Genomic DNA, 55,888 nt, shown 5'->3' with positions numbered 1-55,888 from the left:
GAGGCCCGGCCGGCGGCCGTGCTGATCCTCTTGTATCCCCGGGGCCGTGACCTCGCCTTCCCGCTCACCCGACGGACGGATCATGTGGCCCATCACAAGGGGCAGATCTCCCTGCCCGGGGGCGCATGCGAGCCGGGCGAATCCCCGGAGGCGGCTGCTCTGCGGGAAACCGAGGAGGAGCTGGGCTTTCTGACAAGCGCAGTGGGCCTCCTGGGCCATCTCACCCCCCTCTATGTCCCCCCCAGCGGCTTTCTGGTATATCCGGTGGTGGGCTATCTCCCGGAGCGCCCCGTGTTCCATCCCGCCCCCCTGGAGGTGGCGGAGGTGCTGGAGGCCACCCTCTCCTGGCTGCTGGATCCGCGCCATCAGGGTGAGGAGGAATGGGAGCTTCACGGCGCGCGGTGGCGGATCCCGGTGTTCCGGCTGGGGGGGCACGTCATCTGGGGGGCCACGGCGATGATCCTGGCGGAGTTCCGGGCTGTGGCGCGCGAGGCCCTTGACCCCCTCAGGGGATCCCACGCCGGCGCCCGGGATCTCGCGCGTCCATCCGGAGGCCTTGTCGATCCGGCGGGGCTGGGGGAGAATCCCCAGCGGGAGGAAAGGACAACGTGAAGGGCACCTCCGATTTGCCTCTGATCGGACGATCTGACCGGGAGGTTGCAGCGATGCGGAACTTCATCGCCCAGCGCGTAGCTTCCATCCCTCCGTCCGGGATCCGCCGCTTCTTTGATATCGCGGCGACGATGAAAGACGTGATCAGCCTGAGCATCGGCGAGCCGGATTTCGTGACGCCGGAGCCGATCCTCAAAGCCGGCGTGGAGTCCCTGCTGCGAGGGGAGACCCATTACACCAGCAACTCCGGGCTGATCGAATTGCGGGAGGCGCTGGCCGAGCATCTCTACCGGCTCTACGGCGTCTCCTATGACCCGGAGTCGGAGATCCTGATCACGGTGGGGGTTTCCGAGGCCCTTTATCTGGCGGTGAACGCCATCCTGGATCCGGGCGATGAGGTGATCATCCCCCAGCCGTGTTTCGTCTCCTACGCGCCGGAGGTGACCCTGGCAGGGGGCGTGCCGGTGACCTTCGCCACGCGGGCGGAGGAGGATTTCCAGGTCAACCCCACCGACGTCGAGGCCCGCATCACCCCGCGCACCAAGGCCATCCTGATCGGCTACCCCAATAACCCCACGGGGGCGGTGATGCCCCGGGAGAAACTGATGGCCATCGCCGCCCTGGCGGAGAAATACGATCTCCTCGTGATCTCCGACGAGATCTACGACCGCCTGGTCTACGACGGGACGCACACGTGTTTCGCGGCGTTGCCGGGGGCCCGGGAGCGAACCATCCTCCTCGGCGGCTTCTCCAAGGATTACGCCATGACGGGGTGGCGGATCGGCTATGCGGCGGCGCCCCGGGAGATCCTGGCGGCCATGCGCAAGATCCATCAATACACCATCATGTCCGCTCCCACCCCTTCCCAGTATGCTGCCCTGGCCGCCCTGCGCATCGGGGAGGAATACGTGGAACAGATGCGCCAGGAATACGACCGGCGCCGGCGGCTGATCGTGAAGGGGCTCAACGAGCTGGGCCTGACCTGCTTCGAGCCGAAGGGCGCCTTCTACGCCTTCCCCTCCATCGCCCGCACCGGCATGAGCGACACGGAGTTCAGCGAGCGTCTGCTCATGGAGGAGAAGGTGGCCGTGGTCCCGGGGAGCGCCTTCGGGCTGGGGGGCGAAGGGCACGTCCGCTGCTCGTATGCCACCGCCTACGAGAAGATCGAGGAGGCCCTGGAGCGCATCGCCCGCTTCCTGAAGCGCTACGGGTAGATCCCGGAGGCGCAGCCACAGCGGGCTCCACCCGGGCGGGGCGGGGCAGCCTTTCATACGGCTCCCCGCCCCGCCCGGAGTCCTTCGGAGGCCGAGAGGGGCGGCTCACCATTCCTCGTCCTCTTCGTCCTCCTCGAGGTCGATCTCCTCCCACTCCTCGTCGTCCAGCTCCAGCTCCTCCTCTTCCTCCGGGACCACCTCTTCCTCCTCCCACTCCTCCTCCTCGGCCTGGGTGTAGGTCAGGCAACCCATCTCGGGGTCCAGCTCGATCTCATCGGCCGTGCACATGCCGGCCTCCAGGTAGACACAATCCACATAATGGCAGCGAATGCGCGGCATGGGATCCCTCCTGACGGAATGTTAAAAGATTGAGGAAGATCTCGGAGGCGACGTCATGCTTCCTTAATTGCGTTTACCCTTCCTCCCGGAACGTCTGATAGAAGCGAAGGCCGCACACTCCCAGCAACAGGGTGATGAGGATGGCGGAGGTCACGCACCAGCTGCACCAGGCGTGGAGGACGAAGGCCTCGATGGCCGTGAGATACATCGAGAACAGCCATCCTCCCAGGGCGAGGGCGAAGGAGAGGGTCACCGTCCACGGCCGGAGGGAGGCGCGGTCGACCCATGAGAGGCCGCCGAGGAGGGCCAGGGCCAGATAGGCGCCCAGCCCCCAGGCGGCCACCGGGATCCCGAGCAGTTCCGCGTAGGGGCTGTTGTTCACCACGTCGCAGCCCCGGAACCCGATGCAGACCAGACCCTCGCCCTGGAGCTTGGCCCACGTCAGGTAAGCAGCCACGCCCGCCCCCATCAGGGCCAGCCCGCTCTGGGCCAGGGCGAGCCGATCTTTCGCCGCCGCCACCCTTGCCTGCGCCATCCGCCTTCCCTCTCACGGGCCCTTCTGCAGCAGGGTGTCTAGGTAGGTCTCATAAAACGTCACATCGTATAGCCCCTCGATCTTCTCCCCGTTGATGAAGATCGTCGGCGTCGCGCGGACGCCTCGCTGGCGCCCGGCCTCGGCCGCCTGGCGGATGAAATCCCGGTATTTGCCGGAGAGCAGGCAGTTCTCGAACCGCCCTCGATCCAGCCCCACCCGCGCGGCGAACCCGATCAGCCGGTCATCGGAAAACCAGCCCAGGTTCTCCCCCCGCTGGTTGGCGAAGACGACGTGCTCATATTCCCAGAACCGGCCCTGTTCCGCCGCGCAAGCCGCCGCCTCCGCCGCCCGGAAGGACTCCGGCCCCAGGAAGGGGAAATACCGGAAAATATAATACACTTTCCCGGCCTTCACGTATTTCGCGTCCAGCCGTGGGGCGACCTCCCGGGTGTAGCGGGCGCAGACCGGGCACTGGAAATCCGAATACTCCTCGATCACGATCTTCGCCTCCGGGTTCCCCTTGTAGGGATAACCGTCCGGGGTCAGGCCGCTCGGGTAGTCCACCGCGGCAACGCGCTCCGAAGGGCGGCTGGCCCACCACTGATAGCCGATCAGGGCCAGCACCCCCACCAGCGCCGCCGCCACAATCAGGATCGGCAGGCCGATGGGTCGCCGGGTCGGGGTGGAACGGGCCGTGCGCTTGCTCATCGAAGCCTCTCCTTACGGGGTTCCGGATGCGCTCATCAGATCCTGGAGGTCTACCCACACCTCGGCCATCGCCGTCGCCCCCTCCGGGAGCGCCGGCACTCCCTCGGGGAGGATGACCAGGCCGTTCGCTCGGGCCATCGCGCTCAGGATATGAGAGCCCTGCAGCCCACTGAGGCGGGCCCAGAACCGGCCATCCTCATAGAAAATGCGCGCGCGGAAATACGTCTCCCGACCGTCGCTGGAGATCGGCTCGGCCAGGTGCACCGGGATGCGGGGCCGCTCCCAGCGGGGATAGCCGCTCATCCGGCGCAGGACCGGCCGGACGAACTGGTCGAAGGTGATCATCGCGGAGACCGGGTTCCCGGGCAGGCCGAAGAAGGGGATGCCCCGGTAGTGGCCGAAGGCGAAGGGCTTCCCCGGGCGGATGCGCACCTTCCAGAGCCGGAGCTCCCCGTGCCGGCGGACCACTTCCTTCACCCAATCGTAAGCGCCCACGGAGGCGCCCGCGGAGGAGAGGATGAGATCCGGATGGTGAGCAGCCGCTTCGTCCAGCAACCGCTGCAGATCCTCCGGATCGTCCCGGGCGATCCCCAGCAGCAAGGGCTCCGCCCCGGCCTCCACCGCCTGGGCCGCCAGGGCCGTCCGGTTGGTCTCGTAAATGCAGCCCGGGGGAAGCGGACGGCCCGGCTCGATCAGCTCGTCGCCGATGGCCAGCACCGCCACCCGCGGCCGGCGGTGGACGGGCACCTCCAGGCGTCCCAGGGCGGCCAGAAGGGCCAGGGCCCCCGGAGTCAGGATCGTCCCCTGCTCCAGCGCCACCGTCCCCCGGGCCACATCCTCCCCGGCCGGGCGGATGAACTGTCCGGGCTGCGCCGGCCGGAACACGGCGATCTCCGGAGGAAGAGGACGGCCCGGCCCGCCCGCATCATCCGTGTCCTCCACCGGGATCACCGCATCCGCCCCGTTGGGAAGCAGGGCCCCGGTGGCGATGCGCACCGCCGTCCCGGGCTCCACCACGCCGGGGAACGGACGGCCCGCCGCGGCCTCCCCCCGCACCCGCAATCGGACCGGCCGCTCCCGGCTCGCCGTCCGGACGTCCTCCGCGCGGACCGCGTAGCCGTCCATGGCGGAGTTCGGGAAAGGAGGCAGATCCCTCTCCGCCCGGATGTCCTCCGCCAGGATGCGCCCGAGGGCCCGGGAAAGGGGCACCGACTCCGACGGCAGCGGATGAAACTCCGCCAGGATCAGCCGGCGGGCCTCCTCGACCGACACCCATTCCTGGGTCTGAAGCATCTTCGCTGTTTCTCCCGCCCGGGGGCTGCCATTCCCTCCGGCCTCCCCCGGGATTATACCCCGGGTTTGGGGCGCGGGGCTTCAATCCCGAAGGCGGCTGCGCCCGGGATCCCAAGGGGCCGATCCGATCTTCGCATCGGGGTCCACCTCCAGGTCGAGGGAGGCGAAGTGACCGGCCCGGGCGTGGAGCGCCGCGGCGGCGCCGATCATCGCCGCGTTGTCCGTGCACAACCAGGGTGGAGGAGCCACCACCGGGACGGGGGCGCGGCGGGCCATCTCGGATCGGAGCAGCCGGTTGGCGGAGACTCCGCCGGAGATCAGGATCGCCCGGGCTTCGTAGCGGCGCAGGGCCTCCAGCGTCTTCGTCACCAGCTGCTCGACCACCGCCGCCTGGAAGGAAGCTGCCAGATCGGCCACCGGGAGGGGCCGTCCCTGGAACCGCTCCACGGTGCGCAGGACTGCGGTCTTCAGCCCGCTGAAGCTGAACCAGAGGGGATCGTCGACCTTCGGCAAAGCGGGGAAGGGGAAAGCTTGGGGATCCCCTTCCCGGGCGATCCGCTCGATGGCGGGCCCGCCGGGGAACCCCAGGCCCAGGAGCCGGGCGACCTTGTCGAAGGCCTCCCCCGCCGCATCGTCGATGGTCCAGCCCACCCGGCGGTGATCCAGGAGATCCCGGACCCAGATGAGCTCGGTGTGGCCGCCGGAGACGATGAGGGCCAGGAACGGCGTGGGGAGGTCCTCCGGGGGGTTCCCCTCCACCCGGAGGCGGTGGGCGTAGAGGTGGCCTTCCAGGTGATTGACGGCGATGAGGGGTTTGCGACGGGCGAAGGCCAGGGCTTTCGCGAAACTCACCCCGACCACCAGCGAGCCGGGCAGGCCGGGCCCGTAAGTCACGGCGATGGCGTCGATGGCCTCCCATGAGAGGCCGGCCTGAGAGAGGGCCTCGCGGGTGACCGGGACGATGGCCTCGACATGCATCCGGGCGGCAAGCTCCGGGAAGATGCCGCCGTATTTGGCGTGGAAGGCGGCCTGGGAGGCCACCACGTGGCTGCGCAGGGCCCGGCCGTCCTCCACCACCGCCGCCGCCGTCTCATCGCACGAGGTCTCAATGGCCAGGATCCGCATCGGGCCCCTGCTCCACCGGGCGATCCTCTACCGTGAACGCGGCGACCGTCCCGCCGGTGATCCGGACCAGGTCCGTGAAGGTGATGGGGAAAAGGGCGTTGCGCGCTCCGGCGGCCGCCCACAGGATCTCGTAACGAGCGAGGGAGGCGTCGATCCAGACCGGGAGGGGCGTGGCGTGGGCGACGGGAGGCACCGCGCCCACCTCGAATCCGGTCACCTGTTGCACCGTCTCGGGGTCCGCGATGCGGATGCGCTTGCGGGAGATCCCCCACAGCCCCGCCAGGAGGCGCTGATCAGCTTTTCGATCCCCGGCCACCAGCACCAGCCGTGGGTCCCCATCGGCCAGGAAGAGGAGGGACTTCACGATGGCGCCCAGGGGGCATCCGACCGCCGCCGCGGCCTCCGGGGCCGTCGCCGTGCTCTGCTCCAGCACCCGCACCGCGGTTCCGGGGAGATGTTGATCCAGGAACGCCTGCACATCCTGAGGACCTCGTCCGGACATCGATCCTCCTCCCTGTCAGGCTCGACCTCTGCGTTTCATTTTAGGTAGGAGTTACGCAGTTGGCTGTGCCCTTCTCTTCACGCGGCGGACGGGGCTATCATTATGGATGGAGGCGGCGACGATGCCGACGGTCTGTCTGCGGTTCCGATTCGAGGAGCATCCCAAAATCCGCGCTTTGATGGAGGCCTGCGCCGACATCCAGCGGCAGGCCGTCGACTACGCCCTGGAAAACGGCAAAACCGCCACCTTCACCCTCATCAAAGCCCTCTACCCCTCCCTGCGCGCGCAGCATCCGGATCTCCACTCCAGTCTCATCTACGGGGCGATCCGATCCGGCGCCCGGATCGTCCACGGCTTCCGAAACCGGCAGCGGAGAGGGAAGACCCGGGCGGACCGGCCGGAGATCCGGCGTCCATCGGTCTACCTGGTCCAGCAGACGGTGAAGATCGAATGGGACGGCGAGACCCTGACCGTCACGATCCCGGTCTCCCCCCGGGATCCGGAGCCCATCGTCCTCACCTTTCGCCCTCACCACAAGTATCGCCGGCTGCTGGACGAGTGGAAGGCGGGGCGGGCGCGGATGGGGGAGCCGACGCTCACGGCCCATTCCCTCTCCATCCCCTTGAAGTTCCCCGATCCCATCCCCTATGAGCCGGAGGGGGTGATCGGGATCGACAGCAATGAGGGGAATCTGACGGCTTTCGTGACCTCCACCGGTGAGATCCGGGAGATCGACACGGGATATGTGGGGAAGGTCAACCGGGACCATCTGCGGCGCGAGATCAAAGGGACAAGAGGGAAGCACAACCCGAAGGCGAAGAAGAAGATCGCCTCCAAGCACCGAATGATCCGCCGGGAGAAGACGGAGAACTTCTGGCATCATCTGGCCCTGGCGCTGATTGCGTGGGCGCTTGGAATGAAAGCAGCCCTGGTGCTGGAGGACCTGAAGGGGATGAAGGAGCGGATCGGGAAGGGGAAGTCCAGGAGGATGCGGCAGCGTTTGCTCAACTTCTGGAGCATTATGACTTTCCATCGGATTCTGGTTCACAAGGCGAGGTTTTATGGGGTTCCGGTGATTTGGGTGGATCCGCAGAACACGTCCCGGGCGTGTCCGGTATGCGGCAGGGTGGTAGACCGGCTAAGGGGACACGCCCTGGCGTGCCCTTGCGGGGTGAGGATGGGCCGTCACGAGGCGGCGGCGGTGAACATCGCCCGCAGGGGGGTGGAATTCCTCGAGGGCTCCGGCCTTCGAGGCAGGGGTCGGTGGGCGACCCCGGTGGCCGGTCCTCTGGCCTCGGGATAAAACCCAAGGCCACGACCGGAATACGCAGAAAACGGCGTAAGTCCTATTTAGGGGATAGCCGCCCCCGTTCAAGGTTCTGCCTCCGCCCGGAGGCCGCTCGGAGCGCTCCGCCTTGACAGCCCATGGAGCCCTGGCTATACTTTAGAAGTGGACGTGGGCCGTTAGCTCAACTGGTAGAGCAGGGGACTCTTAATCCCAAGGTTGCAGGTTCGAGTCCTGCACGGCCCACCTCACCGCGCCCCGGGGGGCAACCCCGGGGCGCGGTTTTTTATCCGGGCGGATCCGGGTTCGGAAAGGGGTTCACAGCCGGAGGCTCAAAATTCCACCCCATGGAAGCAGGGTTACAATAGAACCGGAACGACATGATTGGAATTCCCTTGCGATCCCGTATACCCTGAAAGACGCTGTTCCGTTTCTTGCCGATGAAGTGATCAGCCATCGATCTTCACCGACCGGTCGGGCAACTGCGTCCAGGCCGATAGAGGCACGGCGCGAAGGCGCCTAAACGAGCTGCGAGCAGCCGGGTGGGCGGCTACCCCTCTGGAAGCGAAAGGGATCTCGCTCATGCCTGGGCCAGGTGCGTTATTCATATTCTCCCTGTTCGGAGCGGCCCTCATCGCCCTGGGGCTGGCTGGATATACCTGGAAAACCCGGTCAGCTCCCGGCGCGGCAGCTCTCTGCGTCATGAATCTGCTGATCGCCCTGTGGACCTCCAGCTACGCCTTCGAGCTTTCCCGGGCCAGCCTGACGGAGAAAGTTTTCTGGGCCAAAGTCCAATACCTCGGGATCGCTTTCATTCCCACCGTATGGTTGATCGTTGCCCTTCACTACACAGGCCACGAGCGCTGGACCTCTCCCCGGCGCCTGGGATGGCTGGTCCTGGAGCCCCTGCTGACGCTGGGGCTGGCCTGGACGAACGAGCGACACGGGTGGATCTGGTCGTCCATCGCCTTAGACGTGCAAGGCCCCTTCCCCCGCATGGCCGTTATCCACGGGACCTGGTTTTACATCCATGTCGCATACGCCTACAGCCTCATGCTCCTGGCCACCATCCTGTTCCTGCGCTTCTTGCTCCGTCGCCCCTCCCTCTATCGGGGTCAGGCCGGGATGATGATGCTCGGCCTCCTGGCGCCCTGGGCCGCCAACGGGTTGACCGCTCTCCTGAACCCCTTCCCCACCGTGACGTTCGATTTCACCCCTTACGGCTTCGTCGTGGGCGGGCTCGCCCTGGCCTGGGGGGCTTACCGGTTCAGGCTCTTAGACATCACACCGATCGCATATGAAACCATCATCGAGAACATGGCGGATGGGTTGATCGTCCTGGACGCCTCCCACCGCCTCGTCGACCTCAACCCGAGCGCCGCCCGCATGCTGGGGCTGGATCGGGATCGAGCGCTGGGACGCCCTGCCCGGGAGATCCTCGCCCTCTGGCCGGACCTGGCAACCCGTCTCCGAGAAGCGACCGAGACGCGGGAGGAGATGGTCCTGGGGGAAGGGGAAGCACGGCGTTTCTATGAGCTGCAGATTTCACCGGTGCGGGATCGACGGGGCCGGATGATCGGCTGGGCCCTCACCCTCCGGGACCTCACCCGCCGTCGGGAGATGGAGCTCATCCTGGAGGATCGGGAGCGGTTCCTGCGCTCCCTTTATGAGATCCTCGGGACTGCTCTGGAGTCGCCAGATCTTCCGTCCATGCTTCAGGTGCTGGCCGATCGCCTGGGAGCCATCATCGGGGCCGACGGTTGCTTCATCACGCAGTGGGACGAGCGGTCCGGCCAACCGATTCCCATGGCGGCCTATGGCCCCTTGCGGGAGATCTACCCCACCTTGCGGGCCCAGCCCGGGGAAGTCACCGCTACGGAATCCGCCTTACGGGCCGGCCGGCCCCTTCCCATCGAGGATGTGTCCAACACTCCTTACCTCAGCCCCCGCATCGCGGCGCAGTTCCCCACCCGATCCCTGCTGGCCCTCCCCCTCATCGCCGGAGGGAAGTGGCTGGGGGCCCTCCTGATCGCCTACAACACCCCTCATCGGTTCACCAGCGAGGAGATCGCCCGGGGGGAGATCATGGCGCGCATCGTTGCCCTGGCGATCGCCAAAGCGCGCTCCCTGGAGGAGGCCCAGGCCCGCTGGCGGGAAGCAGACACCCTCCGACGGGCGATCGCCGCGGTGGTGGAGGCCCCCACCCTGACCGTGATGCTCCGGCGCATCCTGGAACAACTCCGCACCCTCATCCCCTATGACAGCGCTTCGGTCCAGTGGCTTCGAGAGGGATATCTCGAGATCGTCGGGCAGAGCGGCCTCCCGGAGTCCGTCCTGGGCTTCCGATTCCCGATCCCCGGGGACAACCCGAACACGCGGGTCGTCCTTGAGCGAAAGCCCCTGATCCTTCCGGACGCGCCAGCGGAGTATCCGATCTTCCGGGAGCCTCCGCACGCTCCCATCCGATCGTGGATGGGGATCCCTCTCATCGCTCAGGACCGAGTGATCGGGATGCTGGCGCTGGACAGCTACCAGCCCGGCTTTTTCCATGAGGACCATCTCCGATTGGTCATGCCCTTTGTGAACTCGGTGGCCGTCGCGCTGGAGCGGGCGCGATGGCTGGAGGAGGAACGACGGCACCGGGAGGAGCTGAGCCGGCTGAACCAGGACCTGGAGGCCTTCGCCCATACGGTGGCTCATGACCTTAAACAGCCCCTGGGCGTGATCCTGGGAGCAACAGAGTTCCTGGAGAAGGATCTGGAGACGCTATCCGTGGAAGAGCTCCGGGAGCATCTGCGCTGGATCCGCCGGGTGGGTAAGAAAATGCATCGGATGATCGAAGAGCTCCTGCTGCTGGCCCGCGTCCGTTACACGGAGGTCCCTCGCGAGCCGGTGGCCATGGGGACGATTGTGGAGGCGGTCCTGGAGCGGCTGGCCCCCCTGATCACCGAGACCGGCGCCCACATCGATCTGCCGGAATCCTGGCCAACCGTCCTCGGGTATGGTCCATGGCTTGAAGAAGTGTGGGCGAATTACCTGAGCAATGCCCTGCGATACGGCGGGCGGTCTCCCCGGGTGGTTCTGGGGGCCGATCGCCTTCCGAACGGCGCGCTCCGGTTCTGGGTGAAAGATAACGGGCCGGGGATCCCGCCGGAGGAGCAGGCCCGGCTCTTCGCTCCCTTCGGGGTTCGGGATCGACGGCCCGGAAGCCATGGCCTGGGGCTCTCCATCGTGCGGATGATCGTCGAGAAACTGGGCGGGGAGGTGGGCGTGGAGAGCACACCCGGGCGTGGCAGCACCTTCTGGTTCACCCTGCCCGCGGCGGATTCCGCACAGCAGCCGGGACTCCCTCCTCTCCGGAGCGGAGAAGGGTCCTACGGATGAAACCCGCGCGGCTCGCATGGGTTCCTCTGGGGCTTGCGGGCCTGCTCCTCCTGAGCCTGTGCCGGAGCAGGTCCTCTCCCCTGTCATCGATCCCTACCCCCACCGCTCCACCCGCCGCGCCGCTCCCTATGTCAAGCCCGTCCACCCTGCCCGCTCCGTTCCTCCGCCTCACAGAACCGCTGCCCTCTCCTCTTGGGCCCATTGTCTGGCCCCGCACCGATGGCCTCTGGGTGACGGATCCGGAAGGGGAGACCCTGTGGCGGGTCGATCGAGAGGCCATCACGGGCTTATGGTCGCCCGATCAGCGGTTCCTGGCCCTGGTCCGGCCGGATCCGGCCCGGCCGGAGCATCTCCTGCTCGATTTGCTCTTCCCCCTGGCAGGAGAGCGCCGCCGCTTCCCGGAGCTCCGGCTCACGCGCGCGGGCGGGATGGCGTGGGCACGGGCGATGGGATCCCTCCGGCTGTGGTTCGTCCCGGCGGAACGTCCCTTCTGTCTGGCCCGCCTGGATCCGGAATCCGGAGGGCGGGACTCCGATCTCTGCTTCGATCCGGCCAGCCGGGTCCGGGCGATCCACAGCCTGACGATGATGCCGGATGGGCGCCTCGCCTTTGTCGCGCATGACGTCGACGGCCGGTGGACCCTCCATCAGCTGGATCCGATCACGGAACAGATCCGCTCGTCGTCCCTGCCGGTGGAGTCCCGCTCGCCGGAGAGGGTTCGGATCCGCCTCCTTCCCTCGCCTACCGGACGGGATCTGGCGATCCTGATGGATGCGGAGGCCGATGAGGATCGGTCGGGGCTCCATCTTCTGGACCTGGAGGCTGGGGCCTTCTGGCTGTTCGTGCCCTCGCCGCGGCCGCGCGAGGCGATCTGGGCTCCGGACGGCCGGCGCCTGCTCCTGATGCGGCCCGGGGATCACGGGAAGGGGCCCGGCGGATGGCTGCGCATCGACCTGATGGATCGATCGCGGCCGGTCTTCAGCGCAGAGGGGCCTTCGCTTCCCTGGTGGGATCCGCTTCTGGGGTGGGAGGATAGGATATTCTTCTCCACCCGGTTGTGGCTCGCTGAGACCGCGGTCTGGCTTCCGCTGGCATGGCGATCGGAGGCCTCCGGCCGGAGCGATCGCGTCCTCATCGGATGGGAGGGCGGGGGCGAGGAGCCGTGGCAACGTCTGGGCCGGCTGATCTGGCTCACCGTGCCGGGAGGCAGTTTCGCAGGGTTCGCCGGCCTCCTGGGGGAGAACCCCATGGCCTGGCCGGTCCTCCACATCCCGGAGGCCTCGCTCTCCGTGCGCTATCCCCCGGGCTGGATCCCCCGGGAGCTTCCGCCGGACGAACACGCGCGCCGTCGCGTTCGGTTCATCCCGCCTCTTTATGCGAGCCAGCCCCCCGGCGAGGCGCCGGGGATCGACTGCATCCTCTATCGCTTCCCGATCACCGGCACTCTGGAGGAGTGGGCCCCGCGCCGCGAGGCTCCGCGCACGACCCTTCCGACGTCGGCCAGCGGGCTTCCGGCGCTTCACGTTCGGCGGGACGGGGAACCGGCGGAGGAAACGTGGATCGCCGCGGGCCTCCATGGGATCGGCCTGGGGTATACCGATCGCGGCGCCGTGGACCTGGGGAGCGCCTTTCTCCTGATGCGGGAGGGCCTGACGTTCACCGCCGCGCGCCTCCCGGCGGGCCTGATTTACTGGAGCGGGGGAGCGCTGTGGCGGATCGATCTGGATGGCCGGGCGCGCCCCCTCGCCCGGCCGCCGGATCCCCCCATCGATCCCTTCCGGCCTATCCGGCTTTCCCCCGACGGTCGTTTCATGGAGAGCATCCGGGATACGGATCTCTATCAGTGGGATCTCCAGGGGAACGTCGTCCGGAACCTCACCTGGGAGGTTCCGGAGCTCGTGCTGGCTGCATATGAATGGCCGGCCCGCCCGGAGTGGCTGATCCTGGAGGTGATGTCCCCAAGCGCCTTACCTCCCCGTGTCGCCCTCGCGGCCATCCGTCGGGATGGCACCGATTACCGGATCCTGGATCCTGATGCGGGCGGGATCGGTCCGGCTGCCCCCGGCCCGGACGGACAAGCGATCGCCTATGTGCGAGGTGAGGTTCCCGCGCTATATGTCTGGGAGAAAGGCCCGATTCTCCTGGACTGGTTTCCATCCCGTTGGGATGGATGGCAGCGGGTTTCCGTCTCCCATCCGGCCTGGGCGCCGGATGGCCGCCGCCTGGCATGGTCGGTGTATGCGCGGCGAGAGCGCGAGAGTCAATCCGCCATCGTGATCACGGACCTGAGGACACGCCGGGCCCAGGTGCTGCCGCTCTGGACGCGGCCGGAGCCTTATCCTCCGATCCCCTCCGGGATCACGTGGAGCGCGGATGGACAATGGCTCGCCTTCTTGGCTCCCTCTCCGGATCCAAGGTATGGGGATGTTTGGGTGCTCCGAGCGGACGGGAAGGAGGGGCGGCATCTTTTTGCGGACGTGAAGGAGATCGCCTGGAGCCCCCGAGAGCCTCTTCTGCTCGCTCTCCGTCCACGCTGGGATGGCCTGTGGAGCGTCCGCCTGGTGGAGCCCGGGACGTGGCGGCTCTGGGAGGCGCCCTGGCCCCCCGGAGCCCGACCGGTCGACTGGCGCCCGTGAGCGCCCTTGCCCGATCTCGCAACGCTCGCCGGAGGAGAAGCCTATGGGAACCAACCTCTTCGCCCTTCATCCGGAAGAAGGGGACGAATGGAGCGGGTGGTGCTATGGGAGCTCGTGGCGGATGGCCCGGGAGCTGGAAGCGCTGCTGGCCAACGAAAGCCTCCCGGTTTTGATCCGCTGGGAAGACTTTGATGTCCTGGAGCGGAGCCGGGGCTCCCCGGAGCCCGTGCGGGTCCGGTTTTTGCGGCCGGAAGCGCGGGAGCGATTGCAGCAGGAATGGGCGGATCGTCAGGAGAAGCTCCGAAGGCGCCTCCAGGAGGCGGAGCGCGAGCTGGAGGAAGAGCTACAGGAGGAGATGAGCGCCGCGTCCCGGACGGATCGCCGGTTGTTGCGCTGGATCCGCTCCCTTCGGGATCGCATCGAGGAAGGGGCGATCCTGTTCCGGGAGGTGCGAGTCGTCCTTCCTCGGGGCGGACGCGAGCCCGGATAGGGGAGCCTTCATGGCTTCCGGACATCCATGCGCCGGCGAGAGCCGCTTCAGGGCGATCGCCCCTGCAGCGGGCGGGAGCGTTCATTCGAAAACGCCGAACCCTTCCCGAAGAGCGCGGAAGTCCATTTCCGGAAGGCTGGGAACACCCAAACCGCGAGGGCTCGATAAATCCCAAGCCCCAGCACACTCCACCCCGCCGTTTGATACATGACCCGAACGCCGGCCCTGGCCGTATCCGTGCCGCTCATCAGCCCGTGGACTGTGACCATCAGGAAGACCACAAAGCTCAGGTAATGGATCCGCCGCCACGTCGCATGACCGATGCGCCGCCGGACATAGAAAGAGAGCGTCACCAGCGCCAGCAAATACAGGCCCAGCTGCCCCCACCCCACCCAGAACGGCCGGTAGTCCACGCTAAGACGAAAAGCTCCCTTTGGGCTTCCGGCTCCGATCGGGCTAATCCTTTCGCTCGATCTCCAGAGCGACGAGCGTTCCATCCGGCTGGCGCCGCGCCTTGACCTCCACGCGATCGCCAACCCGGGGACTGCCGCGGATCCGGGTATCGCTCGTGACCTGCACCGCGCGGCCGTCGATCACCCAGGTGGATCCGGCGATCGCCTGGAGGATCCCCTTCCATTCCACGGTATCTCCCTTGTCGTGATCCTCCGGCGTCGGCGTGGGCCGCGGCGTCTCGGTCGGCCGAGGCGTGGGGGTGGACGTCTCCGGCGCGGTCGGCGACGGGGTGGCCGTGGGAGCGGGCGCAGGGATCGGCGTCGCCGTCGGCCCGGGGGTCCGCGTCGGCGGACGGGTCCGCGTCGGGGTTGATGTGGGCGTGGAGGTCTCCTGGATCTCCTCCGGCGTCCGGGTGGGCTCCGGAGTCCACGTTGGGGTCTCCGGGATCGCCTGGATCCGCAGGGCGATCCACCGTCCTTCCGGCCCCAGAAAGGCGGTCACCATCGCCCGCTGGTCCAGGGCCACCGGCCCCACGATCTCCGTCTCGGGGAAGACCTCCACCGGGATCCCCCCGATGCGCCAGGTGGTCCCCTCGATCCCCTCAATCCGGCCCTCCCAGGTCACCGTCCCCGAGCCCCGGCGCTGCGCGAGGGCTCGGTATTCCTCCCAGCGGCGGGCGGCCAGGGTCTCCTCCACCAGACGCCGCTCCACCGGGTCCAGCGTCAGCGCCAGCCAGACCTGCTCCTCCGCCCGCTTCAACCCGTAGAGGGGATCCCCCGGAAGGCTCTGCTGGGCCAGGAGATGCAGCATCCCGGCGATCAGCAGGATGCCCGCGAGGACGGCGCCGGCCCGAGCATACCGGAGCCATCCGAACAGGATCCCGGCCCAGGGACGGCGAGCGGCCCGAAGCTCCTCCGCGCGCCGGAGGAAGGCGGCCCGGGAGGCCAGTTCCGCGCGCAGGGACGGCCCCGGGGGGCGCGCCCGCTCCAGGAGATGGGCGGCGCGCAGGGCCGGAGCCAGCTCCGGATAGCGGGCCGCCACCGCTTCGAGCGGAGCTCCTTCCCGGAGCAACCGCAGGGCTTCTTCCAGCTCCTCCTCACGCTGCGCCATGGTCGCTCCTGAGGTCCTGTAATCGTTTGGCGAGGGCGGCCAGGGCCCGATGCTGCAACAACTTCACCGCCCCCACGCTTTTCCCCAGCTCCCGGGCGATCTGCGCCAGGGGGAGATCCATCCAGAACCGCATCAGGATCACCGCCCGCTGATCGGGCGTGAGGTGCTCCAGAGCCTCTCGCACCCGCTCCTGGACCACCACATCGCTCCGCTCCTCCTCCCTCGCGGCTGCCCACGCCTCCTCCAGCGCGACCTCCGGGCGCCGGTAGCGGGCGCGGTGGTGATCGGCCACCAGGTGATCCGCGGTCCGAAACAGCCAGGCCGTCAGGTGCCGCTCCGGCCCCCGCCCCCGATGGAAAGCCTCCAGGAGGCGCGTGAAGACCTCGGCGGTGAGGTCCTCCGCCGCCATCCGTTCCCCGACCCGGCCGAGCACGTAGAAATACAGCATTCGGTAATACCGCTCGTGCAGCTCGGCCAGGGCCTCCGGATCCAGGGACCGCGCGCGGGCCAGCAGAGCCTGTTCGTCCGTCACCGTTCCGGATCGCTCAAGAAAAGTTTCCACCGTCGATCGACCCCATCGTATCCGCTCTGGGGGAAGGATGCCATCGGGTCCCCGGCTGAAAAAGGCTGGGCAGAGGACCATTGTGCGCGGCCGGTCCTCCGCCCCACCCTCTTCCCGGTCCCACGATTCGGGAGGGCCGCGCGTCCCCCGGATCGTGTCACCCCATTGTTGGGATCGCCCTCCGGATGCGAGCCGCCATCCTTAATCGTCATCATCCTTGTCCTTTCCGGACCGATCCTCCTGCTTGTCCTCGCCTTTCCCCTTATCGCCCTTCCCGGACTTCTCCCCCTTCCGTTCCTCGCCGCTTCCTTTACGGTCCTTCCCGGACGGATCACCGCCCTTCTTCCCCTCGTCACGTCCGGCCTGAAGGCTGCCGGAATCCTTCCCGGAGCGGTCCTCCCGATGGATCCGCGAGGCCAGGATCGTGCCGTCCGCCTGGAGGACCCCCTTCACCTCCACCAGGTCTCCCACCGCAATGGGGCCATCGATGCGGGTGGTCGCGGTCACGATGACGGTCTGCCCGGCGATCTGATAGCCGTTCGGGAGGACCTCCTCCACCACGCCCTTGAACTCGATCTCAGCGCCCTTCCGCTCCGCCTCCTCCACGTGGATTCGCGAGGCCAGGATCGTGCCGTCCGCCTGGAGGACCCCCTTCACCTCCACCAGGTCCCCCACCGCAATGGGGCCATCGATGCGGGTGGTCGCGGTTACCACCACCGTGCGCCCGCTCACCCGATAGCCGTTCGGGAGGACCTCCTCCACCACCCCCTTGAACTCGATCTCAGCGCCCTTTCGCTCGGGCTTCTCCACGTGGATGCGGAAGGCCAGGACCGTGCCATCCGCCTGGAGGACCCCCTTCACCTCCACCAGGTCCCCCACCGCGATCGGGCCATCGATACGAGTGGTCGCAGTCACCACCACCGTGATCCCGGCGATCCGGTAGCCGTTGGGAAGGACCTCTTCCACCACCCCCTTGAACTCCATCCGAACCGGCCCGGGAGCCTTCTTCACCTTGATCTCGCGGGCCAGGATGCGGCCATCGGCCTGAAGGAACCCCTTCACCTCCACCCAGTCTCCGACGGCGATGGGGCCCTTCACCTTCGTGAAGTCCGTCACCACGACGGTGCGGCCGCTGACCCGATAGCCGTCCGGGAGGATTTCCTCCACCAAGCCCGTGAACTTCACTTCCTCCCGCAGGCGGATGCGGGTCGCCAGGATCGTCCCATCCGGCTGGGGGATCCCCTCGACCTTGACGAAATCCCCCACGGCGATCGGACCCTCGATGCGCGTGGTGGTCGTCACGATCACCGTCTGGCCGGCGACCCGGTAGCCGTTGGGAAGGATCTCCTCCACCATCCCCTCGAACTCAACCCGGGGTTGTCCCTCCTCCTCCCGATGGATCCGCGAGGCCAGGATCGTTCCATCGGGCTGGAGAGTCCCCTTCACCTCCACGAACGTCCCCACCGCGATGGGGCCATCGATCCGTGTGGTGGCGGTCACGATGACGGTCCGCCCGGCGATCTGATAGCCGTCCGGCAGGATCGCCTCCACGACGCCCTTGAACTCCACCTCGGCGGGCGGGGCCTCCACCTCGATCTGAAGCGCGAGGACGGAGCCGTCGGCCTGCAGGATTCCCTTCACCTTCACGAAGACGCCCACCTCGACCGCGCCTTCCACTCGAGTGGTGGTCGTCACGATCACCGTCTGGCCGGCGACCCGGTAGCCGTTGGGAAGGATCTCCTCCACCACGCCTCGGAACTCCATGCGCGGGATCGGCGTGGGAAGCGGGGAGACGAAGGTCCCGGCGGCCCCGGGGCCCATCGCCGTCGACTCAGCGGAGGAGCGGACCCGGATCACCATCGCGCTCAGCGCTCCGTCCGCCTGCGTCCCCTCGATCTCCACCTGCGAGCCCACCTGCACCGACCCCAGGATCTGCGTGTCGCCGGTCCAGCGGACCCGTTGGCCGGAGACCTGGAGGCCATCGGGGAGGACCGCCTCCACCGTCCCCTGCCAGCGGATCGTCTGCCCATCCCCGGCGGCGGGAGCGGTCGTGCAGGCGGTCAGCGCGAGGAGCGCCAGCCCAAGCCCGAGGATCCCCAAACGAAAGATCTTTTGCATGGAAGCACCTCCCTGACGGTTTGAACGGAGCGGATCGAGCGGCGCGCCGTGATCCGCCCATCATGTCGGCGGTGGACGGCAAAAGGTTACGGGGTTCCGGGGAGGACTGGCCGATCGCCGGATCTCGTGTTATACTGTGCAGCCGGTATCCCATCCCACACACCCTGGACCGGAGGGGCGTGCCGGGCGCGGCCCGGCTCCCGGCCGGGAGGAAGGGGTGGAGGAGAAAAACGCATTCGGAGGAGCGCCTATGCCGCGTGTGACGATGAAGGAGCTGCTGGAAGCCGGGGTGCACTTCGGCCACAAGACCAACCGCTGGCACCCCAAGATGAAACCCTATATCTTCACGGAACGCAACGGCGTCCACATCATCGACCTCCAGCAAACCATCCGCGCCATCGACAGCACTTATGAGCTGGTCCGGGACAAGGTGGCCCAGGGCGGCGTGATCCTGTTCGTGGGGACCAAGCGGCAGGCCCAGGAGACCATCGCCGCGGAAGCCCAGCGCTGCCAGATGCCCTATGTGAACTACCGCTGGCTGGGCGGCACCCTCACCAACTGGCGGACCATCCGGGAGCGCATCCGCTACTACATCCAGCTGGACGAGATGATCCGCAACGGCGGGCTGGAGACGATGCCCAAGAAGGAGGCCATCCGGCTCCGTCGCAAATACGAGAAGATGCGCCTCAAGTTCGAGGGGCTCCGGCCCCTCAAGCGCCTCCCCGACATGCTGTTCGTGGTGGACACCATGCGGGAGGCCACGGCGATCCGCGAGGCGAACGCCCTGAACATCCCCGTCATCGCCATGGTCGACACCAACTGCGACCCCGATCCCATCGACTACATCATCCCGGCCAACGATGACGCCATCCGCTCCATCAAGCTCATCACCCGGTTGATGGCGGACGCCGTCCTGGAGGGCCTGCAGCTGCGGGAGAAGATCGGCGTGGCGGAAGTCCCGACTGAGGAGGAGGAAATCGAGGAGGCCGTGCCGGCTCTGGAGCCCCGCCGCGTCTTCGAGGCGGAGGAGGAAGAGGCCGAGGAAGAGATCGAGGAGGAGATCGGGGAGGAGCTGGAGGAGCTCCCCTGAGCCGGCCCCTGCCCGGGCCTTTTCGAACATCCTTCGATGGAGGGAAGACCCTTGAACATCACCGTCGATATGGTCAAGCGCCTGCGGGAGATGACCGGCGCCGGGATCCTGGATTGCCGGAAAGCCCTGGAGGAGACCGGTGGGGATTTCGAGAAGGCGATCGATTACCTGCGGGAGAAGGGGCTGGCCCGGGCGGCCCGCAAGCTGGAGCGAACCGCCCGGGAGGGCCTGGTGGTGGCCTACGTGCACCCCGGCAATCGGGTGGGCGTGCTGCTGGAGCTGAACTGCGAGACGGATTTCGTCGCCCGCACCCCGGAGTTCCAGCAGCTGGCCCACGACCTGCTGCTCCAGATCGCCGCCACCAACCCTCGCTACATCCGCCGCGAGGACATCCCGGCGGAGGTCCTGGAGCACGAGCGGCAGATCTATCTAAAAGAAGCCCTCAACGAGGGCAAGCCCCCGCACATCGCTGAGAAGATCGCGGAGAACCGGCTGGCCCGCTTCATCCAGGAGGTCTGCCTGCTGGAGCAGCCCTTCATCCGGGATGAGAACCGCACGGTCAACGAGCGGATCATGGAGGTCATCGCCCGCGTCGGGGAGAACATCGTGGTCCGTCGGTTCGCACGATACGAACTGGGGGAGACGGTGGAATGATGAAGAGGGCCGGGCCCTGAAGCCCGGCCTTCTTGATGAAACCCAGCCCCTCCGATCAGGAGGCGCGTGGACCACCTGAGCCGAACGGGAAGGAGCACGCGATGTCCGGTCCGAAATACCGGCGGATCCTGTTGAAGCTGGGCGGGGAAGCGCTGGCCGGGCCCGGGGGATTCGGGATCAGCCCGGAACGGGCCACGGAGCTGGCCGCCCGCATCAAGGCGGTGAAGGAGATGGGGGTGGAGATCGCCATCGTCATCGGCGCCGGCAACCTGTGGCGGGGCCGGGATGGGATCGCGCATCGCATGGACCGGGCCACCGCCGATCAGATGGGGATGCTGGCCACCGTGATGAACTCCCTCGCGCTGCGGGATGCCCTGGAGCGCCTCGGGGTGCCCACCCGCGTCCAGACGGCCATCGAGATGCGCGCCATCGCCGAGCCCTACATCCGGCTCCGGGCCATCCGCCACCTGGAGAAGGGGCGCGTGGTCATCCTGGGGGCCGGGACCGGGAACCCTTACTTCACCACGGACACCGCCGCGGCCCTGCGGGCGATGGAGATCCACGCTGACGTCCTCATCAAGGCCACCAAGGTGGATGGGGTCTACGAGGAAGATCCCATGGTCAACCCCAACGCCCGCAAGTTTGATAAACTAACATATATAGAGGCCCTGAACCTGCGGGTGAAGGTGCTGGACAGCACGGCCCTTTCCCTGTGCATGGATCACAACCTGCCCATCATCGTCCTGGATCTCTGGCAGCCGGACAGCCTGGAACGGGCGGTGCGAGGGGAGCCGGTGGGCACGCTGATCGATGGCTGAGCCGCATCCGCCCGCCGCTTGAACCTGGCGGAGGTGAAAAGGCGCGATGATCCCGAAACAGGTCTTCCGCGACGCCGAAGAGCGCATGCGCAAGGCCATTCGGGTGTTCGAGGACGAGCTCAAGGGCATCCGCACGGGGCGCGCTTCCCCCGCCCTGGTGGAGCGGATCCCGGTGGAATACTACGGGACCCAGGTCCCGCTGGAGCAGCTGGCCATCATCCGGGCTCCGGAGCCGAACCTGCTGACCATCCAGCCCTATGACCCGAAGGCCCTGCCGGAGATCGAACGGGCCATCCTCAAGTCCGACCTGGGGCTAACTCCCAGCAACGACGGCCGGATCATCCGACTGGTGCTGCCCCGGCTCACCGAACAGCGCCGTCAGGAGCTGGTGAAGCTGGTGCACAAGCGGCTCGAGGAGACCCGCGTCGCCATCCGCAACATCCGGCGGGATGCCCTGGAGGAGCTGCGGGCCCGCCACAAGAACAAAGAGATGTCTGACGATGAGCTGGAGGAGGCCAAGGAGGAGGTTCAGAAGCTCACCGACCGCTACATCGAGGAGGCGGAGAAGGTCGCCCAGGCCAAAGAGAAGGAGATCATGTCCTTCTGAATCATGGCCGGGAGGGGGAGAGATCCCCGCCCGGATTCGGAGAGGGCCCGGAAGGAGGAGTCCGTGAGGCAGCAGAACGGTCAGGTCGCAGAGATCGCGCTGAAAATCCCCACCCATATCGCCATCATCATGGACGGCAACGGCCGCTGGGCCAAGGCCCGCGGTCTCCCTCGCCTGGCCGGGCATCGGGCCGGCACGGAGAACCTGCGCCGGGTGATCGAGGCCTGCGCCGACCTCGGGGTCCGCATCCTCACCATCTATGCCTTCTCCACCGAGAACTGGCGCCGCCCCCCGGAGGAGGTCTACGGCCTCTTCGGGTTGCTGGAGCAGATGATCGATCGGGAGCTGGACAACCTGGACCGCAATGGGGTGCAGATCCGCCATCTGGGCAGCCTGGAGGGGGTGCCCGAACGGCTCCAGCGGAAGATCCGCATGGCCATCGAGCGGACGAAGGGGAACTCCCGGCTCATCCTCTGCGTCGCCTTCAACTACGGAGGCCGCCAGGAGATCGTGGAGGCCGTCCGCCGCATCATCGCCGACGGCGTCCCCCCGGAGGCGGTCAACGAGGAGCTGATCTCCCGCTACCTGTATACCGCCGGGCTGCCGGATCCGGATCTGATCATCCGCACCAGCGGGGAGATGCGACTGAGCAACTTCCTGCTCTGGCAGGCCGCCTATGCGGAGTTTTACGTAACGCCCGTCTACTGGCCCGACTTCGACCGGGAAGAGCTGCTGAAGGCCATCGAGGCCTACAGCCGCCGGGAGCGTCGGTTCGGACAGATCAGCGAGCAACTGGCTCCCCCCGGATAACCTTCCTGATCCCGCCGTGCTGCGCCAGCGCCTCCTCGTCGCCCTCATCGCCATCCCCCTGCTCGCGGCCCTCATCCACCAAGGCGGGTGGATCTGGGCGGCGACGGTGGCCCTCGCCCTGGGGCTGGCCGCCTGGGAATACACCGGCCTGATCCGGCGCATCGGCTTCTCCCCCTCCCCGGGCTGGGTCGGGTTGATGATCCTGGGCTTCCTGATAGACGGGATGTTCTCCGCAGCCAGCCCCCGGCTGGCGGAGCTCACCCTGACCCTCGCGCCGCCCTTCGCCCTCGTGTGGTTCTGGTGGATCCGGCGCACAGAGCATCCCCTGATCGACTGGGCCTTCACCGCCGCCGGCGGGCTGTATCTGGGCTGGCTGGGGCGCTCCTTCGTCTGGCTCCGGAACCTCCCGGAGCCCTACGGCCGCGGATGGGTGGTCTTCGTCCTCTTCGTCACCTGGGGGGCCGACACCGCCGCCTACTTCGTCGGCCAGCGGTGGGGGCGACATCGCCTAGCGCCTCGTCTGAGCCCGGGCAAAACCTGGGAGGGGTTCCTCGGCGGCTGTATAGCCGGCCTCGTGGTGGGCGCTCTCCTGGGCCTTCTGATCGGGATCGGAGCCGGGCCCGGCGCCCTCCTCGGCCTGCTGGCCGGCAGCCTGGGGACCCTGGGGGATCTCTCGATCTCGGTCCTGAAGCGCCGGGCCGGGGTGAAAGACTCCGGGAACCTCTTCCCCGGGCACGGGGGCGTGCTGGACCGGCTGGACAGCCTGCTCTGGAATGCGATGATCGCATACCTATATGCTCACTGGATCCAGGGGTTTTAAGATGCGCGGCCTCCTGATCACCTTTGAAGGGCCGGAGGGATGCGGGAAGACCACCATGGCCCGCTGGCTGGCCGGCGTCCTGCAGGAGAAAGGGCTTCGGGTGCTGCTCACCCGGGAGCCCGGCGGGACCCCCGTGGGGGAGGCGATCCGGGAGCTGCTCCACGCCCATGAGCAGGCGGATATGACCGCCCGGGCGGAGGCCTTGCTCTTCTGCGCCGCCCGGGCCCAGCTGGTGGAGCGGGTCATCCGCCCCTTCCTGATGGCGGGAGGCATCGTCATCAGCGATCGCTACGCGGATTCCACCCTGGCCTATCAGGGCTACGGCCGGGGACTGGATCTGGAGGAGCTGCGCCGCCTGAACCGGTTCGCCACCGGCGGCCTGCAGCCGGACCTCACCTTCCTGCTGGACGTAGAGGTGGAACAGGGCCTGGCCCGCCGCCGGGCCTCCGGCGAGGCCTGGACCCGCCTGGACGCCATGGACCTGGCCTTCCATCAACGGGTGCGGGAGGGCTATCTCGCCCTGGCCGCCGCCGAGCCCGCCCGATGGGTGGTGATCGACGCCTCCCAGCCCATGGAGGCGGTGCAGGCGGCGATCCGCGCCCACCTGGCCGACCGCCTGGGCCTCCGCATCGAGTAGAATGAAGGCGAATCCCTTTCCCCATGAGGAAGCCGATGGGCGAGTTCGACCCCCGACGTCCTTCTCCCTTCACCGCGTGCGAGCGGCAGCCGGTGACCGATGCGGGCGCCCGGGGCGCCTCCATCCGGTGGATCATCGACACCCGACACGGCGCCCCGACCTACCGCCTGCGGGTCATCGAGCTGGAGCCGGGCGGCCACACCCCTCTCCATGCCCACTGGTTCGAGCACGAAAACTTCGTCCTCAGCGGGGAGGGGGAGGTGCAGATCGGCGATCAGGTGTATCCGATTCGGGCTGGGGATGTGGTGTTCGTGCCACCCCACGTAACGCATCAGTACCGCAACACCGGGCAGGAGCCCCTGCGGTTCCTGTGCGGCATCCCCGCCGAATGGGTCCGGGCAGCGCGGCCCGATGTGTATGGGGAGCCCGGGAAGGGGCCGCCCGAGGGCTGAGGAGAGCCCTGAGGAGGGCATCCCCTTCATCCCGGGATGTCCTTTGAAGCGCAACCCGAGGGCATAGGAGACCAAACCCTCAGGGGATTCGGAGCACCACCTTGCCGAAGACCCGCCGGTCCTCCAGGTCGCGATGGGCTTGCGCGGCCTCCTCCAGAGGGAACACGCGGTCGATGACCGGCTGGAAGATCCCCTGCTCCACCCGCTCCATCACCGCCTGGAAATCCGCCCGCGTGGCCCCGAAGGAGCCCAGGATCTCCGCCTCTTTATAAAACACCCCCCACAGATCCGTCTCGCCCCAGCGGCCGGTGGTGGAGCCGCAGAACACCAGGCGTCCTCGGAAGGCCAGGGAGGCCACGCTCTCCTTCCAGGTGTCCGAGCCCACGTGCTCGAAGACGATGTCCGCCCCGCGCCCGCCGGTGGCCTCCATCACCGCCAGGCTGAAGCGGGGCTGCTGGCGGTAGTTGATGAGCACGTCCGCCCCCAGGGCCCGCGCTTTCTCCAGCTTCTCCTCGCTGCTGGCGGTGGCGATCACCCGGCACCCGAAGTGCCGCGCGATCTGGATGGCGGCGGTGCCGATGCCGCTGCCGGCCGCCAGCACCAGCACCGTCTCCCCGGGCCGGATCCGCGCCCGGGACACCAGCATGTGCCAGGCGGTGCCGAAGGCCGCCTGGACCGCCGCCGCAGCCTCGTAGGAGATGTGGGGGGCCAGACGCATCAGGTTGGCGGCCGGGGCCACCACATACTCCGCGTAACCGCCCCAGCGATCCACCCCGATGATCTTGCGCTGCCGGCACAGGTTGTCCATGCCGGCCCGGCAGAACTCGCACGTCCCGCACACGATGAAGGCCCCTACCAGCACCCGATCCCCGACCCGCCATCCGGTCACCCCCTCCCCCAGGGCGACGATCTCCCCCGCCGGCTCCAGGCCCAATATATGGGGAAGCTTCGCCTTCCGCCCCTGGGCCCCGGCCCGGGTGTAAAGATCCAGATGGTTCAGACCGCACGCGTAAACCCGCACCAGCACCTCCCCCGGCCCCGGGACCGGGGTGGGCACTTCCTCCACCTGCAGCACCTCCGGACCTCCCCGCCGTCGCATCACCACCGCTTTCATCGGACCTCCTCAGAACGAATAGATGCGATGCTGTGAGGTAAACCGAAATTCATTTCGGTCCACATCAACCCTCGAAAAACACCCGAAGGAACCAGCGGGGATCCGGCTCGGAGGAGCCTGCGGGACCCCGGCGCTCCAGCTCGTGGAGCAGGCGCTGGGCGTCCTCCCGCAGGCGGGCGATGTCGATCCCCTGGCAGCGATCCGGGGCCCGGCGCAGATGGGCCAGCCCCCGCCGCAGCATCTTCAGCGCCCCAGCGTAATTGCCCCGCTGGATCTGATAGCAGGCCACGCCGATCTGCAGGATGCCCTGATAGATCTCCCGCACCGGCCGGCGCTCCGCCCGCCACACATGCTCCAGGATCTCATGTTGTTCGAAGTATTCTCCGGCGTTAAACCGCTCCAGGCCATGCCGCACCATCTCCGGCAGCGGCTCCTCGCAGCACGCCCACTCCCCGCTCATCTTCCCCCCTGCACCGGAGTCTGGATCCTTGCCCTATCCATCGATCCGACGGGGGACGATCACCAAGCCGGTCTCCAGATCTCCGATCCGCTCATAGCCCGCCGGGCCGTGGAACCAGACGTAGCCCGCGATGTAGGCGCAGAAAGCCGCATCCAGCTGATCCTCCCACGCCTTCCACATCCGTCGGGTCCCCCCGCGGGGCGGCTCGCGCCAGGGCTCCGGCCAGCGCACTGGAGGCCGGAAGGCCTCGAGGGTCAGCAGCCGCTGATGCCACCGTCGCAACGCCTGCGCCCATTGATCCCGGCCCAACCGTTTATACCGGAGGATCCGTCGCAGGCCAAACAGGACCACGGCGGCCGGATGGGGGAACACCTCCAGGACTGCGCGGACCGGGAGGCGGGGGGCTTCGGGAGGCTCCAGGATCAACCCCCGGGCGCATAAGGCTTGCCTCAGGGCCTCCCCTCGCAGCCCTCCGAAGGATCGCAGCCAGCGACGGTTGACCAGGTAGCCACCCGCGTGATGGCGGCCGAAGCGGGAGGCCAGGATCCGATCGCAGGGCCGGGAACCCGTCTCGTTGGGGACGATGAGGGGCGCGTCGATCCCGATCACACAGGGGGCGTCCAGATAAGGCTCCAGGAAGGCCAGGATCTCCGCATCGGCGCCCAGCTGCGCCTCCCAGGCCACCACCTCCCAGTGATCCTCCGCCCATCCCAACACCACCCCGGCGCTCGGGTTCCGGGGCGACCACGCTAAATCCAGCCCGATAGCCCACATCGCCGCGACCCTCCCGGGGGATCGCCACGCCCGCTGTCTGGACCTGCTCCTACTCTACCTTCACGGCCCGGGTAAAATGAACTCCATCGGAGCTTCGAATCCTGCGCCCGGGGAGGCGACCGATGACGACCCTGCTGGTGCGCCACGCGGAGGTGCTGGTGACCATGGACGACGCCCGGCGGCGGATCCCGGACGGGGGCCTCTTCGCCCGGGACGGCGTGATCGAACAGGTGGGGCGGACGGAGGAGCTGCCTCGGGAGGCGGACCTCGTCCTGGACGCCCGGGGGATGGTGGTGATCCCGGGCATGGTCAACACCCATCATCATCTCTATCAGACCCTCACCCGGGTCATCGCCCAGAACGCCAAGCTCTTCGACTGGCTGCGCACCCTGTATCCGATTTGGGCCCGCATGGACGCCGAGGCGGTCTACGTCAGCGCCCTGGTGGGGATGGCGGAGCTCCTCCGCTCCGGCTGCACCACCACCAGCGATCACCTGTATCTGTTCCCCAACGGGGCGAAGCTGGACGACGAGATCCGCGCGGCGCAGGAGATCGGGATCCGCTTCCATGCCACCCGTGGGGCCATGTCGCTGGGGGAATCCCGGGGCGGCCTCCCGCCGGACTCCGTGGTGGAGGATGAGGAGGCGATCCTGAAAGACATGCAACGGGTCATCGAGGCCTATCACGACCCGAAGCCCTACGCGATGTGCCGGGTGGCCCTGGCCCCGTGCTCCCCCTTCTCCGTCACCCCGGATCTCATGCGGGAGGCCGCGGCCATGGCCCGCCATTACGGGGTGATGCTCCACACGCACCTGGCGGAGACCCGGGACGAGGAGGAATACTGTCTGGCCCGGTTCGGCAAGCGCCCCGTGGCCTTCGCCGCCGATTTGGGCTGGGAAGGGCCCGATGTGTGGTTCGCCCACATGGTGCACGTGAATCGGGAGGAGATCGCCGCCCTGGCCCGCACGGGGGTGGGCGTCGCCCACTGCCCCACCTCCAACATGCGGCTGGCCTCCGGCGTCGCCCCAATCCGGGCGATGCTGGACCAGGGGGTGAAGGTCGGGCTGGGGGTGGATGGCAGCGCCAGCAACGATTCCTCTCATATGCTGGCGGAGGTCCGGCAGGCGATGCTCCTCCAGCGGGTGGCCCTGGAGCGGCCCGACGCCCTGACCGCGGAGGAGGCCCTGTGGCTGGCCACCCGGGGCGGCGCGGCGGTGCTGGGGCGGGATGACATCGGGCAGCTCGCGCCGGGGAAGGCCGCCGACTTCGCCGCGTGGCGGCTGGATCGTCTGGATTACGCGGGGGCCCTGCACGACCCGGTCGCCGCCCTGGTGCTCTGTCAGCCCCGCCCGGCCGATTGGGTGGTGGTCCAGGGCCGGGTGATCGTTCAGGAGGGGCACCTGCTCCCCGTAGAAGAAGGCCGCCTGATCGAACAGCACAACCGCATCGCCCGGCGCATCGTGCGGGGAGAGTAGGGATGCCCGAGCGATACGCGCACTTGCCTTCGGGAGCCGGGAAGCTCCTCCCGGCTCCTTATCCCGTCGGGGGAACGTGGCCTGAGGCCCAGTCCTCCAAGATCTCTTTCAATTTGTCCCCGCAACGATTCACAATAAGCCAGAGCCGCTTTCCCCGGAAGGGCAACGGCTGCTGGAGATGATGCACATTCGCGCTACGCATATGCCCACTATGGAGGATAAGGGCATGGACGTAAGCACGGGGTCCTCTGTTAAACTGAGCGAGATATCCCTCCAGGATCCGAAGGCCCGCCGCGATCTGATCCCGCTTATGGGGCTCCACCGCTCCCCGGGTGAGCTCCAACACGACAATCAGCAGCTGTCCCGGACGTTCCCAGAAAAGGAGAAAGTCTGGTCTCTTGCCGCCCTGCCCCTGCCGGAAGTCTGGGCATTGATCGCAATCCAGGATACGAAAAGCCGAGTCCTTCGGCCACTGGATGGAGCACTTAATGTTCCATCGTCGGGGAGTAGCTGTTAAACAACCGTGGGCATCGTGGTGCGTCAGCAGCCAGTTCAGGAAAGGATGCATGCCGAGCCCCTCGCACGCTATCCCTCCCCCAGCTCTACGGTCAGGGGGCCGGTCAGGCGATAGGTTTCCTCACCGATGGCCTCGGAGACGCGCACGAATTCATCCTCCGGGATGCCGAAGTCGGGCTCGATGCGGAGAGGTTGGATCTCGCTCCCGCGTCCGTCCTCCCGCATCCGGAACAGGTAGGCCCCCACCTCCTCCTCGCGGAGCAGATCCTTTTCGGTGAACCCCAGCTCCTTCCGGCGCGCGGGGTCCGCCCGGGAGGCCAGGATGTGATTGCTGACTTGATGAAGGATCAGGGGGCTATGGGTGGTGCAGAGGACCGTCACGCCGGCCCGCACCAGCCGCACCAGGGCCCGGGCGACCCGACGCTGGTTCTCCGGGTGCAGATGGGCCTCGGGCTCCTCGATGACCAGCATCCCTCCCGGCCGGAGCAGATACTTGATCCAGAGGACCAGGGGGGCGAGCTCCCCGACCGTGGAGGAGGCGCGTTGGATCGGGATCTCAAGTTTCTTCCGTTTTACCCGGGTTCGATAAACGATCTCAGGGACAGGCACCCCATCTGGATAGGAGAAATCCACCGTGCCCTTCAGAAGATCCCCTTCCAGCACCTCCAGGGCGCTTTGGAAAGGAGAGGCGCCTTCGCCCACCCGGGACCGTCGCCTCAGGCCCTCGGATGCCAGGCCCTCGGATGCGTGGATGAGCTCCTCCAGGAACTCTCCGATCAGGCCGGGCAGCGCCGGCACGCGGATCTCCTCAATGCCGGCCCAACGGGAGACCCGGCGCACAGCCTCAGCGGTTAGAGCTCGCCATCCCTGCAACACCCCCGAACGGGCCGCTGGGAGGTAGTAAGAGAAATTCGGCAAGCCAATCGCTTTGGTCACGGGAAACCGGACAATCGGTAGTTTGCCTGTAAGCACCTCTTCTTCATACTGCAACTCGATCTTAGCCAACCCCGAGGCGTTCACCTCAACTGACCAGCGAGATCCATTCCCTTTAAGAGAGGCCCACCAATTCTCCGAATCGCGACTGTAGACATAAACATGGGCCTTCTCTTCCGAAGCAAATCGGGAAATCAAATCCCGAAGATTCTTGCAATTGAAGTAGACATAAAGGCGATCAAGCATCTCTTCTTTCAGGTATTCTGATAGAAACTGAAATAGCATTTCTTGAATTGGGAGCGATATCTTCCTTTTGTCAAGGACCATCATGTTTGGAACTGTTCGAACAATAGAATGCGCCAGCGTGGCGGCGTAGGATTTCCCCGTGTTGTTAGGCCCGATGAAGAGCGTCAGAGGGCGCAGCTCGAAGGATCCCGAGGCGATCGGGCCGAAGTTCTCGATTTCGATGCGCAACCGCCCATGATCGGACATCGCTTTACACTCCTTTCCACCTGCCGGCCATATGGCTATCTTGAGTATAGCGCTGGTCTCTAAGGGAGAACTCCGGTTTTCTACGCGCCAACCCGGAAGGGATCTACCGGGAGCCCTGTCCGGATGCGGCGCCCATGCGGGCTTTCACGAAAGCGATCTCGTCCTCCCGAGTTTGCACCTCCCCATCCAGGCGAGCAGCCCGGAGGGCCCGCAGCATCTCCCCGATGGCTGGGCCCTCCGGCACGCCCAACCGGCGCAGGTCGTCCCCCCGCAGCAGCGGCCGGACTCCCCGCCAGACATGCGCATACCGGAACAGGTTATCGCGGGCCCGGCCGGGCGGCGCGGCCACCCATACCACAAAGAGGGCGATCAGGGGATACGGATCCAGATGCTCGGCGACGGTGCTGGGCTTGAGAGGCTCCGCGAGGCGCTCGAGCTTCCCCCGAACCTCCAGCACGGCCCGCAACGCCTCGGCCTCCCGGCCCGGGAAGCGCAGGCGGCGGATCCCCTGCTCCAGCTGGGCCGGGGTCAGCCGATAGGCCATCAGCCCCCACCCGGCCAGAACCCGCCAGCGATCCAACGGAGTCCCCTCCCGGGCCTGCCACTCCCCATCCTCCAGGGCCACGCGCATCGCGCGAAAGCGCTCCCGCAACCAATCATCCGCCCGGAGGCCCGGCATCACGAACGTCAGGGCCTTCCATTCCTCCAGCCGGGCCAGGATCCGCTCCGGCTCCGGCTCGGCCAGGATCAGCTCCATCTCGTGCCGGATCCGCTCGCCGCTCACCCGGGCCAGCAGATCCACCGCATGCTGGATGAGCTCCTCCGTCCGGGGTTCCACCCGGAAGCCCAGGCGGGCTTCCAGGCGGGCCGCCCGCAGGATCCGGGTAGGGTCCTCCACGAAGCTCAGGGAATGGAGGACGCGGATGAGGCCTCGTTGCAGGTCCTGCAGGCCCCCATAGAAATCGAGCAGCTCCCCGAAGCGATCGGGGTTCAGGCAGACCGCCAGGGTGTTGATGGTGAAATCGCGGCGGTGCAGGTCCTGCTTGATGGAGCTGGGCTCCACCTGGGGGAGCGCCGTCGGGTGGGCGTAGAACTCCCGGCGGGCGGTGACGAAGTCGATGGCCTTCAACCCCTCCACCGGCCCGGCCGGGGTGGTGATCACAGTCCCCTCCAGCAACCATTTGGCCGTCCCGAACCGCCGGTGGGCGACCACGCGTCCGCCGTAACGCGCCCGCATCGCGTCCGCCAGGGCGATGGCATCCCCCTCGACCACGATATCCACGTCCACGATGGGGTGGTTGAGGATGAGGTCGCGCACCAGCCCGCCGACGAAGTAAGCGGTGAAGCCCATGGCCTGGGCCGTGGCCCCGATCTCCCGCACCAGGGCCAGCCAGGGGGGCGGGAAGGCGGCCTCCATCGCCGAGGTCACGCTGAAGCGCGGGCGGACCTTCCGACGTTCCCCCCACAGCTGGATCAGGTCGGTGCGGGTGACGATGCCGACGACCTCGCCGTCCTCCACCACCGGGATCTGCCCCCAGCCGGTTTCGATCATCAGGCGCTGGACCTTCTCCACCGGGTCGGTGGGCAGGACGAACACCTCCCCTTTCTCCATCACCCGCTCCACCGGCTGGCCGCCCAGCCCGTGCTGCATGGCCCGATCCACCGCCCGCCGGGTCAGCAAGCCCACCACCCGCCCCTCGCGCACCACCGGGAAGCCCTCGTGGCCGGTGCGCTGCATCTCCTTCGCCGCCTCCCGGATGGGGAGATCCGGCGGGAACACCCGCACACCGCGGGACATGATCTCAGCCACCGTGACCGCCGGCCGGATGTGTCGGGGCAGGATCCGCACCAGCTCCTCCCGGATCTCCTCCAGGGAGCGGCCCCGGATCACCGCGGCGGCCGCGCGGGCGTGGCCCCCGCCCCCGAAGTGGGCGGCGACGCCGCCGGCGTCGATGTCGTCGGTAGTGGTGCGGCATACCAGCTGGACGTGCCCGTCGAACTCCACCAGCACGAAGAGGGCGGAGGGCTCGAAGAGGTCGCGCAGGCGATGGGCCACGCTGGAGACTTCCTCCAGGAAACCATCCGCCCGCGCGGCGGCGATGATCACCGTGTGCCCCTCCAGCTCCAGGGTCTGCGCGGACTCCAGCAGGCGATCATACAGGCGGCGCTGGGCCTCGGAGAGAGGATGGTGCAGGAACTCGCTGACCACGGCGAGATCCGCCCCCCGCTCCATCAGCCAGGCCGCCGCCCGCAGATCCCGCGGCGTGGTGGAAGGATAGGTGAGGGATCCGGTGTCCTCGTAGATCCCTAACAGCAAAAAAGTGGCCTCCACCCAGCTCAGGGCGATCCCCCGTTCAGCCAGCCCCTCCACCAGGAGCGTGGTGGTCGCCCCCACCGGCTCCCCGTGATAGGTCCAGCCCGGAGGCAGATCCCGGGCCAGGGGATGGTGGTCGATGATCTGCACCCGGGTCTGCGGCCCCATCCCCCGCACCGTGGCCATCGTCTGGGTGTCCACCAGGATCACCATATCCACCGGGCGGCGGATCAGCTCATCCGGGAGCATGAACGGCAGCTGGTCCCCGTAGAGGTTCAGGAAAGCCCGCACGTTCCGGTTCACCCGTCGGGGGAGCACCGGGATGGCCCGCGGGTAAAGCCGGGCCGCCGCCAGCTGGGCGGCCACGGCGTCGAAATCCGCGTTCTCATGGGTGAGGACCAGCGTCAAGCCCGTTTCCATAACCGTTTATGCTCACCCGCAAGACGTTGTGCCGATCCCGGCGATGGGACCGCCTCATCCGGAGGGCGCATCCCGCGGGCTCCCCGCCTTCAGGAGGCCGCGGGCGGGGTTCCCTGACGTCGGAAATGTTCGGCCATCGTCCGGACGTGATCCTCGATGGCCAGGAGCAGCTCGATCAGCTCCCCGGCTCCGTAGAGGAGCAACGCGTAGAGGAGCCCCGCCCCCAGCAAGAAAACTCCTTCCAGCGGAGAGGGCATTCGGAAGAAGCCGAGGCCTCCGGGGATCAGCGCCGAGCAGAGGGCGAGCCCGACCCCGATCCCCATCAGCAGGCCCGCCGCCCGCAACGCCCATGCGATCACCCGCAAGCTCATGAAGCGTCCCATTATGCGCCTCCTGCACGCCCGGCCCTGGAAAGATCGCGAGGCGATCCCGATTTGCCTTGCGCCTTTGAGGCGGCCGGCTCATCCGGTTCCGAACTGGCGGTCGCCCGCGTCCCCCAGGCCCGGCACGATGAAGCCGTGGGGGTTCAGATGGCTGTCCACCGCCGCCACATAAACCGGGACGTCGGGATGCGCTCCCCGGAAGCGCTCCAGCCCCTCCGGGGCGGCGATCAGGCCGACGAAGACGATATGGGGAACCCCCCAGCGCTTGACCATGTCCACCGCCGCCACCGCCGAGCCGCCGGTGGCCAACATCGGATCCAGGATGAAGCACCAGGTCACGGTGGGCTGGGCGGGCAGCCGGTTGTAATAGGCCACCGGTTGCAGGGTGCGCTCATCCCGGTAGAGGCCCAGATGCCAGACCTGGGCCTCGGGGAAGACCTGGAGGGCGCCCTCCACCATCCCCAGCCCGGCCCGCAGGATGGGCACCAGGCCCACCGCGCCCCGCAGCCGCTGCCCCCGCCCCTCCCCCATCGGGGTGCGCACCGGAACCTCCTCTACCTCCAGATCCCAGGTGGCCTCATACAGGAGGAGTGGGGTGATCTCCCGGAGCAGCTCCCGAAACCGCGGCGGGGGCGTCTGGAGATCCCGCAGCTCCGTCAGCTTGTGCTGAACCACCGGATGACGGATGATCCGCACCTGATCCATGGACGCCGTGCCTCCGAGGAAGTGAACGAATCTTTACTGCGGTCAGGGCGCGACGCGGAGATGCGGCGAGGGATCCAGGATGTCCCCGTAGGGGCCGTTCCGCGCCCCCTCTTTCTTGAGCATAAAGTGCACGAACCCCTCCGGACCCACGCGGCCCAGCATCCGGCCGGCCTGAACGAACTCCCCAGCGCGGACCACCAGGCTGCCGGGCATCAGGCGACCGTAGACCGTGACGTAAACGCCATCGGGCCTCCGGTGCTGGATCCGCACCTGGGTGCCATAAGGATGTTCAAGGCGATCCCCGGCCTGCAGGACCCAGCCGTCCGCCGCCGCATAAACCGGATCGCCCGGCCGGGCGGCGAAATCGATCCCCTCATGCCCGGGCAGACCCCACACGGCGAAGGCCGCCGGATCCGCCCCGAAGGGCCGCTGGATGAGGGGCGGCCGCACCGGAGGCTCCAGCCAACGGGAGGAGGCGTAGACCGGCAGGCCCTCCAGCGCCCCGGCCTCCACCTCCAGGTCCGCCCCGCGCACCCAGCCCGGATGGGCGGCGTCCGGGAAGGCGATCTGCACCCATTCCCCCTCTTCCGTCCGCCCCAGGGCCTCCCGCTCCGCCCCCGCCGCGAGCCATCCCACGACCGGCGATCCGGACTCTGGCGCCCGATGGACCGGGAGCACTCGGCGGGCGCGAACCCGCGGGGGAGCCCCGATCCAGATGGGGAGGGTCTCCGGGATCCCCCGCACGATGCGGGTGTAGGCGGCGGCAATCCATGCCCGGCCCCGCCCGCCGGGATCCCGGATCGCCCACCAGGCGCCGTCGGCGCTGCGTCCGATCACCTCCACCTCCACTCCGGCCTCCAGGCGGCCGACGATGGGGGCCGAACGGCTCGGACCGCTCCGGACGTTCAGACGGTCCGTCGTGACCACCCGGAGCCCCCGGCCCAGCCGGTCCCCCTGGGCGGCCCGTGCGTCCAGGATCCGCTGCAGGTGCTCCGGGGTGGGGGCGAACAGCACGTCCAGGAGGATGGAAGGACGACGCTGGCGGAGCCAGGCCGCGGTGTGCCCGGGACGTCCGTCCGGCAGGACCAGGGAGAGAAGGAGGGGATCCCCGGGGAGCGCCACCGCCTGCTCCGGATCCCATGCCCAGAGGACGCGGAAGCGCTCCACATAGAGGCGGGCGGCTTCCACCCACCGCCAATCCGCATCCGCTGGGAGCAACAGGACATGCCATACCGGTTTCATCGGCGATCCGAGTCCGGGATCGGCCTGCAGGCGGATCCCTCTCTTCCGAACAAGGCGGCGTCCGCTCCGTGCCGGAGGGCGTCAGGCCCCCGTTCGTCCTTGAAGCGCCGCATCCATCGGTGGGCGTTGATGATGCCACGGGGTGGCCTGCTCATAGGCGTAGGCGACGCGCAGGATCTTCTCCTCCCCCAGGGCAGGTCCCAGGATCTGCAACCCGATGGGCAGGCCTTCCCCATCGAAACCGCACGGGACGCTGATGCCGCAGATGCCGGCCAGGTTCGCGGTGATGGTGAAGATATCCGCGAGATACATCTGCAACGGGTCGGCGGTGCGCTCGCCCAGCCGGAAGGCCGTCGTGGGCGAGGTGGGGCAGACGATCACGTCCACCCGCTCGAAGGCCCGTTCGAAATCCTGCCGGATCAGCGTGCGCACCTTCTGGGCCTTCAGGTAGTAGGCATCGTAATAACCGGCGGACAGCGCATAGGTCCCCAGCATGATGCGCCGCTTGACCTCGGGCCCGAACCCGATCCCCCGGGTGAGGCGGTAAGTGTCCCAGATGGTCTCCCCCTGGATCCGCAGGCCGTATTTGACGCCGTCGTAGCGGGCCAGGTTCGCCGAGGCCTCCGCCGGGGCGATCATATAGTAAGTCGGCAGGGCGTAGCGGGTATGGGGCAGGGAGACCTCGATCACCTCCGCTCCCAGCTCGGCCAGGACCTCAATGGCCTCCCGGACGGCCCGCTCCACCTCCGGCTGCATCCCGGGGATGAAATACTCCGGGGGAACCCCGATCCGCATCCCCCGAAGATCCGGGATCAGGGCCTGGGTGTAATCCGGGACGGGCGCCGGCCATGAGGTGGCGTCCCGCGGGTCCGGCCCCGCGATGATCTGCAACAACAGCGCCGCATCCCGCACGTCCTTGGTGATGGGCCCGATTTGATCCAGGGAGGAGCCATAGGCCACCAGGCCGTAGCGGGAGACCCGGCCGTAGGTGGGCTTGAGGCCCACCACGCCGCATAGCGCGGCCGGCTGGCGGACGGAGCCGCCGGTGTCGGTGCCCAGGGCCCCGGCGCAGAGGTCGGCCGCCACCGCCGCCGCACTGCCCCCGGAGGATCCCCCGGGCACCCGCTCGGGGTTCCAGGGGTTGCGGGTGGGCCCGAAGGCGGAGTTCTCCGTGGAGGAGCCCATGGCGAACTCATCGGTGTTGGTCTTCCCCAGGAAGACCGCCCCGGCCTCCCGCAGCCGGGCCACCGCGGTGGCCTCATAGGGTGGGATGAAGTTCTCCAGGATTCGGGAGCCGCAGGTGCAGCGCACCCCTCGCACGCAGATCACGTCCTTGATGGCCAGGGGGATCCCGTTGAGCAGCGGGAGCGGCGTCGAAGGATCCCGCCGCCAGGCCGCCCAGCGGGCGTCCGCCTCCCGGGCCTGGGCAAGGGCTTCCTCCGGCGTCACCGTGAGGTAGGCGTGCAGGAGGGGATCGAGGGCCTCGATGCGATCGAGATACGCCCGGGTGACCTCCACCGCGGAGATCTCGCCGCGCCGCAGATGCTCCAGGGTCTCGTGAATCGTCCACCGCCAGGGGGCCACGGCCTGCCTCCTCAGTCGAACTCCAGGATCGGCTGCACCTGAAAACATCCGTCCGCCTGGGCGGGGGCGTTCCGAAGCAGCTCCTCCCGGGGCATCGGCTCCCCCGGCTCATCGGGCCGGAAGACATTGCGGATCGGCAGGACGGTGGCCGTCGGCGGGATCCCCGAGGTGTCCACCTCCTGCAGCTGGCGGAAATACTCCAGGATGGCGGAGAGCTGTTCCGCGTAGAGGGTCTTTTCTTCTTCCGTCAGGGCCAGCTTGGCCAGCTCGGCGATGTGCTCCACTTCCTCCCGGGAGATCGGCATGATTGCCTCCAGCGCCCATCGCAGATCAAGGGCCTGATTCCGGATCAGCCAGCTGCCTTCACTGAATTATAGTGCAGCGCGATCCGTCGCTTCAGGCCGGAGGAGCGGTGAGGCTCGGGGTCAGGGCCGGGTATAGAGCTCCGGCTCCCGGACCAGCCCGCGCATGCCGAGGGTGGCCAGGCCGCCCACCGCCACCATCAGGAGGCCGGCCCCCAGGAGCACCGGGCGAGGCCCCCACAACTGCCCGAAGAGCCCGGCGCTCCCCTGGGCCAGGGCCAGGGCCCCGTTGACCGAGAGGTTGATCAGGCTGTCCACCCGCCCGCGCAGGCTATCCGGGGTCAACTGTTGCATCAGGGTGGCCAGCCCGGCCCGGGCGATCACCACGCACAACCCCATCGCCAGGGCAGCGATCAGGACGAAGGCGAAGGTCTGGGCCTGACTGAAGAGCACGGTGGCCAGGCCGGCGGCCGCCAGGGCCAACCCCACTGCCCGGTGCGGGGGAAGCCAGCGGCCCAGCAGCGGCATCCCGCCCAATCCCAGCGCCAGGCCCACGCCCATCATCGCCATCGTCCACCCGAAGCCTCCCGCTCGCACGTTCAGGACCTCCGCCAGGAAGGCCAGGCCGAGGACCTGGACCGTCCCGATCCCCACGGTGGCGAAGGGAGTGATGGCCGTCACCCGGCGGAGCGCCCGTTGCTCCCAGACGAAGCGAAGGCCCTCTAACAGATCCCGGCCGGGGGAGTTCTGCAGGGCAGGCTGGGGGCGATTGACGGCCGGCGGCAGGCGGATAAAGGCCAGGCTGAGGGCGGAGATCAGGAAGGTGAGGCTGTCCAGAACGAAGGCTGCGTAGGGGCCGAAGCGATCCACGAAGAAGCCGGCTGAGATCCCTCCCACGATCAGGGCCAGGATGTAGCTGGCCTGGAGCACCGCGTTGGCCTGAAGCAGGTGGGCCGACGGGACCAGGGCGGGGAGCACGGCGTTGCGGGCGGGGTAGAAGAAAAGCCCGGCGATGGCCAGGGCCGAGGCCAGCGGATACATCCGCCACAGATCGGCGTTCGTCTGCACCGTCAGCGCGCCCAGGACGATCAGGGCGCGGGCGATGTCCGAGCCGATCAGCACGAAGCGGCGGGGCCATCGATCCACGAAGACCCCGCCCCACAGCCCGAAGAGGATCTGAGGGACGGTGATGGCCAGGGCCAGCCCCCCGAAGGCCGCCCGGGAGTCCGTCAGGCGGTTCAGGAGGCTCAGGCCGGCGATAAACAGGAACTGATCGCCCACCTGCGAGAGGAACTGGCCCAGCCAGAGCAGAGTGAACGACCCCCCGAAGGGCCAGAGCGCCCGCCCCTTCCGCCAGAGCGTCCGGGCCGACATCACAGCGGCAGCTCATACATGCGGTAGATCTTATACAGCCGCCCGCCCATCGTCCGGATGTCCCGGTTCATCATCAGGTTGTTCTCCAGGATCCAGGACATCTCCGCGCGCCGGTAGCCCTTGGGCAGAGCCGCCTTCGCTGTCTCGTAGTAAAACAGGGCGCTCACCCCCTGGGCGCGCCAGCTCTCCACCACCCCCATGGCCAGCACGCGGATGGTGTCCACCACCCGGCGCACTTTCCAGTAGTAAAGAAGCTTAATCAACGTCCACCACTCCGGCACCCCGGGCCGCGGGTAGGCTTTGCGCAGGGCCTGGTTCAGATCCGGCAGGGTCAAGGAGAAGCCGATGGGCTCGTCATCGACCTCGGCGATGAACACCAAATCCGGGTCCACGAAGCGGATCAGCTGGGCCGCCATGTGCTCGATCTCCGCGTCCGTCAGCGGCACGAAACCCCAGTTCCGCTCCCAGGCGGAGTTGTAGACTTTCTTGATGCGATCCAGCTCCTCCCGGAAGCGCCGGATGTTCCCCGGGCGAACCCGGAACTTCGCCCGGCTCTTCAGCTTCTCCACCACCCGGACCAGCTTCTCCGGCCAGTTGAAGACCTCCACCGTGAGCTCATAGGCATAGAGGTCCATCGCCTTCTGAAAGCCGAAGCGCTCGATGAAGTCCCGATAATAGGGAGGGTTGTAAGCCATCAGGATGCGCGGGGGATCGTCGAAGCCCTCGATGAGGAGGCCGCACTCCTCGTTGGTGCTGAAGGTGGCCGGGCCCCGCAGGGCCGTCATCCCCCGCTCCCGGACCCAGTCCCGGGCGGTGGCCAGCAACGCATGGGCAGCCTCCCTGTCCGGCAGCACCTCGAAGGCCCCGAAGAACCCCACCTGCTCGTTGTGGAAAGCGTTGTGCTGGTGGTTGATAAGGGCGGCGATGGTGCCCACCGGCTCTCCATCCCGCCGGGCCATGAAAAGGGCCACCTCCGCGTGCTGATAGAAGGGGTTCCGCTGCGGGTCGAAGAAGGCCATCCGCTCGCTGATCAGCGGAGGCACCCAGTGAGGATCGTTCCGGTAAACCCGCCAGGGGAAAGTCACGAAAGCCCGGCGCTCCGCCGTTGTCCGGCATTCCTGGATGGTCAGCATACCGGCTCGGCTCCTCCACAGGATGCAAGGCGCGGAGGCGGACGTTGCCCTCAGGCCAGGAAGGGCAAGGCCCGGGGGAGGAGGCGGAAGGCCGCGGGAGCCTCCCCGATGAGCTCCCCCTCCGCCTGCAGGAACATCCGCTCCTGGGCTTCCACATGGACCTCCCGGGCGCGCCGCCAGGTGATCTTCGGATGCGTCAGATGGGTTCCCCGATACACCCGGGGGAGGTTCCAGACGATCTCCCCCTTCCCGAGATCTCCCAGCACGATGACGTCGAACCAGCCATCGTCGACAGCGGCCTGAGGGGCGATGAACATCCCGCCCCCGAAGTAACGACCGTTGCAGACCAGCACCGAGTTCATCCGTCCGGCGCGCTCCTCTCCGTCCAGACGGAGGCGGACGGTTTTGTTCTGATACAGGAGGAGCGTGAGGAAGAGATAGACCAGATAGGTGCCGGTGGCGCCGAAAGCCTTGATCCCCCGGTTGGTGCGATCGGCCACCTCCCCATCGAAGCCCAGGCCGGCGGCGTTGACGAAATAACGGGTGACGGTCTCCCCGGCCCGCCGGCAGGTCACCTGCCCCACGTCCACCCAGTGCACCCGCCCCTCCCGCAACCGGAGGGCCGCCGCCACCGGGTCCCGGGGCAGCCCGAAGGTGCGGACGAAGTCGGAGCCGGTGCCCAAGGGGAGCATGCCCAGGCGGATCCGCTGCATCCGCTCGGGATCCTCCAACGGGAGGCCGTTGAGGATCTCGTGGAGGGTTCCATCGCCGCCCACCCCCACCACGGTGGTGAACCCGGCTTCGATCCCCTGACGAGCCAGGACCGTGGCGTGGCCCGGCTCCTGGGTGAAGACGACCTCCATCCGGATCCCCTCCACGCGCAGGCGGGCCTCCAGCCCGCCCCACCGGCGCCCGGTGCGGCCGTTGCCAGCCACCGGGTTCACGATCACCCACCAGCGCTCCTCCACTGCCCCTCGCTCCGATGATGATTTGGCTCACCGATTGAAATCGGCCCCTCAAGGCGCTCCGCGCCAGGCGCCGGCCTCCGCCGACGCAGGACCTCCTTTCGGTCGGCGCAGGCCGACCGTTGGCCGGAGGCCCCTTGAGGCCGAATTCATTCGGCGCTCCGCGCCAGGCGCCGGCCTCCGCCGACGCAAAGGACAACCTCCCGGTCGGCACAGGCCGACCGCCGGCCGAAGGCTTTCACGCCGATTGAAATCGGCCTTCAGAGGCGCTTTGCGCCAGGCGTCGGCCTCCGCCGACGCAGGGCCTCCTTTCGGTCGGCGCAGGCCGACCGTTGGCCGGAGGCCCCTTGAGGCCGAATTCATTCGGCACACCCCGCGCCAAGCGTCGGCCTCCGCTGACGCAGGACATCCTTTCGGTCGGCGCAGGCCGACCGTTAGCCGGAGGCCTCTCGAGGCCGAATTCATTCGGCGCCCAGGCCGACCATCGGCCGAAGGCCTCTCAGGTCGAACCCATTCGGCGCGCTCCATCCCGGGCGTTGACGGCCTGGGGAGGCCATGGTATGCTCAGAGCGGTAAATCCTCAAGCCGTGGAGCGGCTCCGATGGCCAGGTCCCGCACCGAGCTGATCGTGCAACGACTGAAGGACCTCCAGGCCAGCACGCCGGACATCGAGGCCTCGGCCCTGGTTTCCGTGGATGGGTTGATCATCGCCTCCGCGCTCCCCCGGGATGTGGAGGAAGATCGGGTCTCCGCCATGTCCGCGGCCATGCTCTCCCTGGGGGAGCGGATCGCCAGCGAGCTGGGGCGAGGGACCCTGGATCAGGTTTATGTGCACGGCTCCAACGGCTACGTGATCCTGATGGCCGTGGGCCAGGAGGCCGTGCTCACCGTCCTGGCCCGGGAGAACGCCAAGCTGGGCCTGGTGTTCCTGGACATGCGCCGGGCAGCCCAGGATCTGGCCAAACTGATGGGGTGAACCGGCGATGGGATCCGGAAGCTCACGTCGATGGGGAGCGGCCCAACAGCCCTCCCCATCGACGTTTATAGGGGCCTGGGAGGAGGAAGCGATGACCAAATACATCTTCTGCACCGGCGGCGTGGTGAGCAGCGTGGGCAAGGGCGTGGCGGCGGCGGCCCTGGGCCGGGTGCTCAAGGCCCGGGGGCTCCGGGTGACCATGCAGAAGCTGGACCCTTACATCAACGTGGACCCAGGGACCATGAACCCCTTCCAGCACGGGGAGGTCTTCGTCACCGAGGACGGCGCGGAGACGGACCTGGACCTGGGGCATTACGAGCGGTTCATCGATGAGAACCTGACCCGGGCGAGCAACGTCACCACCGGCCAGATCTATGCGGAGGTGATCGCCAAGGAGCGCCGGGGCGACTACCTGGGCGGCACCGTCCAGGTCATCCCTCACATCACCAACGAGATCAAGCGGCGCATCGGGCTGGTGGCCAAAGCCCACCAAAACCCCGACGTGGTGATCGTGGAGGTGGGCGGCACGGTGGGCGACATCGAGGGCCTCCCCTTCCTGGAGGCCATCCGGCAGATGCGACGCGATGTCGGCCGGGACAACGTCCTTTACATCCACGTGACCTGGCTCCCCTACATCGGCGCCACCGGCGAGTTGAAGACCAAGCCCACCCAGCACAGCGTCAACACCCTGCGCAGCGTGGGCATCCAGCCCGACGCCATCATCGCCCGGGCCGATCACCCCGTCCCGGATAGCCTGCGGGAGAAGATCGCCCTGTTCTGCGACGTGGACCTGCGGGCGGTGATCCCGCTGCCCACGGCGAAGATCCTCTATGAGGTCCCCCTGATGTTGGAGGAAGCCGGGCTGGGGGATTTCGTGGTGGAACGCCTGAGCCTGCCGGCCCGCGAGCCGGACTGGACGGAGTGGTCCCGCATGGTCAGCGAGATGCGCCGCCCCAAGGAGAAGCTGCCCATCGCCCTGGTCGGCAAATACGTGGACCTCCACGATGCCTACATCAGTGTGCGCGAGGCCCTCATCCACGCGGGGGTGGCCCATGGGGTGGACGTGCAGATCGAGTGGATCGCGGCGGAGGATCTGGAGCACGGCCGTGGCTGGGACCGCCTGCAGCGCGTCCACGGGATCGTCGTGCCGGGCGGGTTCGGCTATCGGGGGGTGGAGGGGAAGATCCTGGCGGCCCGCTACGCCCGAGAGAACCGGATCCCCTACCTGGGTCTGTGCCTGGGAATGCAGGTGATGGTGATCGAGCTGGCCCGCTACGCCCTGGGCTCCGACGAGCCCAACAGCACGGAATTCAACCCCCACACCCGCTACCCGGTGATCGACCTGCTGCCCGAGCAGCGGGACATCACGGACCTGGGGGGGACGATGCGGCTGGGAGCCTATCCCTGCGTGCTGGTGCCGGGGACCCGGGCGGCCCAGGCCTACGGGGTGGATCTGGTCTACGAGCGGCACCGGCACCGCTTCGAGTTCAACAACGCCTATCGGGATCTCCTGCAGCGGGCGGGGCTGGTGCTGAGCGGCCTCTCCCCTGACGGCCGGCTGGTGGAGATCGTGGAGCTGGCCGATCACCCGTTCATGCTGGGGACCCAGTTCCACCCGGAGTTCAAGAGCCGGCCCAACCGCCCGCACCCGCTGTTCAAAGCCTTCATCGCCGCCGCGGCCGCCCGCCTGGATTAACGGGGCCGGACGCCGGGATCCGTCCTTTCCTCCTCACACGCCCGAAGGCGTGCTCGCAGATCCGCGTTGGCGTCCCGCAACGTCCGAAGCTCGGCCTCCAGACCGCTGAGCCGCAGCTCCAGGGCCTGCACCGTCTTCAGGAGCGTGAAAGCGCGATAGCGCATGACGGCAAGCTCCGCTTGAAGCCGCAGCGGATCCCTTCGCGGATCCTCCGAGGCCTCAAGGGGCTCACGATTCGCGCGTTCGCGGAGCACCCCCATCCCTTCGATCAAGGCGATGCGGGCGATCTCCTCCGGGCTCCGCCCATAAGAGTCCGCCAGGGCGTGCAACTCCTCGACGGTCTCGGAGAGCAGAGGGATCGAAAGCGTGACGATGCGAGCGTCCGGGAAAAACGTCCTCTCAAAATCCTCCAACATCCCTGCCTTCCCTCCTCAATGGGCTCAGTTCCGGGCCCCGGAAGCGAATCCTCCGGCGATCATCCCGCCGCGGCCTCCACCGGTTGGGGTCCTTCACCCCCCTTCGCGCGCCGCGTAAAGCCGGACGGCGTGAAGGATCCGCTCCCTGGCCCGATCCGCGTTCTCCCACCCCAGCGTCCGCACCCGCCCGCCCTCCAGATCCTTGTAGACCGCGAAGAAATGCGCAACCTCTCGGAGGAAATGCTGGGGGATGTCCGAGATATCGTGGTAATCCTGGAACAGCGGGTCCATGGCAGGGACCGCCAGGATCTTATCATCCGGCACCTCCCGATCCATCATCCGAAACAATCCGATGGGCCGCGCCACGATGATGCACCCCGGGAACGTCGGCTCCGTGACCATCACCAGAACATCCAGAGGATCTCCGTCCTCATAAAGGGTTCGAGGAATCAGGCCGTAATCCCCCGGATAGTGAATGGGGGAATAAAGAACCCGATCGAGGCGGAGCAGGCCCGTCGATTTGTCGAACTCATATTTATTCCGAGATCCCTTGGGGATCTCCACCACCACATGGATCATATGGGGCACATCCGGTCCGGGCAGAAGATCCTTCCACAGATTCATCGCTTTCTCACCTCCGGATGGAGAGGATTCCTTTTGAAGCCCAGGGCGTTTTCTCATCTCAGATTGAAGTCTTCAACTGTTTGCTCGAGGGCAAGCACCCCGATGGCGCCGATTTGCAACCCTGCGGAGACACCGGCCATGACCGGAACGGATCGGTCGTAGAGCCATCCCAGCAAAACGCTTCCCAGCATCCAGGCCGTTCCGTAAACCAGGTAGAAGAGACCATAAGCGGTTCCCCGGCGGCTCCGGGGGATCTGCGCCGCGATGATCGCTCGCAGGATCGATTCCTGGGCGCCTGTGCCGATCCCCCACAAAACCACCCCGGCGATGACCAGGAACGGATCTCCCAGAAAGATCAGAGGGGCCGCCATGGCCGAAAGCATTATCGCATCCCTCAGCACCCGTACTCCCCGACGTTCATAGGCCCATCCCAGGACGAGGGCCGCCAGCGCATCCACACCCATCGCCAGCGCGTAAGCGATAGGGATCCAGGGTCGAGCCACCCGAGCGCCTCGCTCCAGGTGGAAGGCGATGAGGGCGAAATCCACATACCCTGCAGCCAGCAAGGCCACTCCGGCCAGATAAAGCCAGAAAGCACGCGAAAAGGCCTGCGAAGGCTTCCTGGGCCCTATCGGCTCCATCCGCTGAGGATGCGAATAAGCCAAATGCGCGCGAAGGAGGACGAGGAGAGCCATTCCGGCAGGGATCGCCAGGATGCCGAAAGCAGATGGGTAAGACGACGTTCGCAGGAGCATCGCTGCCACGATCACGGGCCCCAGAACCGCTCCGATTTGATCCAGCGCCTCATGGAGGCCGAAAGCCCATCCACGTCCCACAACGCCGGAGGCGTAAGAGAGCATCACATCCCGAACAGGGGTGCGGATCCCTTTGCCGATCCGCTCTAAGATCAGAAGCGCTGCCGCGATCTCCCAACGGCCGGCCAGAGCCAGCAAGGGGATCGCCACAAGGTTGACGAAATAACCTATCCACATGAACAGCCACAGCCGTTGAAGCCGATCGCTCAAAACTCCGGAAAGCAGGCGGCTTCCATACCCTGCCAGCTCCCCCATCCCAGCGATCAGGCCCACCACGGTGCCGGTGGCCCCCAGGACGGCCAGATAGGAACCCGCGATGCTCCGTCCTCCCTCATAGGTCACATCTGCCAGGAGGCTGAGGACTCCGATCCAGATCACAAAGCGAAGCGCGGGACGAGCGGAGAACCAGGCCGCGATGGTCCTCATCTCATCCCTCCTCCTGGCTCACCAGGTGGGAACCGGCTTTCCACGCTTCCCGGGCCGCCTGCCGCACTACCCCGGAGGGGTCGTTCAGCGCGCCCCGCAGGGCTTCCCGGGCTCGAGGATCATCAAAGGCCGCCAGGGCCTCCACCGCCGCCAGGCGCACAGGGAGGGGGCTCTCCATCCGCAACAGCAACGCCAGGGCGGGGATCGCCCGCGGATCCCGCAGACGCCCCAGGCTGCGCACCGCAGCCTCCTGGACGCCGAAATCCCGGGCGTGGAGCGCCACCTCAATCAAAGGCGGCACCGCCCGCGGATCCCCCAGCTGCCCCAGGATGGCCGCCGCGGTCGCCGCCCGGGTCCGCTCCGGATGCCAGAGGGCACGGAGCAGCTTCTCAAAGAAATCGCGCTCCTCCGTCAGGGAAGCCCCACAGGCCGGGCAAACCGCCTGCTCCGCCGCGGGCAGCTCCGCCCAGCACTCCGGACAGAACCGGGTGATTCGTTCCATCTCGCGCCCCCCGCCGGACGTTCAGGCTCCACCCGCTCCGCCTCCGGGATCCATCGCCCCGGCCGCCGAGTCCCCCTGCAGACGGCGCAAGGCCTCGCGAAGCTGGGCGTTCTCCTCCCGGAGGCGGCGGACCACCTCCTGTAGCCCGGTGCTCATGGTCTCAATGGCCCCATGGCTGAGCTCCCAGCGCTGGAGGGCCTGCTCGCACTGGAAGAGCCGGAACCTCACCACCGCGTGGCGTCCTTCGAGCTCCACCAGGCGCCGGATCAGGCGCTCCACCTCCTCCGCGGAATGGGTCCCGGCGGCCACCCCGGAGAGGACCGCCTGACCCTCCGCATACGCGGCTCCCAGCCCCAGGAAGAAGAGCAAACCCTCCGTGGGGCTCAGGCCCCGGGACGCCCAAAGGGCCTGCCAGCGCTGCGCGGTCTCCTCATCCACCTCGATCGTCCAGCGAACCATCCCCTTCTCCCTCCCCGACGAAGAAGGCGACCGCCCGGATCCACGAACGGCGCTCCTCCGGGCTCATCGGCTCATGGCGATAGTTCCAGTCGTGCTTGCGGATGTATTCCCGCAGCGCTCCGAGCAGACGTTGAAGGCGTCGGGCGGCGTCGCCGGCCAGATCCGCCAGAGCGTGGGGGGCACGCGCGCGGGCGCAGATCAGGGCCATCCGCAGGTGAGGCAGGCACAGCCCATCCGAAGCCGCGTAGCGCGCCCGAACCTCAGCGTCCTCCAGCCCTTCGACCAGCCATTCCGCATACGCCCGCGCGGTCTCCTCCCCCAGTCGGCACACCCGACAGCGCGCCCGCCCCTGCAAGCCGGGGATCCCTTCGGGATCCCCTGAGCGGGGAAGACGGAGGGCGTGAGCCAGCCGCCGGTGGAGGGGGAGCGGATCCATGGCTGGCTCCCGGGCCATCGCCTCCAGGACGGGGATCACCCGCTGCAGGAGATCCTCATACAGGATGGCGTTCCCCAACCCATCCCCGTAGCGGCGGGCCTCCAGGCGCTGCAGCTGCCAGGCGTGCCGCGCACAGAACCCCAGGCCGGCCGCCCACTGCTCCCGCGTGGCCGGATCGTTCACGTTCTCCCAGAGCAGGTTCTCCAGGTAACGCGCCTCCGCCTCCCGCTGCAGACGACACAGCGGGCAGCCCGGCTGTCGCATCGCATGCTGCAAAACCGCCAGACCCCAGCTCATCCGTTGACCCTCCAACAAAAAAGCCTCTATCCCGCTTTCGGGATAGAGGCTATCAGCCATGCTTCGCATGGCAGTTCGCGGGGATCCCCGCCCGGCGAGCCTCATCGCCGGATTCGTTCCTGCGTATTATTCTATACCCAATCTTCCTGCACTGTCCAATCGGTCCCCGCGCCACTGCCCCATCTGAACATCTCCCGAACACCCTCTGTGCTAAACTCAAAACCGCGCTCCAGCGCTGCATGGATCCCGTCCGCGGGAGGGAGTCGCGATGCCCGAGCGGATCAACCTCTGGAACATGCCCGCATGGGCCCAGCCAGCCGTCTACGCCTTCCACGCCCTCTGTCTGGCCATCTTCCTTCTTTCCTTTTATCGACGCATTCGGATCTGGTGGGCCGTCGGCCGGCCGGAGATGCGCTTCGATCGCCTTCCGGAGCGCCTGAAACGGGTCCTGATCTACGTCCTGGGGCAGCGCCGGGTGATTCGGGACCCCGTTGGGGGCCTCTCCCACGCCTCGCTGTTCTGGGGGTTCGTGATCTTCTTCATCGGGACCACCCTGGCCTTCATCGACGCGGACCTGTTCAAGTTCCTGCGGGGGGAGATCTATCTGGTCTATGAGTTCGTGCTGGATCTCTTCACCCTGCTCGCCCTGATTGGGATGGGGGTCCTCGCGTGGCGTCGATACGCTGCCCGCCCGCCTAAGCTGAGCTACGGCCGCCGCTTCGACCTGGCCCTGGCCTGGCTGACCGTCCTCATCGTCACCGGCTGGCTCCTGGAATCCTTCCGCATGGCTGTGCAGCGCCCCCCCTGGGGGCCCGCTTCCTTTATGGGATGGGGGTTGGGCCAGCTCTGGATCGCCATGGGCCTGGGGGAAGAATTCCTACGGCCCCTCCATCAGGCGACCTGGACCTTCCACGCTGCCCTGGCCGGCCTCACCTACGTCTTCATCCCGGTGGGCTTCCTGGTCCACATCGTCTCCTCCACCCTCAACGTGTTCTTCTCCCGCCTGGACCGGCCCAACGGGGCCCTGACGCCGATCCCGGACCTGGAGACAGCAGAACGGCTGGGCATCGAGACGTTGCGGGATCTGACCTGGGTGCAGCTGCTCAACGGGGAGGCCTGCACGGAATGCGGCCGGTGTCAGGCGGCATGCCCGGCGTATGCGGCCGGGACGCCCCTCAACCCCAAGCAGGTGGTGCTGGACGTGCGGAACACCCTCCACGCCCTGCTGCCGCCCACCTTGAACCCCTTCGCCCCCATCCGGGTGGATGAGGAACGCATCGTCCTAACTGGGGCGGTGACCCCGCGCGAGGCCCTGTGGGCCTGCACCACCTGCTACGCCTGTGTTCACGAATGCCCGGTGCTGATCGAGCATGTGGACCTCATTGTGGGCATGCGGCGCTACCTGACCCTGATGGAAGGGAATGTCCCGGCCTCCCTCTCCAACACGTTCCGCAACACGGAGCGGACGGGCAATCCGTGGGGGCAACGGACCTCCCGCCTGGAATGGGCGAAGGGCCTGGACGTCCCGGTGATGGCGGAGAAGGGGGAGGCGGAGGTCCTCTTCTGGGTAGGCTGCGCGGGGGCTTTCGATCCCGGCGGCCAGCGCACCGCCCGGGCCATCGCCCGCCTGCTCCAGGCCGCAGGGGTGGACTTCGCTGTGCTGGGGGATGAAGAAACCTGCACGGCCGAGTGGGCCCGCCGCGCAGGCCACGAGGCGATGTATGTGGCGGCCACCGAGGCCATCCTGGAGACCCTGCGCGCGTATCAGTTCCGTATCCTGTTGACCATGTGCCCGCACTGCTATAACACCTTCCGCAACGAATACCCACAGTTCGGCGGGCGCTTCGAGGTGGTCCACCACACGGAGTTCCTGGCCCGCTTGCTGGAGGAAGGCCGCCTCCAGCCCCGGCGCCCCGTCTCCCGGCGGCTCACCTTCCACGATTCCTGCTATCTGGGCCGTTACAACGGGATCTTCGATGCGCCGCGGCACCTGCTACAGAGGAGCGGGACCGAGCTGGTGGAGATGGCCCGGAGCCGGGAGCGGGGGTTCTGCTGCGGCGCCGGCGGGGCCCAGGTCTGGATGGACACCCCCCAGGCCCGTCCGATCCACCTCCAGCGCCTCGATGAGGCGTTGGGGACGAGCCCGGAGGCGGTGGCGGTGGCCTGCCCCTTCTGCCAGCTGATGTTGACCTCCGCCGCCCAAACCCGGGGCGTCGCCGAGCGGCTCCCGGTGCGGGATGTGGCGGAGATCCTGGCCGAAGCCGTGATCGAGCCCTAATCCTAAGGAACCCGAGCGCTGCTTACGGCGTCGCGATGGAAGCGCTGCTCCGACGCCTGGACTCCACGCTGGAGGACCTGCGCTGGGCCCTCGCCCAGGTCCCCCCGGAGCGGGAGGCGCGCCGCCCTCCCTCCGCCCTGGGCGAGTGGTCCGTGCGTCGCCATCTCTACCACCTCTGGTTCTATGAGCATCACATCGCCCTGCCCCAGATGCGCTACGCCTTAGGCCTGCAAGGCCCCCTCCTTCCCGGTGAGGTCCCGGATGAAGATCTCGCCTGGCCCCGGGAGATCCCCGCCGCCCGCTGGCTGGAGCGGCTGGAGGCCGTCCGCCGGGAGACCATCGCTCTGGCCCGTCCCCTCCCGCCTGAGGTCTGGACCCGGCCGGTGTCGGGGACGGTCTGGGGGACGCGGACGCTGGCCTGGATCGTTACCAAGACCCTCCAGCACACCTATGAGCACATGACCACGATCCTCCAGATCGCCCTCTTCTGGGAGATGGCAGCCGCCTTCGAGCCGCGGTGGATGGCAGAGTGAGCCCCGGAGTCGATGAGGACGACGATCCGCACAACGGATCTCACACGTCTTCGAACCCTTGTTTTGTGTTACAATATCGTGTTGAAGGAGGCGCGCGATGGCCCTGACGGCGGAAGACCTGCGGGATCTGGTCGCCCTCTTGCAGGCCCACCCCGAATGGCGGAAGGTCCTCTGGGCCCTCCTGGCCTCGGAGGAGGTCCTCCGCATGCCCACCGGGCTGGCGGATCTTCGGGACGAGCTGGCCCGGCTTCAGGTGGAGACCGAACGTCGCTTCATGGAGCTGGCAGAAGCCGTTCGCCGTCTGAGCGAGGCCTTTGTGAACCATCGTCAGGAGTTCCTGGCCCACCAGGCCCAGGTCAACGCCCGCTTCGCAGAGCTCAGCGCAGAGGTCCGCGCCCTGGCCGAGGCCCAGCGCCGCATGGAGGAATTCCTCCAGCGCCTGGTCGAGGTCCAGCGCCACACGGAGGAGTCCCTCCAGCGCCTGGCCGAGGCCTTCGCCGCTCACCGTCAGGAGTTCATCGCCCATCGCCAGGAATTCCTGGTCCATCGAGAGGAAACCAACCGCCGCTTCGCCGAGCTGACCGAGGCCCAGCGCCGCACGGAGGAATCCCTCCAGCGCCTGGCCGAGGCCTTCGTCGCTCACCGTCAGGAGTTCATCGCCCATCGCCAGGAATTCCTGGCCCATCGAGAGGAAACCAACCGTCGCTTCGCCGAGCTGGCCGAGGCCCAGCGCCGCACGGAGGAGTCCCTCCAGCGCCTGGCCGAGGCCTTCGCCGCTCACCGCCAGGAGTTCATCGCCCATCGCCAGGAGTTCCTGGAGTTCCGCGCCGAAGCCGACCGCCGCTTCGCCGAGCTGGCCGAGGCCCAGCGCCGCACGGAGGAGTCTCTCCAGCGCCTGGCCGAGGCCTTCGCCGCTCACCGTCAGGAGTTCATCGCCCACCGTCAGGAGTTCATTGCCCACCGCCAGGAGTTCCTGGAGTTCCGCGCCGAGACCGATCGCCGCTTCGCCGAGCTGGCTGAAGCCCTCCGGATCCTGACCGAGCGGGTGGACCGGGTGGAGGCCCGCCTGGATCAAGTGGAGGTTCGCCTGGACCGGGTGGAGCGCCGCCAGGAGGACCACAGCCGGGACCTGGGAGAGCTCAAGTCGATGCGCCTGGAGGCCCTCTACGCCGAAAAGCCCGCCGTCCTTTTCCGCTCCCTGCTGCGGCGGGCCGCCATCGTCCCGGACGCGCGGCAGGCCGAGATCCTGGAGGAGGCCGTGGCCGCCGGGCGCATCACGATGGAAGAGGCCGACCGGGCCGCCCCCCTGGACGCCCTGGTGGAGGGCTTCCACCGCCGGGAGGACCGCCGGATGTATCTGGCGGTGGAGATCTCCTGGCAGGGGACGACGAAGGATGTGGCTCGGGCGGCGGAGCGGGCGGCCGTTTTTGCTCAGGCGCTGGGGGCGGAGGTGATCCCGGTGGTGGCGGCGAAGGAATTGACGGCGCCGGCGCGGCGGATGGCCCGGGCGCGGGGGGTGTGGTGGCTGCAGGACGGGAGGGCCTTCGCCCCCCAAGAGATCCCCGAGGAAGGACCGGGGGAAGACGACGTGGAAACCCCCACATAAGGCCTGGCGGATCCTTCCCCCAGGCCTCATACCTCGAAAGGCGATCCCACCAGGCCCGCCTGCCTCAGGAAAGCCAGGGAGGCCTCGGCGGCATCCAGACTCAGCTCGAAGATCACCGGCCCGGTGAACCCATGCGCCTCCAGGGCCTGGAAGAGCTCCCCCACCGGGACTGCTCCCTCCCCGAGGGGAAGATGATCGGCCCAGGCGACGGAGCCATCAGGCCGCTCGCGATAATCGCCATCGTGCAGGTGCACTTCCGCCAGTCGGGGGAGGCAACGCGCCAGAGCCTCCCCGAAGCTCACCGGGCCCGGCTGCCGAGAGATCACATGGCCGGTGTCAAAGCAGATGGAGAGATCCAGCGCCTCCGCCAGCTCCAAGGTGAGCTCCAGAGGGAACTGGATCGTCTCCAGGGCCAGGGAGCGGGAGGGCAGGCCGGTGCGTCGCAACAGCTCCTCCACGCTGCGCGCAGCCTGTTCCTGGAACCGGCGCATGAGCGCCAAACGGGCGCCTTCCGGAAGGCCCGGCAACGTGAAGAACTCCGCGGCCAGAGGCCCCGCCCCGTGAAGCACATAGACCTCCGGCTCCAGCGGGGCCAGACGGAACACCGCTTCCACCAGCACATCCACCGAAGCGCGACGGATCCCCTCCACCGGGCTGGAGGGATCCAGCGTCCAGAGCGGAAGATGGACCGTGTAGCGCAGGCCCCGCGTTTGTTTCAGGTCCTGCAAACGGCGAAGCGCGGGGAGGGCAAAGGACTCCGGGAGCACCACCTGAAGGTCGGGGTTCAGCTCGATCAGATGGAACCCGCGATCCGCGATCCGCCCCGCCAGCTCCGCGGCATCCACCCGGGTCCCCCCCGGGGCACCCGACGCTGGGGGCCACAGGAGCTCCAGGAGCAACGGAGCCTGAAGGAGCTGAACACCGAAGCGCCAGGGCATCGCCCTCCTCCTGAAGCGAAACGCTGGATATCCCCTCCACGCGGGGTGCACGACACAGCTGCCCCCCCAAGGAGGGCCGGCCTGGAAGGGGCATCCTCATTTCCCACTTCTCATTATGGCTCAGCGGCCCTGACCGACGCCTGTTCCTCGATGCGCACCACCGCGGGGATCCCCAGGCCGATCCCACCCGCCAGGGCGCAGGCCAGCCCTCCGGCCACAAACCAGACGCGCACGCCCAGGGTATCTGCCACCGGCCCGGCGAGGACCATCCCCAGAGGAGAGATGAGACCGACGACGCTGGAGACCACCGTCAACACCCGACCCTGCAGGGCAGGTGGCACCACCGCCTGGAGGATGGCCAGGATCGGCCCGTTCGTCAGCACGTTCATCAGGCCCCCCATGAACATCACACCCAGCGCGAACGGAAAGGCCCCGGCGGGAAGAAGCCCCAGCGAGAGGATCGCTGCTCCCATCCCGATCAGCCCGACCAGGGTGGTGTGAATGCGCCGGCGGAAGCCTCCCCACGCGCTTAGAAGGAGCCCGCCGCTGATGATCCCAGCCCCCCAGGCGGATTCCAGAGCGCCCAGCTCCAGGGCGCCGCCCCGGAAATGCCGGATCACCAGCAGCGGAAGCAGCGCAAACGCCGGGTTCACCAGGAAGTTGATCAGCGCCCCCATCCCCATCAGGATCAACGCCCCTGACCATCGCCGCACATACTCCAGGCCTTCCCGGATTTCTTGCCATCCCACAGGCCGCGCCGGGCCGAAGCCCCCCGGACGAGGGATCCGCACGAACCCCAGGGCCAGCATCGCCAGCGCCGCCGTCACCACATCCACGAGCAGCACCCCCGGGAGGGGAAGGAGGCCCAGCAGGAGCGCCCCGGCAGGAGGAGCGACCATATTCAGGGCCCCGCTCAAGGCCTGGTTCAGCCCGGCGATGCGAGCGAGATGACGCTCCGGGACCAGCAGGGCGATTGAGGCCTGAAGGGCGGACCAGTGGAAGGTTTCCAGGATGGACCGGAGGAACAGGGCAGCGTAGATCGGGCCCAGATGCAACATGTCGGCCCGGGCGAGCAGGATCAGGAGGAGCGTGACAGCCGCCATCCCCCCATCGGCTCCCAGCATGATCCCCCGCCGATCCCAGCGGTCCACCAGGGCACCGATCACCGGCCCCAGCAGGACTCCCGGCAGGAGAACCAGCAACGTGGCGATGGAGAGGGCGGTGGCGGAGTCGGTGGTGCGGGCGATCCACCAGACCAGAGCGAACTGGACCAGCATGCTCCCGAACAGCGAGAGGGCGTGAGCAGCCCAGACGGCCCAGAACGCCCGCGAGATGCCGTCCGGAGATCGCATCGAAGCGCTCCCAAGCTGAGATCCTCGCGCTCACTCCACGGTGATCTCCACGCGCTCGCCCTCCTCCTCGTCCAGGACCTCCACCAGCTTCCCGCTGCCGCTCGCCCGCAACTGTTCGAGCCACTTCTGGAGGTCCAGCCCCGCGATCTCCGGCGCCAGCCGCCCACCGATCCGCAGCCCCAGATCCAGCAGGCGCAGCGGGACGTTCACATGCACCCGGGGGCGTCCGGTGGCCACATCGGTGACCCGGATGCGCAACCAGCGGCCGGCCGATGAAGGAGAGCCCTCCGCCTCCTCCGCCTCCTGGAGAGCCCGCAGCAGCTCCAGGCCCTGCTCGGCGGTGATCTGCCCGGCTTCGATCATCTTCAGGATCCGCAGCCGCTCCGCATCCCGCGTCATCGGTGCCTCCTGATGAAAAGGGTCGTGCGCGGCGTTTTCCCATCAACGCAGAGACGCCGCGCTCAGGTCGCAACCCATGCCGATCAACGTGCGCGCCGGCCGGAACCCGACGGCCAGCATGGCCGCGGAGAGGACGGGCTCCCCGCCAGTGAGGGCCCCGAGGGGGACGCCCGGAGGAGCCTCCTGCAAAGCGGAGGTCACCAGCCACTGGGCTTGCAGCGGCGTCGCCGAGGCATCCACGAAGGGCCGGAGCGTCCAGCGGCCCTCCCGCCGCGTCCACGCTGCCAGGCCCAGCATCCTGCCATCCTCCGCCTCCAGCACCCAGAGCCCCCTCCCGCGCGGCCGAAGAGGTCCCAAAACCAGAGCGGTCGGGAGGAGATCCAGGGGCTCAAACAGGCGCATCGCCGGGTTCTCCCAGGCCGCGACATGCGCCATCAGAGGGGAAAGCTCCGCCGCCCGGGCGGGGCGCACCCGGCATCCCGGGATCTCCAAGGCGGCCGCTCCCAGCTGTCCCGCATGCCCTCCTGCCTCCCGCCGCCAAAGCTGGATCCGCCCGATCTCCTGAAACCCCAGCGACCGATATAGCCGGAGAGCAGGCGTGTTGTCCGCCCGGACCTGAAGGACAGCCCGACGGGCCCCGGAAGCCCGGGCGTATTCCAGACACGCGGAGACCAGGGCCCGGCCGATCCCCCTCCCCCGGAACCCCTCCGCCACCGCCACATTGGCGATCAGCCAGTCCCCTGAGCCCGGCCGGAGGCGGCGGACCATCGTGTAACCCACGATGCGGCCGTCCTCCACCCAGACGTAGCCAGGGGCGAAGGCCTCCCCGGGAGGGAGGAACCACTCCAGCACGCGCAACAGCCATCCCAACCGCGCCCAGAAGCGCATCTCCCGCAGGATCCGCCAGCCCGCCTCATCCAGCTCCCCCGCGAAGGCCTCCGCCAGCAAATCGGCGATCCCTCCCAGATCCCGCCGCACGTCGGCAGGCCGCAACCCTCGATCCGCTCCCCGGCGGGCCGTGATCACCATCTCACGCCTCCGGAGATCCCGGGCGGCCGCGGAGCCGTCGCAACGCCTCCTCATAGGAAATCCGACCCGCCGCCAGCTCCTCCAGGATCTGTCGCCGCTCCTCCGGGCCGGGGGGCGCTTCCTCCTCCGCCTCATAGCCCATCGCCCGCAGGATCTCCTGCAACCGCTTGCGCAGCGTCGGATACGAAAGCCCCGTCAGGCTCTCCAGGCGGGTGAACTTCCCCTCGCTCCGCAGGAACAGCTCCACAAAGGCCAGCTGCTCCGGCGTCAGCCGCGCCAGCCGCCCCAGATGGAACCGGCCCTCAATCCGCGTCTCGCAGGCCGGACACTGCAGGGCCACCACCTCCAGCCCCGCCCCACACACCGGACACACCCCCAGCCACCCGTTCATCCTCCATGCCCTTTCAGGAAATTAAACATCTTTGTTTAGGAATTTTAAGCATGTCTTTCAAAAAGTCAAGTCCAGGAGGCTTCGGTGCGGGATGCGGGATCGGTCCGGTGGGGGGTGCAGTGGGCGGGGCCGGTCGGGGAGGACGATTTGCGTTACAATTAAGGAAGATTTCTTGCGTCCGCTCCGTCTGAGGGGGCGGGATCGTCGAAAGGAGGGAGGCAAGGAGGCGATATGGCGAACGAATCGCGCAGGCTCAACCGATCCGCTGCGGACGG

Annotated in this window: 55 protein-coding genes, 1 tRNA gene and 1 riboswitch (2 of these 57 only partly in view); of the genes, 22 read left to right on the top strand and 34 right to left on the bottom strand. The window is 67.8% G+C overall.

Features of this window, described 5'->3' with window-relative positions; all coding sequences use genetic code 11:
* Positions 1-612: the 3' portion of a CoA pyrophosphatase gene (locus tag KNN16_RS14900; protein ID WP_299283454.1), read on the top strand. It extends 156 nt beyond the left edge of the window; the window shows 612 of its 768 coding nt (coding positions 157-768); the start codon falls outside the window, past its left edge; it ends in the stop codon at positions 610-612.
* A gap of 53 nt (positions 613-665) precedes the next feature.
* Entirely contained in the window at positions 666-1,826 is a 1,161-nt protein-coding gene (locus KNN16_RS14895) for an aminotransferase class I/II-fold pyridoxal phosphate-dependent enzyme (protein WP_299283456.1), read from the top strand.
* Between the two features lie 105 nt (positions 1,827-1,931).
* Here the strand turns inward: KNN16_RS14895 and KNN16_RS14890 are convergent, their stop codons facing one another.
* From KNN16_RS14890 to KNN16_RS14865, 6 genes are all read right to left on the bottom strand, one after another.
* Positions 1,932-2,165: a hypothetical protein gene (locus tag KNN16_RS14890; protein WP_299283458.1), complete on the bottom strand. Its 234-nt coding sequence runs from the start codon at positions 2,163-2,165 to the stop codon at positions 1,932-1,934.
* 73 nt (positions 2,166-2,238) lie between these two features.
* Positions 2,239-2,700 (bottom strand): vitamin K epoxide reductase family protein, encoded by a 462-nt coding sequence (locus tag KNN16_RS14885; RefSeq protein WP_299283460.1) that lies wholly within the window; start codon positions 2,698-2,700, stop codon positions 2,239-2,241.
* 12 nt (positions 2,701-2,712) lie between these two features.
* Positions 2,713-3,408: a thioredoxin domain-containing protein gene (locus KNN16_RS14880; protein WP_299283462.1), complete on the bottom strand. Its 696-nt coding sequence runs from the start codon at positions 3,406-3,408 to the stop codon at positions 2,713-2,715.
* Between the two features lie 12 nt (positions 3,409-3,420).
* Positions 3,421-4,701, bottom strand: coding sequence for a gephyrin-like molybdotransferase Glp (gene glp, locus KNN16_RS14875; RefSeq protein ID WP_303897889.1), 1,281 nt, complete (start codon positions 4,699-4,701; stop codon positions 3,421-3,423).
* Between the two features lie 81 nt (positions 4,702-4,782).
* Entirely contained in the window at positions 4,783-5,826 is a 1,044-nt protein-coding gene (tsaD, locus tag KNN16_RS14870) for a tRNA (adenosine(37)-N6)-threonylcarbamoyltransferase complex transferase subunit TsaD (protein ID WP_303897887.1), read from the bottom strand.
* Positions 5,807-6,328 (bottom strand): YbaK/EbsC family protein, encoded by a 522-nt coding sequence (locus KNN16_RS14865; protein ID WP_303897885.1) that lies wholly within the window; start codon positions 6,326-6,328, stop codon positions 5,807-5,809. Before KNN16_RS14865 ends, tsaD begins: the two co-directional genes overlap by 20 nt.
* A 121-nt stretch (positions 6,329-6,449) precedes the next feature.
* On the opposite strand from KNN16_RS14865, the gene KNN16_RS14860 reads away from it, so the two are divergent.
* From KNN16_RS14860 to KNN16_RS14840, 5 genes are all read left to right on the top strand, one after another.
* Complete coding sequence (locus KNN16_RS14860; RefSeq protein WP_303897883.1) at positions 6,450-7,631, top strand: transposase; 1,182 nt, start codon at positions 6,450-6,452, stop codon at positions 7,629-7,631.
* A gap of 155 nt (positions 7,632-7,786) precedes the next feature.
* Positions 7,787-7,859 (top strand) — tRNA-Lys (locus tag KNN16_RS14855).
* A gap of 336 nt (positions 7,860-8,195) precedes the next feature.
* Positions 8,196-10,997 carry a histidine kinase N-terminal 7TM domain-containing protein gene (locus tag KNN16_RS14850; protein WP_303897881.1) on the top strand — a complete coding sequence of 934 codons (2,802 nt, stop codon included), beginning with the start codon at positions 8,196-8,198 and terminating at the stop codon, positions 10,995-10,997.
* A 230-nt stretch (positions 10,998-11,227) separates the two neighbouring features.
* Positions 11,228-13,633 (top strand): hypothetical protein, encoded by a 2,406-nt coding sequence (locus KNN16_RS14845; RefSeq protein ID WP_303897880.1) that lies wholly within the window; start codon positions 11,228-11,230, stop codon positions 13,631-13,633.
* A gap of 43 nt (positions 13,634-13,676) precedes the next feature.
* On the top strand, positions 13,677-14,123 hold the full coding sequence (locus tag KNN16_RS14840; RefSeq protein ID WP_303897879.1) for a hypothetical protein: 447 nt from the start codon (positions 13,677-13,679) through the stop codon (positions 14,121-14,123).
* Between the two features lie 47 nt (positions 14,124-14,170).
* Here the strand turns inward: KNN16_RS14840 and KNN16_RS14835 are convergent, their stop codons facing one another.
* From KNN16_RS14835 to KNN16_RS14820, 4 genes are all read right to left on the bottom strand, one after another.
* Positions 14,171-14,536: a hypothetical protein gene (locus KNN16_RS14835; RefSeq protein WP_303897877.1), complete on the bottom strand. Its 366-nt coding sequence runs from the start codon at positions 14,534-14,536 to the stop codon at positions 14,171-14,173.
* Positions 14,537-14,579: 43 nt separating this feature from the next.
* Positions 14,580-15,686 (bottom strand): DUF5666 domain-containing protein, encoded by a 1,107-nt coding sequence (locus KNN16_RS14830; protein WP_303897875.1) that lies wholly within the window; start codon positions 15,684-15,686, stop codon positions 14,580-14,582.
* The gene (locus tag KNN16_RS14825) at positions 15,673-16,218 is read right to left on the bottom strand and encodes an RNA polymerase sigma factor (protein ID WP_299283488.1); all 546 of its coding nucleotides are present in this window, start codon (positions 16,216-16,218) and stop codon (positions 15,673-15,675) included. Before KNN16_RS14825 ends, KNN16_RS14830 begins: the two co-directional genes overlap by 14 nt.
* A gap of 231 nt (positions 16,219-16,449) precedes the next feature.
* On the bottom strand, positions 16,450-18,366 hold the full coding sequence (locus tag KNN16_RS14820) for a DUF5666 domain-containing protein (RefSeq protein ID WP_303897872.1): 1,917 nt from the start codon (positions 18,364-18,366) through the stop codon (positions 16,450-16,452).
* Positions 18,367-18,616: 250 nt separating this feature from the next.
* Between KNN16_RS14820 and rpsB the strand changes: the two genes are divergently transcribed.
* From rpsB to KNN16_RS14780, 8 genes are all read left to right on the top strand, one after another.
* Positions 18,617-19,456, top strand: coding sequence for a 30S ribosomal protein S2 (rpsB, locus tag KNN16_RS14815; protein ID WP_303897870.1), 840 nt, complete (start codon positions 18,617-18,619; stop codon positions 19,454-19,456).
* A gap of 36 nt (positions 19,457-19,492) precedes the next feature.
* Positions 19,493-20,110 carry a translation elongation factor Ts gene (tsf, locus tag KNN16_RS14810; protein WP_366972131.1) on the top strand — a complete coding sequence of 206 codons (618 nt, stop codon included), beginning with the start codon at positions 19,493-19,495 and terminating at the stop codon, positions 20,108-20,110.
* Positions 20,111-20,211: 101 nt separating this feature from the next.
* Positions 20,212-20,928, top strand: a complete 717-nt coding sequence (gene pyrH / locus KNN16_RS14805) for a UMP kinase (RefSeq protein WP_299283496.1) — start codon at positions 20,212-20,214, stop codon at positions 20,926-20,928.
* 46 nt (positions 20,929-20,974) lie between these two features.
* Positions 20,975-21,535: a ribosome recycling factor gene (frr, locus tag KNN16_RS14800; RefSeq protein WP_299283498.1), complete on the top strand. Its 561-nt coding sequence runs from the start codon at positions 20,975-20,977 to the stop codon at positions 21,533-21,535.
* A gap of 63 nt (positions 21,536-21,598) precedes the next feature.
* Positions 21,599-22,345 (top strand): isoprenyl transferase, encoded by a 747-nt coding sequence (locus KNN16_RS14795; RefSeq protein ID WP_299283500.1) that lies wholly within the window; start codon positions 21,599-21,601, stop codon positions 22,343-22,345.
* Positions 22,346-22,361: 16 nt separating this feature from the next.
* Positions 22,362-23,165 (top strand): phosphatidate cytidylyltransferase, encoded by an 804-nt coding sequence (locus KNN16_RS14790; protein WP_299283502.1) that lies wholly within the window; start codon positions 22,362-22,364, stop codon positions 23,163-23,165.
* A gap of 1 nt (position 23,166) precedes the next feature.
* Positions 23,167-23,802: a dTMP kinase gene (tmk, locus tag KNN16_RS14785; protein ID WP_303897859.1), complete on the top strand. Its 636-nt coding sequence runs from the start codon at positions 23,167-23,169 to the stop codon at positions 23,800-23,802.
* Positions 23,803-23,837: 35 nt separating this feature from the next.
* Positions 23,838-24,254 (top strand): cupin domain-containing protein, encoded by a 417-nt coding sequence (locus tag KNN16_RS14780; protein ID WP_299283506.1) that lies wholly within the window; start codon positions 23,838-23,840, stop codon positions 24,252-24,254.
* 79 nt (positions 24,255-24,333) lie between these two features.
* Here the strand turns inward: KNN16_RS14780 and KNN16_RS14775 are convergent, their stop codons facing one another.
* The 3 genes from KNN16_RS14775 to KNN16_RS14765 all read right to left on the bottom strand — a co-directional run bounded on the left by KNN16_RS14775 (position 24,334) and on the right by KNN16_RS14765 (position 26,602).
* Complete coding sequence (locus tag KNN16_RS14775; RefSeq protein ID WP_303897857.1) at positions 24,334-25,368, bottom strand: zinc-binding dehydrogenase; 1,035 nt, start codon at positions 25,366-25,368, stop codon at positions 24,334-24,336.
* 64 nt (positions 25,369-25,432) lie between these two features.
* A complete protein-coding gene (locus KNN16_RS14770; protein ID WP_303897855.1) occupies positions 25,433-25,828 on the bottom strand; it encodes a DUF309 domain-containing protein in 396 nt (131 codons plus the stop codon).
* A 33-nt stretch (positions 25,829-25,861) separates the two neighbouring features.
* Entirely contained in the window at positions 25,862-26,602 is a 741-nt protein-coding gene (locus KNN16_RS14765; protein ID WP_303897853.1) for a DUF429 domain-containing protein, read from the bottom strand.
* Between the two features lie 122 nt (positions 26,603-26,724).
* Between KNN16_RS14765 and KNN16_RS14760 the strand changes: the two genes are divergently transcribed.
* Positions 26,725-28,077 carry an 8-oxoguanine deaminase gene (locus KNN16_RS14760; protein ID WP_303897852.1) on the top strand — a complete coding sequence of 451 codons (1,353 nt, stop codon included), beginning with the start codon at positions 26,725-26,727 and terminating at the stop codon, positions 28,075-28,077.
* 585 nt (positions 28,078-28,662) lie between these two features.
* Here the strand turns inward: KNN16_RS14760 and KNN16_RS14755 are convergent.
* The 10 genes from KNN16_RS14755 to KNN16_RS14710 form a co-directional block, all read right to left on the bottom strand.
* Positions 28,663-29,529 carry an AAA family ATPase gene (locus tag KNN16_RS14755; RefSeq protein ID WP_303897851.1) on the bottom strand — a complete coding sequence of 289 codons (867 nt, stop codon included), beginning with the start codon at positions 29,527-29,529 and terminating at the stop codon, positions 28,663-28,665.
* A gap of 592 nt (positions 29,530-30,121) precedes the next feature.
* A complete protein-coding gene (locus KNN16_RS14750) occupies positions 30,122-32,752 on the bottom strand; it encodes a CBS domain-containing protein (protein WP_303897849.1) in 2,631 nt (876 codons plus the stop codon).
* Between the two features lie 89 nt (positions 32,753-32,841).
* Positions 32,842-33,135, bottom strand: a complete 294-nt coding sequence (locus KNN16_RS14745; RefSeq protein WP_299283522.1) for a hypothetical protein — start codon at positions 33,133-33,135, stop codon at positions 32,842-32,844.
* Between the two features lie 78 nt (positions 33,136-33,213).
* On the bottom strand, positions 33,214-33,840 hold the full coding sequence (upp, locus tag KNN16_RS14740; protein ID WP_303897848.1) for a uracil phosphoribosyltransferase: 627 nt from the start codon (positions 33,838-33,840) through the stop codon (positions 33,214-33,216).
* Between the two features lie 42 nt (positions 33,841-33,882).
* The gene (locus KNN16_RS14735) at positions 33,883-35,082 is read right to left on the bottom strand and encodes an SH3 domain-containing protein (protein ID WP_303897846.1); all 1,200 of its coding nucleotides are present in this window, start codon (positions 35,080-35,082) and stop codon (positions 33,883-33,885) included.
* An 81-nt stretch (positions 35,083-35,163) separates the two neighbouring features.
* The gene (gatA, locus tag KNN16_RS14730; RefSeq protein WP_303897844.1) at positions 35,164-36,666 is read right to left on the bottom strand and encodes an Asp-tRNA(Asn)/Glu-tRNA(Gln) amidotransferase subunit GatA; all 1,503 of its coding nucleotides are present in this window, start codon (positions 36,664-36,666) and stop codon (positions 35,164-35,166) included.
* An 11-nt stretch (positions 36,667-36,677) separates the two neighbouring features.
* Positions 36,678-36,974 carry an Asp-tRNA(Asn)/Glu-tRNA(Gln) amidotransferase subunit GatC gene (gatC, locus tag KNN16_RS14725; RefSeq protein ID WP_366972150.1) on the bottom strand — a complete coding sequence of 99 codons (297 nt, stop codon included), beginning with the start codon at positions 36,972-36,974 and terminating at the stop codon, positions 36,678-36,680.
* A 117-nt stretch (positions 36,975-37,091) separates the two neighbouring features.
* Positions 37,092-38,342 carry an MFS transporter gene (locus KNN16_RS14720; protein WP_303897842.1) on the bottom strand — a complete coding sequence of 417 codons (1,251 nt, stop codon included), beginning with the start codon at positions 38,340-38,342 and terminating at the stop codon, positions 37,092-37,094.
* Entirely contained in the window at positions 38,342-39,475 is a 1,134-nt protein-coding gene (locus KNN16_RS14715; protein ID WP_303897840.1) for a GNAT family N-acetyltransferase, read from the bottom strand. Before KNN16_RS14715 ends, KNN16_RS14720 begins: the two co-directional genes overlap by 1 nt.
* 50 nt (positions 39,476-39,525) lie before the next feature.
* Positions 39,526-40,443 (bottom strand): diacylglycerol kinase family protein, encoded by a 918-nt coding sequence (locus KNN16_RS14710; protein ID WP_303897838.1) that lies wholly within the window; start codon positions 40,441-40,443, stop codon positions 39,526-39,528.
* Between the two features lie 598 nt (positions 40,444-41,041).
* Between KNN16_RS14710 and KNN16_RS14705 the strand changes: the two genes are divergently transcribed.
* The gene (locus tag KNN16_RS14705; protein ID WP_088570686.1) at positions 41,042-41,416 is read left to right on the top strand and encodes a roadblock/LC7 domain-containing protein; all 375 of its coding nucleotides are present in this window, start codon (positions 41,042-41,044) and stop codon (positions 41,414-41,416) included.
* Between the two features lie 91 nt (positions 41,417-41,507).
* Positions 41,508-43,112 carry a CTP synthase gene (locus tag KNN16_RS14700; protein WP_303897835.1) on the top strand — a complete coding sequence of 535 codons (1,605 nt, stop codon included), beginning with the start codon at positions 41,508-41,510 and terminating at the stop codon, positions 43,110-43,112.
* Here the strand turns inward: KNN16_RS14700 and KNN16_RS14695 are convergent.
* The 6 genes from KNN16_RS14695 to KNN16_RS14670 form a co-directional block, all read right to left on the bottom strand.
* Positions 43,109-43,528 carry a hypothetical protein gene (locus tag KNN16_RS14695; RefSeq protein WP_303897833.1) on the bottom strand — a complete coding sequence of 140 codons (420 nt, stop codon included), beginning with the start codon at positions 43,526-43,528 and terminating at the stop codon, positions 43,109-43,111. The genes KNN16_RS14700 and KNN16_RS14695 overlap by 4 nt on opposite strands.
* 93 nt (positions 43,529-43,621) lie before the next feature.
* A complete protein-coding gene (locus tag KNN16_RS14690; protein ID WP_299283544.1) occupies positions 43,622-44,152 on the bottom strand; it encodes an inorganic diphosphatase in 531 nt (176 codons plus the stop codon).
* A 53-nt stretch (positions 44,153-44,205) separates the two neighbouring features.
* Entirely contained in the window at positions 44,206-45,393 is a 1,188-nt protein-coding gene (locus KNN16_RS14685; protein ID WP_303897831.1) for an MFS transporter, read from the bottom strand.
* 1 nt (position 45,394) lies between these two features.
* Positions 45,395-45,895, bottom strand: coding sequence for a HEAT repeat domain-containing protein (locus KNN16_RS14680; protein ID WP_299283547.1), 501 nt, complete (start codon positions 45,893-45,895; stop codon positions 45,395-45,397).
* Positions 45,896-45,916: 21 nt separating this feature from the next.
* A complete protein-coding gene (locus KNN16_RS14675; protein WP_299283549.1) occupies positions 45,917-46,354 on the bottom strand; it encodes a hypothetical protein in 438 nt (145 codons plus the stop codon).
* On the bottom strand, positions 46,326-47,087 hold the full coding sequence (locus KNN16_RS14670; RefSeq protein ID WP_299283551.1) for a DUF6062 family protein: 762 nt from the start codon (positions 47,085-47,087) through the stop codon (positions 46,326-46,328). Before KNN16_RS14670 ends, KNN16_RS14675 begins: the two co-directional genes overlap by 29 nt.
* Positions 47,088-47,123: 36 nt before the next feature.
* A riboswitch (Fluoride riboswitch) is annotated at positions 47,124-47,205 on the bottom strand.
* Positions 47,206-47,355: 150 nt separating this feature from the next.
* Here KNN16_RS14670 and KNN16_RS14665 point away from each other — a divergent pair.
* From KNN16_RS14665 to KNN16_RS14655, 3 genes are all read left to right on the top strand, one after another.
* Positions 47,356-49,365 (top strand): heterodisulfide reductase-related iron-sulfur binding cluster, encoded by a 2,010-nt coding sequence (locus KNN16_RS14665; protein ID WP_303897829.1) that lies wholly within the window; start codon positions 47,356-47,358, stop codon positions 49,363-49,365.
* Between the two features lie 35 nt (positions 49,366-49,400).
* On the top strand, positions 49,401-49,898 hold the full coding sequence (locus KNN16_RS14660; RefSeq protein ID WP_303897828.1) for a DinB family protein: 498 nt from the start codon (positions 49,401-49,403) through the stop codon (positions 49,896-49,898).
* A 97-nt stretch (positions 49,899-49,995) separates the two neighbouring features.
* Positions 49,996-51,504: a hypothetical protein gene (locus tag KNN16_RS14655; RefSeq protein WP_303897827.1), complete on the top strand. Its 1,509-nt coding sequence runs from the start codon at positions 49,996-49,998 to the stop codon at positions 51,502-51,504.
* Positions 51,505-51,530: 26 nt separating this feature from the next.
* On the opposite strand, the gene cbiR is transcribed toward KNN16_RS14655, so the two are convergent.
* The 5 genes from cbiR to KNN16_RS14630 form a co-directional block, all read right to left on the bottom strand.
* Complete coding sequence (gene cbiR, locus KNN16_RS14650; RefSeq protein ID WP_303897825.1) at positions 51,531-52,442, bottom strand: cobamide remodeling phosphodiesterase CbiR; 912 nt, start codon at positions 52,440-52,442, stop codon at positions 51,531-51,533.
* A gap of 113 nt (positions 52,443-52,555) precedes the next feature.
* Entirely contained in the window at positions 52,556-53,794 is a 1,239-nt protein-coding gene (locus KNN16_RS14645; RefSeq protein WP_303897824.1) for an MFS transporter, read from the bottom strand.
* 30 nt (positions 53,795-53,824) lie between these two features.
* On the bottom strand, positions 53,825-54,193 hold the full coding sequence (locus KNN16_RS14640) for a hypothetical protein (protein ID WP_299283563.1): 369 nt from the start codon (positions 54,191-54,193) through the stop codon (positions 53,825-53,827).
* Positions 54,194-54,235: 42 nt separating this feature from the next.
* Positions 54,236-55,222, bottom strand: a complete 987-nt coding sequence (locus tag KNN16_RS14635) for a GNAT family N-acetyltransferase (protein ID WP_303897822.1) — start codon at positions 55,220-55,222, stop codon at positions 54,236-54,238.
* Between the two features lies 1 nt (position 55,223).
* Complete coding sequence (locus KNN16_RS14630; RefSeq protein WP_299283567.1) at positions 55,224-55,613, bottom strand: DUF2089 domain-containing protein; 390 nt, start codon at positions 55,611-55,613, stop codon at positions 55,224-55,226.
* A gap of 231 nt (positions 55,614-55,844) precedes the next feature.
* Here KNN16_RS14630 and gyrB point away from each other — a divergent pair, with 231 nt between their 5' ends.
* Positions 55,845-55,888, top strand: the 5' end (the start) of a protein-coding gene (gene gyrB / locus KNN16_RS14625) for a DNA topoisomerase (ATP-hydrolyzing) subunit B (protein ID WP_299283569.1). 1,975 nt of this gene lie beyond the right edge of the window; the window shows 44 of its 2,019 coding nt (coding positions 1-44); the start codon lies at positions 55,845-55,847; its stop codon lies beyond the right edge, outside the window.

The organism is Thermoflexus hugenholtzii (assembly GCF_018771565.1).
Lineage (GTDB): Bacteria > Chloroflexota > Anaerolineae > Thermoflexales > Thermoflexaceae > Thermoflexus > Thermoflexus hugenholtzii_A.
The sequence above is the reverse complement of the archived record's forward strand: the minus strand, read 5'-3'. Positions and strand labels throughout refer to the sequence as shown.

Coding starts and splice junctions, on each gene's coding strand:
- KNN16_RS14655 (WP_303897827.1), top strand. CDS start 49,996: ATGGCCCTGACGGCGGAAGACCTGCGGGATCTGGTCGCCCTCTTGCAG.
- cbiR (WP_303897825.1), bottom strand. CDS start 52,442: ATGCCCTGGCGCTTCGGTGTTCAGCTCCTTCAGGCTCCGTTGCTCCTG.
- rpsB (WP_303897870.1), top strand. CDS start 18,617: ATGCCGCGTGTGACGATGAAGGAGCTGCTGGAAGCCGGGGTGCACTTC.
- tsaD (WP_303897887.1), bottom strand. CDS start 5,826: ATGCGGATCCTGGCCATTGAGACCTCGTGCGATGAGACGGCGGCGGCG.
- KNN16_RS14770 (WP_303897855.1), bottom strand. CDS start 25,828: ATGAGCGGGGAGTGGGCGTGCTGCGAGGAGCCGCTGCCGGAGATGGTG.
- KNN16_RS14735 (WP_303897846.1), bottom strand. CDS start 35,082: ATGAAACCGGTATGGCATGTCCTGTTGCTCCCAGCGGATGCGGATTGG.
- tmk (WP_303897859.1), top strand. CDS start 23,167: ATGCGCGGCCTCCTGATCACCTTTGAAGGGCCGGAGGGATGCGGGAAG.
- pyrH (WP_299283496.1), top strand. CDS start 20,212: ATGTCCGGTCCGAAATACCGGCGGATCCTGTTGAAGCTGGGCGGGGAA.
- KNN16_RS14830 (WP_303897875.1), bottom strand. CDS start 15,686: ATGGCGCAGCGTGAGGAGGAGCTGGAAGAAGCCCTGCGGTTGCTCCGG.
- frr (WP_299283498.1), top strand. CDS start 20,975: ATGATCCCGAAACAGGTCTTCCGCGACGCCGAAGAGCGCATGCGCAAG.
- KNN16_RS14680 (WP_299283547.1), bottom strand. CDS start 45,895: ATGGAACGAATCACCCGGTTCTGTCCGGAGTGCTGGGCGGAGCTGCCC.
- KNN16_RS14720 (WP_303897842.1), bottom strand. CDS start 38,342: ATGTCGGCCCGGACGCTCTGGCGGAAGGGGCGGGCGCTCTGGCCCTTC.
- KNN16_RS14635 (WP_303897822.1), bottom strand. CDS start 55,222: ATGGTGATCACGGCCCGCCGGGGAGCGGATCGAGGGTTGCGGCCTGCC.
- upp (WP_303897848.1), bottom strand. CDS start 33,840: ATGGATCAGGTGCGGATCATCCGTCATCCGGTGGTTCAGCACAAGCTG.
- KNN16_RS14865 (WP_303897885.1), bottom strand. CDS start 6,328: ATGTCCGGACGAGGTCCTCAGGATGTGCAGGCGTTCCTGGATCAACAT.
- KNN16_RS14765 (WP_303897853.1), bottom strand. CDS start 26,602: ATGTGGGCTATCGGGCTGGATTTAGCGTGGTCGCCCCGGAACCCGAGC.
- KNN16_RS14705 (WP_088570686.1), top strand. CDS start 41,042: ATGGCCAGGTCCCGCACCGAGCTGATCGTGCAACGACTGAAGGACCTC.
- KNN16_RS14670 (WP_299283551.1), bottom strand. CDS start 47,087: ATGAGCTGGGGTCTGGCGGTTTTGCAGCATGCGATGCGACAGCCGGGC.
- KNN16_RS14885 (WP_299283460.1), bottom strand. CDS start 2,700: ATGGCGCAGGCAAGGGTGGCGGCGGCGAAAGATCGGCTCGCCCTGGCC.
- KNN16_RS14715 (WP_303897840.1), bottom strand. CDS start 39,475: ATGCTGACCATCCAGGAATGCCGGACAACGGCGGAGCGCCGGGCTTTC.
- glp (WP_303897889.1), bottom strand. CDS start 4,701: ATGCTTCAGACCCAGGAATGGGTGTCGGTCGAGGAGGCCCGCCGGCTG.
- KNN16_RS14775 (WP_303897857.1), bottom strand. CDS start 25,368: ATGAAAGCGGTGGTGATGCGACGGCGGGGAGGTCCGGAGGTGCTGCAG.
- KNN16_RS14630 (WP_299283567.1), bottom strand. CDS start 55,613: ATGAACGGGTGGCTGGGGGTGTGTCCGGTGTGTGGGGCGGGGCTGGAG.
- KNN16_RS14850 (WP_303897881.1), top strand. CDS start 8,196: ATGCCTGGGCCAGGTGCGTTATTCATATTCTCCCTGTTCGGAGCGGCC.
- KNN16_RS14685 (WP_303897831.1), bottom strand. CDS start 45,393: ATGAGGACCATCGCGGCCTGGTTCTCCGCTCGTCCCGCGCTTCGCTTT.
- KNN16_RS14760 (WP_303897852.1), top strand. CDS start 26,725: ATGACGACCCTGCTGGTGCGCCACGCGGAGGTGCTGGTGACCATGGAC.
- KNN16_RS14880 (WP_299283462.1), bottom strand. CDS start 3,408: ATGAGCAAGCGCACGGCCCGTTCCACCCCGACCCGGCGACCCATCGGC.
- KNN16_RS14690 (WP_299283544.1), bottom strand. CDS start 44,152: ATGAATCTGTGGAAGGATCTTCTGCCCGGACCGGATGTGCCCCATATG.
- KNN16_RS14645 (WP_303897824.1), bottom strand. CDS start 53,794: ATGCGATCTCCGGACGGCATCTCGCGGGCGTTCTGGGCCGTCTGGGCT.
- KNN16_RS14640 (WP_299283563.1), bottom strand. CDS start 54,193: ATGACGCGGGATGCGGAGCGGCTGCGGATCCTGAAGATGATCGAAGCC.
- KNN16_RS14660 (WP_303897828.1), top strand. CDS start 49,401: ATGGAAGCGCTGCTCCGACGCCTGGACTCCACGCTGGAGGACCTGCGC.
- KNN16_RS14750 (WP_303897849.1), bottom strand. CDS start 32,752: ATGGAAACGGGCTTGACGCTGGTCCTCACCCATGAGAACGCGGATTTC.
- KNN16_RS14780 (WP_299283506.1), top strand. CDS start 23,838: ATGGGCGAGTTCGACCCCCGACGTCCTTCTCCCTTCACCGCGTGCGAG.
- KNN16_RS14745 (WP_299283522.1), bottom strand. CDS start 33,135: ATGGGACGCTTCATGAGCTTGCGGGTGATCGCATGGGCGTTGCGGGCG.
- tsf (WP_366972131.1), top strand. CDS start 19,493: ATGGAGGGAAGACCCTTGAACATCACCGTCGATATGGTCAAGCGCCTG.
- KNN16_RS14840 (WP_303897879.1), top strand. CDS start 13,677: ATGGGAACCAACCTCTTCGCCCTTCATCCGGAAGAAGGGGACGAATGG.
- KNN16_RS14890 (WP_299283458.1), bottom strand. CDS start 2,165: ATGCCGCGCATTCGCTGCCATTATGTGGATTGTGTCTACCTGGAGGCC.
- KNN16_RS14860 (WP_303897883.1), top strand. CDS start 6,450: ATGCCGACGGTCTGTCTGCGGTTCCGATTCGAGGAGCATCCCAAAATC.
- KNN16_RS14700 (WP_303897835.1), top strand. CDS start 41,508: ATGACCAAATACATCTTCTGCACCGGCGGCGTGGTGAGCAGCGTGGGC.
- KNN16_RS14695 (WP_303897833.1), bottom strand. CDS start 43,528: ATGTTGGAGGATTTTGAGAGGACGTTTTTCCCGGACGCTCGCATCGTC.
- KNN16_RS14820 (WP_303897872.1), bottom strand. CDS start 18,366: ATGCAAAAGATCTTTCGTTTGGGGATCCTCGGGCTTGGGCTGGCGCTC.
- KNN16_RS14675 (WP_299283549.1), bottom strand. CDS start 46,354: ATGGTTCGCTGGACGATCGAGGTGGATGAGGAGACCGCGCAGCGCTGG.
- KNN16_RS14665 (WP_303897829.1), top strand. CDS start 47,356: ATGCCCGAGCGGATCAACCTCTGGAACATGCCCGCATGGGCCCAGCCA.
- KNN16_RS14895 (WP_299283456.1), top strand. CDS start 666: ATGCGGAACTTCATCGCCCAGCGCGTAGCTTCCATCCCTCCGTCCGGG.